This window comes from uncultured Litoreibacter sp. (assembly GCF_947487515.1).
Lineage (GTDB): Bacteria > Pseudomonadota > Alphaproteobacteria > Rhodobacterales > Rhodobacteraceae > Litoreibacter.
Window position 1 is genome coordinate 562,267 of record NZ_CANKWO010000003.1, and the last position, 57,671, is coordinate 619,937.

The following is a 57,671-nucleotide window of genomic DNA, read 5'->3' on the forward strand; positions in this document are numbered from 1 at the left end:
TTGATGCGGCAACCTTGTCCCCTGTTTCGCCGGTCAGAGAAATGACAGTGAAAATACTTGTACCCCTAAACTTCCACCATGGCCCTGTTTTCAGGGATCACTCAGCAGGGCTTGTTGCCTCATGTTTTCCCGCAGGTTGGGGATCGATCAGATGATCAAGAACGTGCTTTCGATTGCAGGATCGGACCCTTCTGGCGGAGCGGGCATTCAAGCGGACATCAAGGCGATTTCGGCAAACGGGGCCTATGCGATGGCGGCGATCACTGCGCTGACGGCTCAAAACACTCAAGGGGTGAGCGGCGTTCACCATGTCCCAGCCTCCTTTGTTGCGGATCAGATTGCTGCAATCTTTGCCGATATCAAGGTCGATGCGGTGAAAATCGGTATGATTGCGAATGCCGGTATTGCGCAATCGGTGGCGGATACGTTGAGAGCCTGGCCGGACGTCCCCGTCGTGCTGGATCCGGTGATGATCGCCAAAGGCGGTACGCCGTTGCTGGCGCAAGACGCAGTTTGCACCATGCGCGACGCTCTTTTGCCAAAGACCACCGTTCTGACCCCGAATTTGCCGGAAGCAGCCTATCTGCTGGGCAAGCCAGAAGCGACGACGCGCGATGAAATGGTCGCGCAGGGCAGGGAGCTATGTGGCATGGGGCCTGCCGCCGTGTTGATGAAAGGCGGCCATCTAGATGTGGACGATAGCCCCGATGTGTTGGTGACTAACAAGCAAGAATTTTGGCTTAATGCACCGCGATTTGCGACGAAGAACACGCACGGCACCGGGTGCACACTTTCCGCGGCTCTGGCGGCGCAGATTGCCAATGGTGCGACCATGCAGGAGGCCTGCTCCGCGGCAAAGACCTATGTTGCGCAGGCCATAGAGGCCGCCAACCAGTTAAGTGTTGGAAAGGGGCATGGCCCTACGCATCACTTCGCGTCTCTCTACAGGTAGCGAAGTTAACAGCTCTGCGCCGTTGGATCAGACGCAATGAAGGGCCATGCGTGCGCTTCGGCCAACAGATCGCTTGGCGCGGTCCTACGGCTAGAAGGTGATTTTCACACCGGGCAGGTTGATCGCCTTCATCAGTTCACGAACTTCCTGACGGGCGGCGATGTTGGAGACGTTGAGGTTCTTGATGCCGATGTCGCCAAGGTCCAGCAAAGTCAGGCCACTGGGGAAGAGTTCACGGAAAATCACCCGCTCCGAGAAGCCCGGGGCGACGCGGAAGCCAATGCGCTTGGCAAGTGATTCAACGGCGTCGGTGATTTTCTTCTTGTTGTGCATGCGTTGGGTGCCCACGCGGTTGCGCACCACCACCCAATCGATGGGGGTCAGGCCGGCTTGGGCGCGAAGCTGACGGGCCTGCCAGACCATTTCAGAATAGACTGACGGGCCGATAATTTTTTGGGTCTCTGGTTCAATGCGCGCCAGAAGGTCGAAGTCGATGAAGCTGTCATTCAGCGGGGTGATCAACGTGTCGGCCAGTGAATGCGCAACTTGGCTCAGACGGGTGTGGGAGCCAGGGCAATCGATGACGATGAAATCAAAACGGCCTTCCATACCTGCCACTGCTTCGGTCAAACGGCGGTCATAGATGTTTTCGCCAGCGCCCAAACTTGCGGGATCAACCTCTGGCAGTTCGACCACTTCTGGGCTTGCCAGCTCTAGGCCGTTTTTCTTGGCAAACCGCAAACGGTTCTCACAGTAGCGCGAAAAGCTGCGTTGGCGAAGGTCAAGATCCAAGGCACCCACGGTAAAGCCCGCGCGTACCAGCGCCGTGACAACATGCATGCAGTTGGTGGATTTTCCTGATCCACCCTTTTCGTTGCCAAAGACGATAATGTGAGCGGCCATGATGTGTCCTGTATTCTAATGCATGCCCCTTAGTGGGGATTGACGTCGTTATAATCGTGAGCAGGGCCGAGGGGAAGCAAAACCGGTGTCAAATTTCCGGCGTGCAAACCATAGTTTTCCCGTGCGAAATGTATACTTGGCCCCCGTGGGCACCCTCGAAAATTGAACAGGAAAGCGCCTGGCAGGTGGCTTCAATTCGAAACCGCCAACTTCGCCCCGAGGAAACCAAAGGTTCCGGCGAAGCTGCGTTTAATCCACTTCATGACCGATGGCCGCTGAATGACGTAATCCCGCGAATATGATGCGAACGCGCCATAAATCACAAAGACCCCAAAGGTCATGCCCACAAAGATGATCGCCAATCCTACCAGTGATGATGTCGCGTTTGTAGCGGCTGGGGATATGAACTGGGGAAGGAATGCCAAGAAGAACAAAGACAACTTTGGGTTTAGGATGTTCAGCAACATGCCGGTGGTCGCTATCCGTTTGTAACCCGCTTTGTTTTTGCGCTCTGACAGATCCATAACTGTGTCGTCCTTCACGATCTTCCACGCCATGTAGAATAGATAGGCGACGCCTAAAAACTTGATAACTTGAAAGGCTAGGGCGCTTGTGTGCAGCAAAGCCGCCAACCCAATGATGCTGGCCACCGCGGCCGGTACAATTCCAAGGGTGCATCCAAAGGCAGCGGCGATGCTTGCCCTGAACCCGTGACTAAGGCCGATTGCAAGTGTGTAGACAACGCCAGCTCCAGGCAACAAGACGACAATCAAAGACGTCAATAAGAACTCAAACGACATAACTGCGCCTCTCTAGATGTAGTAGCGTCAATTAAGAGCGCCAAGGCGCGACTGCGTCAAGGGTTGCGCGCCCAAGGTTCGCCGGATTTGGGGGGGGCAACAAGGCAGCGAAGTCACGCATATGGTCCCCATGAAAAAAGCCGCCCCCAGAAGGAGCGGCTTTTCGAACGCTTGAAACTGAAGCTGTGCTTAGAAGCCCAGACCTTCGTATTTGTTTTTGAACTTGGAAACGCGACCGCCAGTATCCAGCAGGCGTTGGTTACCACCAGTCCATGCTGGGTGCACGGATGGGTCGATGTCCAAAGCGATCTGATCGCCTTCTGCACCGTAGGTGGATTTCATCTCAAGAACTGTACCATCTGTCAGTTTGACGTTGATAGTGTGGTACTCTGGGTGTGTATCTTTTCTCATGACAGTTCCCCTTACGCCTTAGGCGCTTTGTAGTTGGAATCTTCCGCGATACGTGCGGACTTACCGCGACGCGAACGCAGGTAGTACAGTTTGGCGCGACGAACGCGGCCACGGCGTACTACGGTGATGCTGTCGATGTTGGTGGAGTGCAGTGGGAACACACGTTCCACGCCTTCACCGAAGGAGATTTTGCGAACGCAGAACGAACCGGCAATACCTTTGCCGTTGTTGCGCGCGATGCAAACGCCTTCGTAATTCTGAACACGGCTACGTGTACCCTCGGTCACTTTGTAGCCAACGCGGATGGTGTCACCCGCTTTAAAGTCGGGGATATCATGCCCCAAAGCGGCGATTTGTTCCGCTTCTAGTTGTGCGATCAGGTTCATCTGAAACGCTCCTTCATATGATCCCGGTTTACCCGGTGAATGTGTCTCGCGTCCTAAGAGCTCTTGGTCTTCTTCCGGGTCCACCGAAGTGCCCGCCAGAGATCAGGTCGACGTTGCTTGTGTGCCGCTGTTTTCACATCTGCCGTCGGTGCCGAAGAAAGCACATCAGATGTCCAATAAAACAAAGGCTCCGGTCAGTATTCTGATTCCAGATTGGCGGGGTATAGGAGGGATCGCGAAGCAGATCAAGCGGGGATAGCGGTAAACGCCGATGAATCAGCACTCGACCCTCCGATTTTCGTGCAACTTTGGCCCTTCGGCCAAAACCTGCCGCGCGGGGGCTCTTTGTTGCAGCGATGAACGTCTTGCGGAATGAAACAAGCAAACCGCTGCGACAGGGGCAAGTCTGCGGCGGGGATTACCCGTCGATCTTGCCGCCCATGATCGCAATCGCTTTTTGGTATACTCCCGCAGCGTTCCACTCCTGGATCACTGCGAAGTTGGTCTGGCCTTCTTGGTAGCCCGCGCCGCGTTTCCAGCCTTTGCCTTTGAGGAAATTCGCGGTAGAGGCCAGCGCGTCAGACAGGTTGTTCAGGTCGATTTTCCCGTCGCCATTGCCGTCCTGGCCGTATTTCAAAACGTTTCCAGGCAGAAATTGCGTGTGACCAACTTCGCCGTGCTTGGCCCCAACAGACTTCGGGGAAATCACGCCGCGATCTACCAGCTTCAGTGCGGCCAATGTATGGCCGGTGAAGAAGTCGGACCGGCGGCAGTCATAGGACAGCGTCGCGATAGAGGAGACAACGTTGCTGTCGCCCATGAACCGACCAAAGCCGGTTTCCATGCCGTGAATGGCGATGATGACCCCAGCGGGCACCCCGTATTTTTTCTCCAAAGAGGCGTAGAAGTCTGCGCTTTTTGCTTTGCGCTTCCGGCCTTGGGCGACAATCGTATCCGCGCCACGCACCTTCATGAATTTGTCCAAGGAGTATTTGAAGCTTTTTTGGTTGCGATCAGCGGCGATAGTGCGCTTCGCGTAGCTGGTGCCTGCCAAAGCCGCGAGCCCACGTTCCCCGACACCTTTTGCCGATGCCTCTTTGGCGAAAGCCGTTTTCCAAGCGTTATACCCACCCGCAGAGTTGCCGCATTGGGCAGCGAGGCTTGGGGAGGCAAGGGTGAGAGTCGCGATCAAAGCGGCGGCACGAAGCATAAGGTATATCCGTTAAAGTAGTCTTAATTGGGCGTAGAATATCTGGGCGGCCATCTGGGTGCAACTGGTGGGCCGCCTGTTGTCGGAAATGGTGGATTTTGTGTCGAATGACGCACGGGAAATGGAATGGGCCTTGCTAGACATAGGCCAAGTTTGCCCAAGGGGAGTCGGAAAAATGAAAACGCATGTAAAAGCACTGGTTGTCGGCGGCGGTGCCGTTGGGACCTCGATTGCATACCACTTGGGCAAGGCCGGATGGGACACTATGCTATTGGAACGCGACGAATTAACGTCCGGCTCCACTTGGCATGCTGCAGGCTTGCTACCCTACTTCAACATGTCTTTCGCGACGACCCACATTCATGATTACTCGATCAAGTTCTACAAAGAGCTTGAAGCCGAAACCGGCCTGAACGCGGGTTTCTCGGTGTGCGGAAACTTGCGCATGGCCCGCACTCAAGACCGGATGGACGAATATGCGCTCTATTCCTCCACGGCTGAAACTGTAGGCGTGCCGCATGAATGGATGACCCCTGCGCAAATCAAAGACCGCTGGCCATTGATCCGCACAGACGATTTGAAGGGTGCGATTTACCATCAAACCGACGGCTACATTAACCCAGCCGATGTGACTATGGCGATGGCCAAGGGCGCGCGTCAGCGCGGTGTAACGATTGAACGCAAATGGCAGGTAGACGGCTACGAGTGGACCGGCTCCGAGTGGCGTGTGACGGTCACGAAGATGGTGGAAAAGGGCGGCAATTTGGTCGCGTCAGACGAGCAAACTGTGATCACCGCAGAACATGTCGTGACGGCGACGGGCAACCACGCTCAGCGTACGGCGGAGTTGCTGAAAATCAAAATTCCAGCGATCCCGGTGGAGCACCAATTCATCGTGATGGAGCAAGACCCCGCATTGGTTGAGTTCCGCAAAAACAACCCAGAGCATCCCGTCATTCGGGATGCGGATGCGCAAAGCTATGTACGCGAAGAACGCGGCGGCTGGATATTGGGCGTCTATGAGAAAAATGCCCCTGCGCGCTTTGAATACGGCGTGCCAGACAGTTTCCGCGCTGATTTGTTCCAGCTTGATTTGGAGCGGATCGAGCAACAATACATGGAGATGATTCACCGTATCCCAAGCTGTGAGTCTTGTGGCTTGAAAGACGATTTCAACGGCCCGATTTGCTATACACCTGATGGCAACCCATTGGTCGGCCCCGCACCGGGCTTGCGCAATATGTGGCTGGCCGAAGGGTTCTCTTTCGGGATCACGGCGGCGGGCGGCACGGGGCATTACCTTGCGCAAATGATGGTGGAAGGCGAGGCCGAGATCGACATGGCCTCACTGGACCCCAAACGCTACGGCTCGTGGATGACGACCGAGTTTGCGGCCCGCAAAAACGAGGAGTGCTACGACCACGTCTACATCTTGCACCATCCTGACGAAGAACGCCCCGCGGCGCGCCCCTTGCGCACGTCACCCGCCTATGATCGCCAAGCCGCGCGCGGTGCGCAATTTGGTTGGGTAAACGGCTGGGAGCGCCCGAATTACTACGCGCCGATGGGCTTTAGCGACCACGACTCGCGCAGCTTCCGCCGCGGCGGTTGGTGGCAATATGCGGTTGAGGAAGCGAAAGCCATTCGCGAAGGCGTGGGCCTTGTGGACGCAACGGCCTTCACCAAACACATCGTCAAAGGGGCAGGGGCGGAGGCCTTCCTTGATTGGTTCACGACCAACAAACTGCCGCGCGTTGGCCGCATCAATTTGACCTACGCCCTGACCGAGGCCGGCACGACGCGCACCGAATATACAATTGTGCGCTTGGCAGATGATGAGTTTTATCTTGTCTCTGCGGGGGCTTGGACGTCGTATGATGCGGATTATCTGCGCAAAGCCATTGAGGACAAAGAGCCAGAGTTCGGCCGGATCGAATGCCAAGACGTCACAACCCAATGGGGCGTGTTCGCTATTGCCGGTCCAAAGTCGCGCGATGTTTTGAATGCGGTGATCAAGGACGCTGATCCTGAAACGGCGCTTTCCAACAAACGGTTCCCATGGTTGTCGGCGAAACAGATTGAGCTGGGTATGTGCCCCGTCAATGCGATCCGTGTAGCCTACACGGGCGAATTGGGCTGGGAATTGCACCACCCGATTGAGATGCAGAACTACCTGTTCGACCTGCTGGAAAAAGCGGGGGAGCCGCATGGTATGAAGCTGGTTGGCGCACGGGCGCAAAACTGGCTTCGAATGGAGAAGTCCTACCGCGCCTTTGGGACCGAATTGGGCCGCGACGCGACGCCGCTTGAGGCGGATCTGCCACGGTTTGTTGACTTGGAAAAAGACTTCCACGGCAAGGCAAAGATGCAAGAACTTGGCATTCGCTCCAAATGCGTGACCTTGCTGATTGATGGGCCAGATGATGCTGATCCATGGGGCCGTGAGGCGCTGTATTTTGACGGAACCAAAATTGGGCGCCTGACATCCGGCGGCTACTCGGTGGCGTTCGGGAAAAGCATCGGGATGGGCTATGTTTCACCGGAACTCTCCGAGGTCGGAACCAAGTTGAAGGTTCGGATGCAACGCGAGTTATGGGATGCGGTGGTCGTAGAAGACAGCCCCTATGATCCGAAAAACGCGACGATCAGGGTCAACGGCTAGCCTGTAAAACGTTAAACTTGGGGGGAGTTATCCCCCCAGTTTTGACATCGTGGCCTCGTTCATCATCGCCCCCATAAACCCGCTTTCTTGCATGCGTTTCATGACCTGTTGCATCACGCCACAGCTTTGCATGGCCGTCATCACCGCTGGGGTGCTCATTATAGCTGGCTGGTTTTCGGTTTGGGCCAAAGAAGTCACAGGCGTGGCAGAGTATTCTTCAACGGCGGTCAGGTATTTTTCAACGTGATCAGCGCCTTGACTGTCCTCTAGATCGTCCAGAAAACAACGAGCGGCGGTGCGGTAATCATCGTCCCAATCCCAGTTCGGCAGGTTCGGCTCCAACTCAGGAGCACGGCTTAAAATGAATGCGGACAGGTGCTTTCCGCCCAATTCAGTGGCCACTTCCAATCGCTCCAGATTGTCGGCAAAGGCTGCATTGGCGGGGAGGGACAGCAGGGCTGCAAGAAAAATATGGCGCATGATTAATCCTTAACTAAAAGGCAATTTTGCCATCGCTTTGCGATTTGGTCCAGCCCCAACGGATGAGGGCGGAACAGGGTCAACCAAAACGTTGCGGGGACACGTCCGCTATTGTGGCGGCGTCCAGTTCCCCTTGTCGCCCGCCCGCCAAATCGGCCAGAAGTTGACCCGCGGCGGGGGCCGTTTGAAACCCGTATCCACCTTGACCGGCGCACCACCAAAATCCGGATTGCTCGGAGGGGCCGATTGCAAGGCAGCGGTCGGGGGTAAAGGTTCGAAGTCCAGCCCAATTGGCGATCATGCGGTGCACCGGTTTGGTGACATGGTCTTCATAGCGGGCAATCCCTTCGGCAAGAGTTATGTCGTCCGCCCAAGCGTCCATCGGGGCCACCGGCGTCTCGTCCGCGGGGGAGATAAGAAGCGCGCCTGCGTCGGGTTTGGCATACCAGCGCTCCCCTGGACCAAAGAGCATTGGCCATTCTGACACGTCAAAGCCATCAGGTGCGGCGACCCGTGCCATGGAGCGGCGCAGCGGTTGCAATCCCAAAGGCTGAACACCGGCCAACAACGCAAGTTGGTCTGCCCAAGCTCCTGCAGCATTCACGATCTGTCGGGCCTCATAGTCGGTGCCCCCCGCGCTCAAGCGCCAACCGTGACCCGTCTTGGCGATCTTTGAGACCTCTGCGCGGGTGACAATATCGCCTCCGTTGCTGCGCAGCATTTTGACAAAGCGTTGGATGGCGCCATCTGTGTCTACGTCCCAAGCATCCTCGTGGTAGCCAAGATGTGGAACGGTGTCGGTGTTGAGGATCGGGAGCAGTTCCAAGGCTTCGGATCTGGTGAGCCGCCTCATTTTCATAGCGACAAGATCGCGGGAAAATTCTTCCTCGCCCCCGTCTTTGCCCAATAGCATCATCCCACGCGGGTGATTGCGCGACAGATTTACATTCAAATGCCAGTCTTTGCTGGCTTGGTTCAACGCAATGGTCGAGGGTTTCCCGTATGTTTCTTCAAACATCGCCGCTGAGCGTCCAGAGGCATGAAAGGCCAACGCCTCTTCGCGCTCCAGCAGGGTAACGCTTCCCAGTTCGGACAATCTTGCGGCTGCGGATACGCCAGCAATTCCGCCGCCGATAACTAGGAAATCAATCATGCCTCCTCTAGGCGGTCAGTCGCTGGGGCAGGTGTTTGCGTAAGTGCCGTGAGTTGATCGTATAGCGCGTCACTCATTTCAAAGTCCAAAGCAGCCAAGGAAGGGGCCAATTGTTCAGAGGACCGCGCGGAGATAATTGGGGCTGCTACAGCTTTATTTTTCATAACCCAAGCAACCGCAAGTGTCGCAGCATCGGTTTCATGCTGCGCAGCAATTTGCGGCAGGGCACGCGCGGTTTCATGCATCCATGGGACGTTATATCGGGCATTATAGCGCGTATCATCGATCAGCCGCCCGCTTGCATCATCGGTGGCATATTTCCCCGTGAGCAATCCCCCCCCAAGCGGCGAATAGGGCACCACAGAGATACTTTGATCCTGACACGCGGGCAGTAACTCAACTTCAACCTGCCGTTTCACCAAGCTGTACATGGGCTGCAAGACATCAATATTGGTGCCCAGATTACGCGCGACTTGTGCGGCCTTCATCACCTGCCACGCCGCGAAGTTTGATATTCCGATGTAGCGGATCAGGCCGTCTTCCCGCAATTCGGCCAATGCCTCAAAGCTGTCTTGCAAAGAGGTGCTCGGATCGAAGCGATGCAGATACAACAGATCGATCATATCAAGCTTCATACGCGCGCGGCTTTCCTCAAAGGACTGCAGAATGTTGGCTTTTGTCGCGGGCTTGTCATAGGCGGCTTTGGTCGCGATCAGCACGTCCTCGCGTTCGGCGCGTGCAAAACGACCGAGCATCGTTTCCGATTGCCCCCCAGTGTAGACATATGCCGTGTCGAAAAAGTTGATACCTGCAGTGCGGCAGTCCTCATACATCGACTGACTTGCGACAAGGTCGGCTTTGCCGCCGAACTGCATGGTGCCAAAGCAAAGTTTGGATGCGGGGGCCCCGTTGGCCGTATTCATATGTATCATACCCATGATCGTGGCAGAGAACCGCCGAAGGATAAAGTCCTATCGTGGCGTCGTGAAAGCAGGGGGTTGGGGCGCAAGTCGGGTCGGGTTTGGCGCAAGGCGTTGCCCAAATTGGGTGTCGCAATTAATCCGGTTGTGGTCGTTTCCAGCTTCGCGTTAAAAGCGACAATACGTGAGTTGATAACGACTTTTTGAGGCGCATGTGTATTCGTTTGTTGTTACTTTTGACCGGTAACAGATTTTCAAACCTGTAGGTCTACACAAGCAGCCTGCTTGTGACGCTTGGTACCTAAAGGCAGATATCGAAGGATAACTTCATGGAACTCCATGCCGTCAAAAGCTCTTATGCGCGATGGGCCCCTATCTACGACAAGACGTTTGGCAAGATCACCAATGCGGGGCGGCAAGCGGCCGTAGAATTCATCAATGCTCAAGACATTGAGACGGCATTGGAAGTTGGTGTGGGCACTGGTCTGGCCTTGCCACTCTATAGGTCAGACCTGCAAGTGACTGGCATCGATTTCAGCGAGGACATGCTTGAAAAGGCGTGGACCAAGGTGAAAGACCTCGGGCTTCACCAAGTCCAAGATCTTCGGCAGATGGATGCGCGAAATTTGGACTTTCCCGACAACCACTTTGATACCGTAGCCGCGATGCACATCATATCAGTCGTCCCAGAGCCAGAGCGTGTGATGGCCGAGATGACCCGTGTCTGCAAGCCGGGGGGCAAGATTGTAATTACCAATCACTTCGCGCGCCAAAACGGTCTTCTCGCGCGTGCGGAACGTATCGTGGCTCCCTTTGCCAATCTTATTGGGTGGCATTCGGACTTCGAGATCAGCACAGTTCTTGGGCAACCCAACTTGTCTGTCACAGAACGGAACAACTTGCCCCCGATGGGCATGATGACCTTTCTGGTGCTGCAAAAACACTCTGACTAACCGATAGTGTTACGCATAAAAAAGGCCCGCGAAATCTCGCGGGCCTTTGGAGTTTAAGCCTGACCCGACCTATCAGTTCGGGATATCGCCAGTGAGGCCTTCGACGTAGAAGTTCATGCCTGCCAGCGTGCCGTCATCAGCGGTTTCGCCTTCCGCCAACCAGTCAGAGCCATCTTGCTTTTTCAGCGGTCCGGTGAATGGCTTGTAGGCACCGCTCTTGATGTCTTCGATCATTTTGTTGGCTTCGTCGCGAACATCTTGCGGGATCGCATCCGAAAACTCGGCGAAATCAACCATGCCTTCCTTGATGCCGTCCCAAGTGTCGGTGCTCTGCCAAGTGCCATCCATCACAGCCTGTGTTTGCGCAATGTAGTAGGGTGCCCAATCGTCAATTATTGACGTGAGTTGCGCCGTCGGACCAGCAACCTTCATGTCTGAGGCCTGACCAAAAGCATGGACGCCGGAGGCCTCTGCGCGCAACATCGGAGCAGTGGTATCAGTGTGCTGCATAAGAACGTCAACACCCTGATCGATCAATGCTTGTGCTGCATCGGCTTCCTTGGCCGCGTCTTCCCATGTGAAAATCCAAACCACGTTGAATTCAACGTCAGGGTTCACTTTCTTCGCGTGGATATAAGCCGAGTTAATGCCTCGGATCACTTCAGGAATTGGGAAGGAGGCAATGTAGCCGACCTTATTCGTCTTGGTCATGTTGCCGGCAATATGACCAATAACTGCGCGGCCTTCGTAGAAGCGTGCGGAATAGGTGGCGACATTGTCCGAACGCTTGAAGCCCGTGGCATGCGCGAATTTCACGTCAGGAAACTTCTTGGCGACGTTGAGAGTTGGGTCCATGTACCCAAAGGAGGTCGTGAAGATCAGATCCGCTCCGGACAAGGCCATCTGGGTGAGCACGCGTTCGGCATCGGCCCCTTCTGGCACCTTTTCTTGAAAGATCGTCTCAACCTTGTCACCGAAATGTTCTTCAACGGCGAGACGCCCGTTGTTGTGCTCTGTTGTCCAGCCGCCGTCGCCCACTGGGCCAACATATACAAAGCCAACTTTGGTTTTGTCTTCGGCGAATGCCGTGGTGGTCAAGGCAAGGGCTGCAACGGCCCCCGCGAGGATAGTTCTGCGTTTCATGGTTGGTATCTCCCCAGGTTGAAATGGTTATTGGCCTCATTGTGAAGCATGGAATGCGCGCCCCAAGCAGGCAGGCGCGGCGAGTGATGCGCGGCTTTTTCCGCCCTTGCGGGGAGCAGACATTATGACCAGCACAACGATGGTTATCAGATATGGCGACATGGACAAGTATTCGACAGGAATTGCCAGACCCGCGGCTTGCAGGTTGAGCTGCAAAACAGTCACCCCGCCGAAAAGATAGGCACCCAGCAAAACACGCAACGGGCGCCATGAGGCAAAGACAACAATTGCCAAGGCAATCCAGCCCGCACCTGCGGTCATGCCCTCGGTCCATTGCGGCACGCGGATCAGGCTGAGGTATGCGCCACCAAGGCCAGCGCAGGCCCCGCCAAACATGATAGCCAGCAAGCGCACTTTCACGACCTTATAGCCAAGCGCATGGGCCGCGTCGTGGTTCTCGCCCACCGCGCGTAGGATTAGGCCCGCACGGGTGAATTTCAGGGTGGCCCAGATGCCGACACAAAGCGCCAGCGTCAGGTAGACCATCAGATCATGGTTAAACAGCACTGGGCCAAGCAAAGGAATATCCGCCAAAGGCCCTAGGTTCAGCTTCTCAATGGCAGGCGGGCGGATGCCAACATAGCTTTGCCCCATCAAGGACGACAGCCCAAGCCCGAACAGGGTCAGCGCCAAGCCGGTGGCCACCTGATTGGACAGCAAATACTGCGTCAGAAATCCGAATATCAGTGACAACACGGCGCCACCCGCTGCGGCGGCGATAAAGCCCACAACAGGGGATCCGGTCTCCACCGCGATGGCAAAGCCGCAAATAGCACCAGTGATCATCATGCCTTCTACGCCAAGGTTGAGGACACCGGATTTCTCGACAATTAACTCGCCAAGTGCTGCGAGAAGGATCGGCGTGGCCGCAACCATGAGGGAGGCCAGTAGGAGGGTCGGGGAGATTGCACTTAGGTCCATAGCGGTAATCCTCCAAATACAGCGAGTTGCCCCATGACCAACAGCATTATGAAGCCGCCCCAAAAAGCGAGTCTCACTCGCGGCGGGACATTTTCATTATCCGTAACGACATTTTGCGACACTAATTCATAGGCTTGTTCGCTTCGTGGCCCAACTAGTCCAAGCAATGCGCGAATGAATTCGAATACCGAAACTGAGCCAGCAATTAATATGATGAAGAACCCAAAAGAACCGACAAATAGCAGCCCAATTACTGCTAATGAGAATACTACTCCGCAGGTAAAATAGAATTTGTTGCTACGGTATCTGGGGTGGGGCTCATTCATATTGAACCACCTCCCTTGGTACCAAACTTGATCCGATAGTTCGTCAACACGTCGACGGCCAACAAGAAGAACAACAACATGCCTTGGAAGGCTTGGATTGCCGCCGTGGGCACACCCAGCATGAAGCTCGCCAATTCGCCGCCGATATAGGTCAGCGCCATCAGCAGCCCCGCCAACAGAATGCCGAACGGGTTCAGGCGGCCAAGGAAGGCTACGATGATCGCGGTAAAGCCGTAGCCCACGTTGAAGTCGATACTGATTTGGCCCGCTGGGCCGGACACTTCGAACAGCCCTGCCAGCCCTGCCAATGCGCCGGATGTGCCGAGGCAGAACAGGATTAGACGTGCAGGCTCCACCCCGCCGAAACGTGCGGCTTTCGGGGCTTGACCTGCAAGGCGAATATGGAAGCCCATCATATGTTTGGAGAACAGAACATAGGCAAAGATCACAGCGATGATCGCGGCCACGACGCCCCAATGCAGGCCGGTGTTGGGCAACAGCTCCGCGTTGAAGGCCGAGGGGTATTCCTTCAGGTTCCGAGAGCCGGGGAAGCCGTTGCCCTCAGGGTTGCGCAACGCCCCCAGTGCCATGGAGGCAAGGATAAACTCGGCCACATAAACCAGCAGCAAGGAGACCAAAATTTCATTGGTGTGGAACTTGACCTTCAATACCCCAGGGATCATCGCCCAAAGGAAGCCGCCCAAGGCCCCTGCGGCGATCATCAGCGGAAATATCAAGAAGCTTTCTGTGGGGTAGAACGCCAACCCCACGGCGGCCCCGCAGATCGCCCCCATGATATATTGCCCTTCGGCCCCGATGTTCCAAACACCGGCGCGAAACCCCATGGCAAGGCCGGTTGCGATCAGGATCAGCGGCGCGGCTTTGACCAGCAATTGAGGACGAGAGAACCCCGCGAATTGTTCATTGAACAAAGGGTCCCAGAAAATCGTGCGGATCGCGACGAGGGGGTCCTTTCCCAACACGGCGAACATGATGCCACCAGCGATCATCGTCGCGACGACCGCCAATATGGGGGTGATGGCAGTCCAAAGCTTCGACGGCTCGGGGCGTTTTTCCAATGTAATCACGCGCTCACCTGCTCAGCTTTTGTGTCACTCGCGCCACCTAGCATGAGGCCGATTTTTTCGACGTCCAGATCGGAGGTTTCCACCGGCGCGCTTAAGCGCCCTTCATTCAGCGCTGCAAACCTGTCGGATATCTCCATCAACTCATCCAAGTCCTGACTGATCACCACGATAGCCGCGCCTTCGGCCGCAAGGTCCAACAACGCTTGGCGGATCGCGGCGGCGGCAGAGGCGTCAACGCCCCAAGTCGGCTGATTGATCACCAAAGCAGACGGGTTTTGCAATATCTCGCGGCCCACCACGAATTTTTGCAAGTTGCCACCAGAAAGCGCGCGCGCGGCCGTGTTGGCTGAAGGGGTGCGCACGTCGAATCTGTGGATGATCTTTTGGGCGAAATCACGGGTTTTACCCCAGTCGATCATCCCGTTGTGTTCCAAGCCTTCACGCACCGCGCCCGATAGCAAAGCGTTTTCCGTCAGCGACATATCAGGCGCAGCGGCATGGCCCAGACGTTCTTCTGGGGCAGCAAGCAGCCCCAAGGCGCGGCGGGCATTCGGGCCGAGGTCGCCAATGGGGGTTCCGGCAAGTTTAACTTGCTCAGCTGCTGTTAAGGCCTCGCCAGAAAGGACGGAGCACAACTCGTCCTGCCCATTGCCTGCCACGCCGCCAATTCCAAGGATTTCGCCCTTCTGAACCGATAGGCTGATGCCCTTGAGGGAAGTGCCAAATGCGGCTCGGGCGGGGACATCCAGTTGGTCAATTTCAAGCGCCACATCTTGTGGGATACGCGGCGCCTTTTGCGGGACGTGCAGCGCCTCTCCGACCATCATTTCGGCCATTGCGCGTGCCGTTTCTTGGCGCGGGTTGCAGGTGGCAACTTTCTGACCCAACCTCAAAATCGTTGCATGGTCGCAAAGCGCGCGGATTTCTTCGAGTTTGTGCGAGATATAGAGGATCGAGCAGCCCTCGCCACGCAGCTTTTCCAGCGTTTGAAACAGCACCGAGACCTCTTGCGGGGTCAGCACGGACGTCGGCTCATCCATGATCAGCAGCTTCGGATTCTGTAGCAGGCAGCGAATGATTTCGACGCGCTGACGCTCCCCTGCGGACAGATCACCCACCATTTGATCGGGGTCCAGCGGTAAGCCGTAGTTTTGGGAAACCTCTCTGATACGAGCAGCCAAATCACGCATTTTGGGTGGGTTTTCCATCCCAAGGGCGATGTTCTCCGCGACGTTGAGCGCCTCGAACAAAGAGAAATGCTGAAACACCATCGCCACCCCCGCAGCGCGGGCGGCGCGGGGTTCTGCTGGGCTATAGGGCACGCCCTTAAGCACCATGGATCCGGCGTCGGGCTTCACCAATCCGTAAATCATTTTCACAAGCGTGGATTTGCCTGCACCGTTTTCGCCCAACAAGGCGTGCACCTCTCCAGGACGGATAGAAAACGAGACCTGATCGTTCGCAACAACACCGGGATAGGCCTTTGTCAGCCCTGTGATCGTAAGCAGATCTTCACCTGCGATGCTAAGACGATCCTCCATCAAACCGCGACGTCCTTCTCCAAGGCCTTCGATTGCAGCGACAGAAGTAGCTCAGAAGCCACGCCTACGGCAATGGCCTGCGGATGTTTTCCAAGCGCGGGTTGCCCGATGGGGCAGCGAATGCGTGAAATTTGTGCGCTTGTGTGCCCCAAGGTCAAAAGCCGAGATTTGAACCGCGCCCATTTGGTCGCTGATCCGATCACACCAAGGCTTGAAAACCCATGGGCCAGCAAGCGGTGGCAAAGCTCTAGGTCATAGGCATGCGAATAGGTCAGGATCAGATGATGCGCGTCAGCGGGGGCAAATTTTGCGGCGTCGGGGATATTGGCTACCGGAAGGTGGGTGACTGCATGGCGCGCGGGGGGGAAGCGTTCCGGCCCACTATCAACCCAAGTTATATCAAAGGCTTGCGTAGGGGCGAGGGTCTCCACAATCGCCCGACCGACATGGCCAGCCCCCCAAATCCACAACGGGTTCGGGGGATGAGAAACGGTTTCAAACAGCCACCCGTTCTCAAAGACCAACTGCCCGCCAGACCCGTTTCGGGCCGCAGCGATGGCGCGTTGGATCGACATTGGTTGCGGCGCATCGCCCTCTACTTGTCGCGCAAAACCGGCGCGCGTGTCTGGCATTTGCTCGAAAATCTCTGTGACAAGTGTAACCGCCCCTCCACAACATTGTCCCAACGCGGGGCCAAGCGGAACCCGCGTCACGCCGCAAGACTGTGTCAGGGCAGCGCGCGATGCTTCTAATTCCAAAGCGCCGCCGCCGATCGTCCCAGATTGGCCGCCCTCCCAAACCAGCATTGAGGTCCCTGCCTCGCGAGGGCTGGAGCCACTGTGGGACACAATAACCACCCGCGCAACGCGGCCATGTTCTGCCAGTGCCACTTGCAGGTTTTTCGGGTCAAAACTCATGCGCGCAACTTTTGGCAAGCCATCAACACAACTTCCGCAGTTGCGGGGGCATCAATGTCGGGGAAGCTTTCGCCGCAGGACGAAATGGCGTTCGTTAATGCCGACCATACCGAAATACCATGCATAAACGGCGGCTCCCCGACCGCTTTGGATTTGAACACGGTCTCGGCGCGATTTTCCCCGTCCCACAAGGCGACATTGAACACTTCGGGGCGGTCTGAAGCCGTGGGGATTTTGTAAGTCGATGGGGCGTGGGTTTTCAGGTTGCCCTTGTCATCCCAAACCAGCTCCTCGGTTGTCAGCCAGCCGGCACCTTGCACATAGCCCCCTTCGATCTGGCCGATGTCCAGTGCTGGATTCAAGGAGCGCCCGCAATCATGCAAGATATCCGCGCGCAGGATGCGGTTCTCACCGGTAAGCGTATCGATCACCACCTCTGTCACCGCCGCGCCGTAAGCGAAGTAGAAGAACGGGCGACCATGGCCCGCAATTCGGTCCCATTCGACGTCGGGGGTGGCGTAAAAGCCGGTCGCCGACAAGGAGATGCGGTTTTGATAGGCTTGTGATGCGGCCTCTGCGAAGCTGAGCGTCGTGCCGTCGAATTCAACACGACCACCTTCGAACACCACGGGGCCTTGCGACAGGAATGTTGCAATCCGCGCTTTGATTTTCTCGCAGGCATCCAGCACCGCCATGCCGTTCAAATCTGACCCCGAAGAGGCCGCCGTGGCAGAGGTATTGGGAACTTTGCCGGTATCAGTCGGGGTGATTTTGACCGCCTCCAGCGGCACCCCAAAGCACTGCGCTGCGACTTGCGCCACCTTGGTAAACAACCCTTGGCCCATTTCTGTGCCGCCATGGTTCAAATGGATCGACCCGTCTTGGTAGACATGTACCAAAGCGCCTGCTTGGTTCAAATGCGTCAGAGTGAAGGAGATGCCGAATTTCACCGGTGTGAGGGCTATCCCGCGTTTCAAAACGGGGTTTTTGCCGTTCCAGTCAGCCACCGCCTTGCGCCGTGCTTGGTAGTCTGACGACACCTCCAATTTATCCGTCATTTCGCGAATAATGCTGTCAGTGACCTGCATGCCGTAAGGGGTGGTCTGCGTGGTTGACTGCGAGGCGTAGTAGTTTTCGCGGCGTACGGTCAACGGGTCCAATCCAAGGGTGTGGGCGATGTGATCCATGACCCGCTCGATCCCGACGATACCTTGTGGACCGCCAAAGCCGCGAAAGGCAGTATTGCTTTGAGTGTTGGTCTTCAGTCGATGCGAAGTGATCCGCGCGTGCTCCAGATTATAGGCGTTGTCGGCGTGCAGCATGGCACGGTCCGCAACAGGCAAAGAGAGGTCCTGCGCCCAACCGCAACGCGCAAAATGCGTGACGTCGATGGCTTGGATTTTGCCGCGGGCGTCAAATCCGACGTCATAGTCGATGCGAAACTCGTGGCGTTTGCCCGTGATGATCATGTCATCGTCGCGGTCATAGCGCATTTTGACCGGCTGGCGGTGTTTGTCGGCCACCACCGCACAGGCCACACATAGCGCGTTGCCTTGGCTCTCTTTCCCGCCAAAGCCGCCGCCCATGCGCCGAACCTCCACCCGCACGGTATTCATTGGGCGGCCCAAAGCTTCCGCCACCTTATGTTGAATTTCGGTGGGGTGCTGCGACGAGGCATGAACGACCATATCGCCGCCTTCTTGGGGCAGCGCCAGCGCGGCATGGCTTTCCAGATAGAAATGCTCCTGACCGCCAATTTCGAAGCTGGCTTGCAGGCGATTGGTGGCACTGGCGAGTTGCGCAGGTGCGTCGCCTTTGGCGTAGACGCGCGGCCCTTCCTCAAAATGAGAATTGGCGGCCAAGGCCTCGTCAATCGTCAGAACAGGAGTTTGCGCGTCATAGTCAATCTGCGCCAGTCGCGCTGCTTTGCGCGCCGCCAGATGCGACTTGGCGACGACTAGAAAGACCGGTTGGCCCAGATAGTGCACTTCGCCCTTGGCCAACAATGGCTCGTCATGGTTCGAAGGGCTGACGTCATTGTCATGGGGCAAATGGTCGGCAGTAAGCACATCGACCACGTCATGGGCCGCGCGCACCGCGTCAAGGTTCATTGCGGTGATCTTACCCTTCGCAATGGTGCTTAACCCGAAGGCCAAATGCAGTGTTCCTCGCGGGGTGGGTATGTCGTCAGTATAGCGCGCGGTGCCCGTCACATGCAAAGACGCCGCGTCATGGGGGGCAGATGTGCCGACACTCATGGGCGCACCTCATGCACTGATGCCGGAACGCCCAAGCTTTCTACAAACACGCGCCGTAGCATGTTTTGCGCAGCCTGCATTCGGTAGCCAGCAGAGGCGCGCATGTCGCTCATCGGGGTGTAATCTTGCGGAAACTGCAGCAAAGCTGCTTCCATATTGTCTTCGTTCCACGCCTTGCCAATCAAGGCATTCTCAACATGTATGGCCCGCTTGGGGGTGCCGGCCATCCCGCCAAAGGCAATCCGCGCCTTAGCGACAGAACCGCCAGCCACCACAATATTGAAACAGCCACACACCGCCGAAATGTCTTGGTCGAACCGCTTGGACAATTTGTAGCATTTCACCGTGTCGCGCTGCTTGGGGATTGTGACGTATTCCACAAACTCGCCCGCTTGCAGGTCTTGCTGACCATAGGCGATGAAGAAATCCTCTAGCGGCATGGCACGGCGGATGTCCCCTTTACGAAGATGCAAGACAGCGCCCAAAGCGATCAGCGCGGGCGGGCCGTCCCCAATGGGTGACCCGTTTGCGATGTTCCCGCCGATCGTTGCGGCATTTCGCACTTGTTCAGACCCATAACGACGCAGCATTTGTGCGAATGAAGGATAGAGCGGGGCCACAGCCTCCATGATTTGGGTAATCGTGCAAGCAGCCCCTATGCGCAGCCCCTCGTCGGTTACCTCAATCTGCTGCAAGTCGGCGCAACGTCCCAAGAACACAACATTTTCCAGATCCTGTAGCCGTTTGGTGATCCATAGGCCAACATCGGTAGCCCCGCCGATCAATGTGGCTGTGGGGTTTTTGCTGTACCATTCGGCCAATGCGTCCGAGGTTTGCGGCATCGGAAAGGGGGCTTTGGCCTCAATGGACGACTCTTCCATCCATGAGGGGACGCTTTGCGTCGAGGCAGCCTGTGCGGCGCGAATGATCGGGGCATATCCTGTGCATCTGCATAGATTTCCGGCCAACTGCTCCTCATGATTGGTCGCCCCATTGGCGTGGGCAGCAGCCATGGTGGTCACAAATCCTGGCGTGCAAAAGCCGCATTGCGCGCCGTGCAAATCAACCATCGCGCGTTGCACAGGGTGCAATTCACCATTGGGCCCCGAGATGCCTTCAACCGTGCGCACGGCGCGGCCAGAGAGTTGGGGCATGAGCAAAATGCAAGCATTCATCGCGCGGGCAATTCCATCCTGCCCCGTGACCACAACCGAACAGGCCCCGCAATCGCCTTCGTTGCAGCCTTCTTTGGTGCCAGTGAGATCGCGTCGGTCGCGCAGAAAATCGAGCAGGGTTTCGGTTGGACCGACCTCAGCCTCAACAGTCTCTCCGTTCAGAAGAAACGTTAACATATGAAATTTGTCCTGCCGCGTTACTTGTTGGCTGTTCCCTTTGGCGTGCTTTCGATGCGACGTAGAAGGCGCGCGGGATGTGTTGGTTTCCAACAAAGCCTAGGAATGTGCTTTTGGCAAGTGACTCAGTTCTCGGGGTCCGAGACTTGGGCTTCCCACGCCAGTCGTTGCCACTCCAGCCATCCTTGCAGAGGGATCAGGGCATTTGGCTCCATTCGGCAGATACGTTGTCGGCCTTCCTTGCGGGTGGCGATAATACCGCCTGCCTCCATCACTTTGATATGTTGCAGAAAAGACGGCAGAGCCATGTTATGTGGCGCGGCAAGCTCCTTCACCGCAGCGGGACCATGGGCCAGCCGTTCAATGACCGCGCGGCGCGTGGGATCCGCGAGCGAGGCAAAAAGCGTATCAAGGGAATGGTTAGCCATCTGACTAACTAATGCGATTCCCATCGTCGGAACAATGGCTGATGGATTTCGGGGTTTCGCGATGGAAGGGGGCGACGTAATGTGTGGCCATGAGCAATTCCCCCCGATTCATTCACCTGCGCACCCATTCCGAGTATTCCTTGCTGGAAGGGGCGATGCGCCTGAAAAAACTACCCGGTATTTGCGCCAACGGGGGGATGCCCGCGGTTGCGTTGACGGACACGAACAACATGTTCGCAGCCTTAGAGTTTTCCGAATATGCCTCCGGCGCGGGAATCCAGCCGATCATCGGATGCCAAGTTGATTTAACCTTCGACAAGGCCCCGCAAGGCGAACGCGCACGCGCACCGGCCCCCATTGTCCTTCTCGCTCAAACCGAGCAGGGCTATGAAAACCTGATGAAGTTGAATTCCTGTCTGTACATCGATTCAGATGGGGAATTGCCGCAGGTCTCTGTCGATGAATTGGACGCGCACAACGCGGGGCTGATTTGCCTGACCGGCGGGCCAGATGGCCCCATCGGGCGGTTGTTGCAGGCGGGGCAACGTCCCAAAGCGCAAGATTTGATGGACAAGCTGGCGCTGATCTACGCCGACCGTTTGTATGTCGAGTTGCAACGCCACCCAGTGGATGGCGGGTTACCTGAGGCAGAACAAAAGTCGGAGCAGGGGCACGTGGAAATGGCCTATGCCATGGGGCTTCCTTTGGTGGCTACGAATGATGCCTACTTTCCAAAGCCGGATATGTATGAGGCCCATGACGCGCTGATTTGCATCTCTGAAGGCGCCTATGTGGACCAACAAGAAGGCCGCCGCCGCTTGACTCCGCAGCACTATTTCAAATCCCCTCAGGAGATGGCGACACTGTTTGCCGACCTGCCGGAAGCTTTGGAAAACACCGTGGAAATCGCGCAGCGCTGTGCGTTCAAAGTCTACAAACGCGATCCGATTTTGCCGAAGTTTGCGGATGACGAAGTCGTTGAATTGCGGCGCCAAGCGCAAGAAGGCCTTAAGGCGCGTTTGGCGGTGATCCCCCACGCGGCAAGTGTTGAGGAATACGAAGAGCGACTGGAATTTGAGCTGGGCATTATTGAGGGCATGGGGTTCCCCGGCTACTTTTTGATTGTGGCCGATTTCATTAAATGGGCCAAAGACCACCACATCCCTGTGGGGCCGGGTCGTGGATCTGGTGCGGGGTCCTTGGTGGCCTATGCGCTGACAGTGACCGACCTTGACCCACTGCGGTATTCCTTGCTGTTCGAGCGCTTCTTGAACCCCGAACGTGTGTCGATGCCCGACTTCGATATCGACTTTTGCATGGATCGCCGTGAAGAGGTTATTCGCTACGTTCAGGGAAAATATGGCCGCGACAAGGTGGGGCAGATCATCACGTTCGGTGCTTTGCTGTCCAAAGCTGCAGTGCGTGATGTGGGGCGTGTGTTGCAGATGCCTTACGGGCAGGTGGACCGCCTATCAAAACTGATCCCTGTCGAGGGCGTGAAGCCGGTATCGATTGAAAAAGCCTTGGCTGACGAGCCGAAGCTGCGGGAAGAGGCGAAATCCGAAGAGGTCGTGGCCCGTTTGCTGGATTACGGCCAACAGGTCGAAGGATTGCTGCGGAACGCGTCAACTCACGCGGCGGGTGTGGTGATCGGGGACAGGCCTCTGGATTTGCTGGTTCCGCTGTATCAAGACCCCCGTTCTGACATGCCAGCGACGCAGTTCAACATGAAATGGGTTGAGCAAGCTGGCCTCGTAAAGTTCGACTTCTTGGGCCTGAAAACCCTGACCGTGATTCAAAACGCCATTGACCTGATCACGCCCTCCCGCCCGCTACACATTGATGCGGCGGGTGAGACGTTGTTTGACCCCCCTGAGGGCGCGCTGAATGACATCGGGGCGATCCCGTTGGACGACAAAAAGTCCTATGACCTTTATTCTGCAGCCAAAACTGTGGCCGTGTTTCAGGTGGAAAGCTCGGGCATGATGGATGCGCTACGGCGTATGAAGCCCACTTGCATTGAAGACATCGTGGCGCTGGTGGCTTTGTATCGCCCTGGCCCGATGGAGAATATCCCGACCTATTGCGAGGTGAAAAACGGCACCAAAGAGTTGGAATCGGTTCACCCGTCGATTGACCATATTTTGGCCGAGACCCAAGGCATCATCGTTTACCAAGAACAGGTTATGCAAATCGCGCAGGTCATGGCGGGCTATTCGCTTGGTGGTGCTGACTTGTTGCGCCGTGCGATGGGTAAGAAGATCAAGGAAGCGATGGATGCGGAGCGTCCGAAGTTTGAAGAAGGCGCCAAGGAAAACGGCGTCGATGCGAAGAAAGCCCGCGAGGTCTTCGATCTTCTGGAAAAATTCGCCAACTACGGCTTCAACAAATCTCACGCCGCGGCCTATGCGGTGGTCAGCTACCAAACAGCGTGGCTGAAGGCGAACCACCCCGTCGAATTTATGGCGGGCGTGATGAACTGCGATTTGCACCTGACGGATAAATTGGCGGTGTATTTCGACGAGATCACCAAACGCATGGACATAGAAGTGGTGCCGCCCTGCGTGAACCGCTCGGATGCGACGTTTACCGTAAAAGACGGCTGCGTGGTCTATGCGCTAGGTGGTTTGAAGAACGTCGGCGTCGAAGCGATGAAGCTTTTCGTCGAAGGGCGTGACGGCACGCCGTTTGCGACGCTGTTCGATGTCGCCCGTCGCGTGGATTTGAAGCGAGTGGGCAAACGCCCGTTGGAAATGCTGGCGCGCTCTGGTGCCTTTGATCAACTGGACCCGAACCGCCACCGCGTTTTTGCGTCGCTCGACGGGTTGGTAAACTACTCGGCCGCAATTTTTGAGCAACGCAACTCGAACCAAGTGTCGCTGTTCGGGGAGGCGGGCGATGATCTTCCGGAGCCTCGGTTGTCACCAGTAGATGATTGGCTGCCGGCAGAACGGCTAATGGAAGAGTTCAAAGCCATTGGCTTCTACCTGTCCGGTCACCCGTTGGACGACTACATGCTGATCTTGAAGCGCAAGGGGGCGATGACCCTGACCGAGATCGAGCAGCGCGCACAAGGGGGCCCGTTCGTGGCAACACTTGGGGCGAATATCGCAGGGCGTCAGGACCGCAAATCCGCGCGCGGCAACCGGTTTGCATTTGTGCAAGGCTCTGACCCGACGGGTCAGTTCGAGGTGACCGTGTTCTCTGACACGCTAGAGAAATCCGGCGATCACTTGGTCACGGGCGCGAATGTTGTGATGACCGTCGAGGCGACCTTGGAGGCGGAACAGCTGAAGTTGCTGTGCCGTGGTGCGCAACCGGTGGATGGGGCCGTGGCCGATGCGGGGTCGCTTGGGTTGAAGATTTTCGTGGAAGAAGACAGCGCGATCACGGCTATTGCATCCGTGTTGGAGCGATCCGGCCAAGACCCGAAAATCCGCGCGCGCGGGCCGGTGTCTTTGTGCTTGATGTCGCCCGATCTACCTGGCGAAGTTGAAGTGTCACTCGGCGATCGCTTTGCGGTGAACCCGCAAGTTAAAGGCGCGATCAAATCTCTGGGCGGCGTGGTGATGGTGGAAGAAATCTAGCTTTCTACCAATGTGGCGGACGTTGATCTGCAAGAACAGCCGTGCCGCCAACGTCCAATTCCTGCTCGGCGGAACGCTGCATCAACATTTCGACCCGCCTCAGAAGAGACGCGATTTCGGTTTCCTGACGCGCCACGATGTCGGACATATCCTCGACGGTGCGTGTCAGATGGGCGATTTTCTCTTCCAGCTGGGTCGTGTCTGTCATCATTGCCTCCGGTTTTCATGTCGCAGATATGGCGCTTTGCTTGCCCCCGCAAGGGCTGCGGGGTAAAGCCTTGGCCAAACATACCAAGCAGGACAGCGTGTCATGGCCAAAGTCAAAAAGCAGCCCCGCCCGAAGGCCGTCACCCCAAAAGGGTTTCGCGACTACTTTGGCGCAGAAGTCACGCAGCGCAAAGCGATGCTGGATCAGATATCTGACGTCTACCAGCTTTATGGCTTTGAGGCCCTCGAAAGCAGCGCCGTTGAAACTGTCGAGGCGCTTGGCAAGTTCCTGCCCGACGTGGATCGCCCCAACGAGGGTGTCTTCGCGTGGCAAGAGGATGAGGACGCCGACTGGCTGGCGTTGCGCTACGATCTGACGGCCCCTTTGGCCCGCGTTTATGCGCAATTCCGCAATGATCTGCCCACACCTTACCGCCGCTATGCGATGGGACCGGTTTGGCGCAACGAAAAGCCTGGCCCCGGCCGGTTCCGCCAGTTCTATCAATGTGATGCGGACACAGTTGGCGCGTCTTCGGTGGCCGCGGACGCGGAGATTTGCGCCATGTTGTCGGATACTTTGGAGGCCGTTGGCATTCCGCGCGGTGACTACATTGTGCGGGTCAACAACCGCAAGGTTCTGAACGGCGTCATGGAAGTGGCAGGGGTGCTGGACCCAAGCGATCCGGCCAAATTCATGGACGAACGTGGAATCGTTTTGCGCGCGATCGACAAGCTGGATCGCCTTGGCACAGATGGCGTGCGGGCGCTGCTGGGGGCGGGGCGCGAAGATGGTAGCGGCGACTTCACCAAAGGCGCGGGTCTCAGCGATGAGCAGGCTGAGATCGTGATGGGCTTCATGCAGGCCAAACGCGATAGCGGTGGGGCGACCGTTACGCGCCTGAACGAGTTGGTCATCGGCTCCGACACGGGCGTCGCCGGTGTGCAAGAGTTGGAAACCATCGCGGAGCTGATGGCGGCGCAAGGCTACAACTCGGACCGTATTGAGATTGACCCAAGCGTCGTGCGTGGCCTTGGGTATTACACGGGCCCTGTCTACGAGGCAGAGCTGACGTTTGAGATCAACGACGAGAAGGGCCGCCCACGCCAGTTTGGCTCTGTTGCCGGTGGTGGGCGCTATGATGATCTGGTCAAGCGCTTTACCGGTCAAGAAGTGCCAGCAACGGGGGTGTCCATCGGCGTGGATCGCCTGTTGGCGGCATTGCATGCGAAGGGGCGCATGAACAAAGAAACCGTGGGCCCTGTGATCGTGACAGTAATGGATCGGGCGCGCATGGCGCATTATCAAAGCATCGTGAGCGAGCTGCGCAACGCAGGCATCCGCGCGGAGGTCTATTTGGGAAACCCGAAGAACTTTGGCAACCAGTTGAAATACGCCGACAAGCGGCATTCACCGATTGCGATCATCGAAGGCTCGGACGAGGCAGAGCGCGGGGTGGTGCAGGTCAAGGATCTTGTGTTGGGCGCAGAGATTGCCAAAACCGCGACGCTTGAAGAATGGAAAGGCCAGCCGGCGCAAAGCGAAGTCGCGCGCGCGGATTTGGTGGCCACGATTAAGAAGATGTTGAACTGATATGGACCGCATTCGTCAAGAAACCGAACGGCTGTCGCGCCTGTTTCGGGAAGCCGGTGCCGTTTCGGTCGAAACGTCGGTTTTGCAACCTTCGGATACGTTGTTGGACCTGTACGGCGAAGACATTCGTGCGCGGGCCTATGTGACCTCTGACCCAGTTTTGGGCGAACAAATGCTGCGTCCTGACTTTACGGTTCCGGTGGTGCAGCAGCATATGAAAGACGGCGCGGAGCCTGCGCGCTATACCTACCAAGGCTTGGTGTTTCGCGCCCAAGAGGCGGGCACGGGCCGCCCTTCCGAATACACCCAAGTCGGGTATGAGGTTTTCGACCGCGCTGATCCGGCGGGTGCAGATGCGGAAGTTTTCTCCTTGTTTTCAAAGGCATTAAGCGGGTTTTCGGTGACTGCAGCGACAGGGGACATTGGCATATTGACGGCCGCCGTCTCAGGCCTGTCTACCACCGAACGCCGCCGCGATGCCCTGCTGCGACACATCTGGCGGCCCGTGAGGTTCCGCGCCCTTCTGGACCGATTTTCGTCGACTTCAACACGAGAGGTTCCTGCCTTTAACTCGGAGGCACCGCAGATCGGGCTACGCTCTGCGGTTGAGGTTGAAAGCCGCCTGAGTGCGCTGCGTACTGATGCAGAGTTCGCACCTTTGGAACCATCGGAGTTACAGGCGTTGCAAGCGATTTTGGACGTCTCGGACGTCGCTCCGAAGGCCTTGGTTGAATTGCGCCAGATTGCGAAGGATTTACCCGCAATCACGCCCGCGCTGGATCAGTTGGAGACGCGCCTGAGTTCTATGGCGCAGCGGGGCATCGACGTGGATAACCTTAACTTCGCAGGGGCATACGGACGCACAACGATGGAATATTACGACGGTTTTGTGTTCGGGTTTCACGGTGAGACGGGCGTTCCTGTGGCAACTGGCGGGCGTTATGATGCGCTCACAAAAGTGCTGGGGCAGGGGCGCGAAATTCCTGCAGTGGGTGGTGTGATCCGCCCCGAATTGCTGGAGGTGTTGGCATGATCAAGCTTGGAATCCCCTCCAAAGGTCGTTTGATGGAAGACACATTTGCGTGGTTTGCCGCGCGCGGTGTGACCTTGGCGCGCACCGGGTCGGATCGTGAATATGCGGCCGAGGTGAAGGGCGTCGAAGGCGTGTCCTTAGTGTTGCTGTCAGCAGGGGAAATCCCGCGCGAGATGGCAGCAGGCCGCATCCATTTGGGGGTGACGGGTACTGATATGGTGCGCGAGAAAATCTCGCTGTGGGAAGAGAAGATCGTACCCGTTGCGGAAATGGAATTTGGTTATGCGGACTTGATCATCGCAGTTCCGGACTTTTGGGCAGATGTTGAAACAGTGGGCGATCTTGATGCGGTTGCTGCAGCGTTTCGCAAAGAACATGGCTTTCGAATGCGAATTGCTACGAAGTACCATCGTTTGGTACGCGAATACCTGCAACGGCAAGGCGTAGCGGATTACCAGTTGATTGACAGCCAAGGTGCAACTGAGGGCACTGTCGCAAACCTCACAGCGGAAGCTGTCGCAGATATTACCACCACAGGCGCCACGTTGAAGGCCAACCACTTGCGTATGTTGTCGGATGGCCCAATTCTGGCATCTCAAGCCACATTGTTTGCAAGTAAGGTCGCGGATTGGTCTGGGTGCGACTTGAACAAGCTGATGGGTGTCTTGAACCTAGAAAATCCCGATATCAGCTAAGGCTGCAGACATCTCTGCGGGTAAGGCGTCATCGTTTTCTCGTTGGGCTGTTAGGTCAGGCGGGCTGTCTTCTGGTTTTAGATATCGCCAACCTTGAAATGGTCGCTTGAGCACAGCTGCTGTTCGAACAATTTCTGGCTCTAAAACAATGGCACAGCGGCGGATGCCGTCATTTCCAATGACCTCATCCAAACGCAAAACCTTCTGGCGGGCCTGGATGGAGCCCTTGATGACCCAATAAATTGAACCACCGTTCACAAGCTCTGTTTCGCGTTTGGGCCACATTCTGGTAACATGGCGCGGCAACCCCTCAGGCATTTCGGCGCGGCGCAGCGTTTGCCAATCTTGCAGGTCGGATATGCTTTCGGTCCCGACACTTAATTTAACTAGATTGATTTGCGCCAATTGCCTCGCCCCTTGCCTGTGCTACCTATAGTAACCCCACAACTGCCGACTTCAATCCGATTCCCTGCTAAGGACCGACCACTATGACCGCTTTCGCTGCCCCAATCGCCTCGCAAATCTGGGACATGAAATACCGCTTCAAAGAGGCGGATGGCACCCCGATTGATGCAGAGGTCGAAGACACATGGCGCCGCATTGCCAAGGACTTAGCCAAAGTTGAAAGCGACCCGACCCAATGGGAAGAGGCCTTCTACGGCGCCCTGTCAGATTTCAAATACCTGCCCGCTGGCCGAATTATTGCAGGGGCTGGAACAGGGCGTTCGGTCACTTTGTTCAACTGCTTTGTCATGGGAACGATCCCCGACAACATGGGCGGTATCTTTGAGATGCTCAAAGAGGCCGCGCTGACGATGCAGCAAGGGGGCGGCATTGGATATGACTTCTCCACGATCCGGCCCAAGGGCGCGGACGTCAAGGGCGTGGCGGCGGATGCGTCGGGACCTTTGTCGTTCATGGACGTCTGGGACGCGATGTGCCGCACGATTATGTCCGCAGGGTCACGGCGCGGCGCAATGATGGCGACCATGCGGTGCGACCACCCTGATGTGGAGGCCTTCATTGCCGCCAAGCAGGATGCGGCCCGCTTGCGGATGTTCAACCTCAGCGTGTTGATCACCGATGACTTCATGGAAGCGGTGAAGGCAGACGGCGAATGGGACTTGGTCTTTGACGGCCAAGTGTACCAAACCGTGCGCGCGTTGGATCTATGGAACAAAATCATGCGCGGCACCTATGAATATGCCGAGCCCGGGGTGATTTTCATCGACCGGATCAACAAGGCCAACAACCTGTCCTATGTCGAGCAAATCGCCGCGACCAACCCCTGCGGCGAGCAACCTTTGCCGCCCTATGGCGCGTGTTTGTTGGGCTCCATCAACTTGGCGCGTCTGGTAGATCGCCCGTTTGAAGAGGGCGCTGATCTGGACGAAGCCAAACTGGATGCACTGGTGCGCACGGCCGTGCGGATGATGGACAATGTGGTGGATGCGTCGAAATTCCCGCTTGAGGCGCAGGCTCGCGAAGCGGCTGCAAAACGCCGGATTGGGTTGGGGGTCACGGGGTTGGCGGATGCGTTGCTGATGGTCGGGTCACGCTATGGATCCGAAGAGGCGGCGCGTCTGACCGAGCGTTGGCTGCACGCGGTCGCCCGCGCCGCATATCTGGCGTCGGTTGATTTGGCGAAGGAAAAAGGCGCGTTCCCCTTGTTCGACGCCGAAGCCTATCTGTCCTCCGGCGCGATGCAGGCCATGGACGACGATGTGCGCGAAGCCATCCGCGAACACGGCATCCGCAACGCCTTGCTGACATCCATCGCCCCCACTGGCACGATCTCGCTTTACGCGGGCAATGTGTCCTCGGGCATCGAGCCGGTCTTTGCCTATGCCTACACCCGCAAAGTCTTGCAAAAAGACGGGTCGCGGACCGAGGAAGAGGTCGTCGACTATGCGGTGAACCTGTGGCGCGAGAAATTTGGCGACAAGGAGCTGCCCGATTACTTCGTCAATGCACAAACCTTGGCCCCATTGGATCATGTCCGCATGCAGGCGGCGGCACAAAAATGGGTGGATTCGTCCATTTCGAAAACGATCAACTGCCCGGAAGACATCAGCTTTGACGACTTCAAAGACGTCTATATGGAGGCATGGGATACGGGCTGCAAAGGCTGCACGACGTACCGACCCAATGCCGTAACCGGCTCTGTTCTGAGCGTATCGGAGACGGCTGAAACCACCCCGTCCGAGCATCCCGAAACCGCCACCGACGGCGACGTTATCTATATGTCCGAACCACTGGACCGCCCAAATGAATTGGAAGGCCAGACCTACAAGGTTAAATGGCCCGATAGTGAGCACGCGATCTACATCACCATCAATGACATTATCCTCAACGGCCACCGACGCCCCTTCGAGGTGTTCATCAACTCTAAGAACATGGAGCATTTTGCATGGACCGTGGCCTTAACGCGAATGATTTCGGCCGTGTTCCGGCGCGGGGGCGATGTCTCTTTTGTGGTTGAGGAATTGAAAGCCGTGTTCGATCCGCGTGGGGGCGCTTGGATGCAGGGCAAATACATCCCTTCCATCCTTGCAGCGATAGGCGGGGTGATTGAAAAACACATGATCGCAACGGGATTCATCGAAGGCGAAGGCATGGGGCTGAAAACGGACCCTCAAGCGCAGGTCGTGAATTTGTCTGAAGGGCGAGGTCCGGCTTGCCCAAGCTGCGGTCAGTTCGATCTACGCATGATCGAGGGCTGCATGACTTGTGGGTCATGTGGGCATTCTAAATGCGGATAGAAGGCTGTTTAGGGGGAGGCAGATGAAATGGGTCAGCTAACAGGGCCCTTTGGGTCACAAAGCGACCTTTAGAATAGATGCAGGACCAACCCATTTATCTAATTTAGTGCATAAATAACAAGAGGTTACGCTTTAGTGAGCGTTGCCTCAATTTGGCGGATCAACTCAGTCATTGTCATCTCGAGGCCTTCGCTTAGGCCATTTATCGTCTCAAGCGTTGGCTGGTGCTTTTTCGTCTCCAAAAGAGATACATATCGCATCGACACATTCGCCCTGTGTGCGAGTTCTTCTTGCGTTAGCCCAAGCTCCAGTCGACGCTGGCGCACGACAAATGCAAATGAAGTGAGTAACTTATCCGATAGTTCTTCCATCCTATCGGCATCTTGGGTCTTTACCGTTTGGTCTATGAAGTATACTGTGAATTTGTGTATTTAAGGTGCTCAAATCTGGTGTGATCACATCTCTTCATTGAATCATGTGAAACTGCTTGTGGGCTCAATTTACGCATATGTGATGTCTGCAATGCCGAGGGCAAAGTGATGAAATTAGGTATACATACAATCAGTGCTTCTAGGCTGCAAAGTGCGGTCTTCGCTCAAATAAGATCAGAATGATGGATAAGGTTCCTCCTCAAGCGCTAGATTCTGTAGAATCATTCCGGACGAGATTTACCCCAGTCTTGGCGTTGATGTCGGCTGCTCAAGATTCGTCCCTAACTGCAAAATCCTTAAGTGAGACTGAGCAGCAGCAGGCATGGGACGTTTTGGTGTCTGTTGTTCCAGAAGTTCTGGCGCAATGTTCGGGCATAACGATCCAAACAGACCAAAAGGACACCTTTCTCACACTGGTGCTTTGGGATTTTTTCAATGGGCGTGAGATATGCGTCAGCGTCAACAAACGTGGCGGATATAATCTGAGCATCCGATCCGAGGACATACGCTCGATGGAAACACAATTGCCTCTGGATCTGCTCTTTCTAAAATTACTGGCCCTAGACTACACCCCCGAAGAACTTCGGGCTCTGACGGGCTGACCAAACCGAGAGAATGTTCAATGACAATCTGGTATACAGCCGACACACATTTCGGCCACGAAAATATCATGCGATTTTGTAATCGCCCCTTCGTGTCAGCATCACAGATGGATGCAGCGATGCTGGAAAACATGTGGAAGGTGGTTGGCCCGGAAGACCAGCTTTGGATTCTGGGCGACTTTGCATTTGGCTCCAGGGCAAAGGACAGCGCTTATGTCGCGCAAATTTTCAATCAGTTGCCAGGAGCGGAACGTCATTTGGTAGTCGGCAACCACGATCACAAGCCAACGCTCGAACTGCCATGGGATTCAGTCTCTCAATTCGCTGAACTGCGAGACGGGCCTCAGAACCAGCTCAACACTTTGTGCCATTATCCAATGATTACATGGAACCACGCTCGAAGAGGTGCGCTGCAGTTGTTTGGCCACGTTCACAACAACTGGCGCGGATCGCGCAATTCCGTGAATGTTGGCGTTGATGTGTGGGACTTCATGCCGATCACCTTTGCCGATATTGCGCGGCGGGCAAAGAAGCTGCCGCCAAACAAACACTGGTGCGATGTCGAACATGGGGCAGAATCCGGCACATAATCGGCAGTGAGGCCAAGATATGAAGAGCTTCTCAACGACCCAATTGAGGCGCAGCACGATGGCGATCCTACAGGCTGCTCAATGTGAACCTGTCACGCACACCTGGTATGGAAAACCGCGCTTTGTGCTGATGTCGCACGAGCAGTTTGAATCAATACGACGCGCGCTAGACCATACCAACATAAATGAGGGTACAGATAGTCAAGGTTGAGGGGCGGAAAGTGTGCATTCGCCGCTTTGCAGCGAGAACCTTGAGATAACGCAAAAGCGGAACTTCAATGCCGAGCAGCCCGTTTGGTCCTTTCTCCGGACGGTGGGGGCCTTCGCTTCGAAGGCACGATCCATTTTGGTGGCGGCATGAGGAAGACGTTTGCTGCTAACCGAGGAGGCGCTTCGAACGTTTTGTCTGCCGAATAGTGGTCTTGAAAGTGGTGATAATTGGCAGCGAGCGTGAATGGCGCTTGTTGGTTCAATCTACGTCCCCTAGTTTCAACTCATATCCCTCAGAGAGGACATTTTTGAAATGCCCAACGAAGATATTTTGACCGTGAAAGAGCTCGCTGAGTATCTCAAAATCGCTGAGAAAACGGCGTATCGGTTCGCATCTGAGGGGAAGGTTCCCGGTTTCAAGGTGGGAAGTGCATGGCGGTTTCGGAAAAGCGAGATCGACCGCTGGATTGCCGAGCAGGAACAAAAACAAGAAGGGGAGCAGAAATGACTGGTCAACAACAGGCAGAGGCATTGCGCCGCGAAATCTGGCATATCGCAAATAGAGTGCGAGGCGCGGTTGATGGCTGGGACTTCAAGCAGTTCGTCTTGGGCGCGTTGTTCTATCGCTTCATCAGCGAGAACTTCACAAACTACATCGAAGGTGGTGACGACAGCGTCGATTATGCTGGTATGTCAGACGTTGACATCCCCGATGACGTCAAAGTCGATGCGATCAAGACAAAGGGATACTTTATTTATCCCAGTCAGCTCTTTCAAAATGTGGCCAAGACCGCGAGCAAAAACGACAGCCTGAACACCGACTTGGCAGAAGTCTTTTCGGCGATCGAGGCTTCAGCGAGTGGCTACCCGTCCGAAGACGACATCATTGGCCTCTTTGCTGACTTCGACACCACCAGCAACCGCCTTGGCAACACGGTTAAGCAAAAGAACGAGCGTCTGACAGAAGTCCTCAAAGGTGTCGCAGGCCTGCCGTTGAAATTCGACGAAAACGAGGGCGACCTCTTTGGCGACGCCTATGAGTTTCTGATCTCAAACTACGCCGCCAACGCGGGCAAGTCAGGCGGCGAGTTCTTCACGCCAACCCACGTATCAAAACTCATCGCCAAACTGGCCATGCACAACCAAACCAGCGTCAACAAGATCTACGATCCGGCGGCAGGGTCTGGGTCGCTGCTTTTGCAGGCCAAGGATGAGTTCGACAAACACATCATCGAAGACGGCTTCTTCGGGCAGGAAATCAACTACACCACCTACAACCTCGCCCGCATGAACATGTTCCTGCACAACATCAACTACGACAAGTTCAACATTCAACACGGCAACACGTTGATGGAGCCGCACTTTGGCGATGACAAGCCTTTTGATGCCATCGTGTCGAACCCGCCTTATTCGGTGAACTGGAAGGGTTCAGACGATCCAACCCTAATCAACGATGAGCGTTTCGCCCCCGCAGGCGTGCTGGCCCCAAAGTCGAAGGCGGATTTTGCCTTTGTCCTGCATGCGCTGCATTATCTGTCGGCCAAGGGGCGTGCCGCGATCGTTTGCTTTCCTGGTATTTTCTATCGTGGCGGGGCGGAGCAGAAGATCCGCAAGTATCTGGTCGACAACAACTATGTAGAATCGGTGATTGCTCTCGCGCCCAACCTGTTTTTCGGAACGACCATTGCAGTGAACATTCTGGTGCTGGCCAAAAACAAAACCGACACGGCCGTTCAGTTCATCGATGCAACGGGGGAAGAGTTCTTCCGCAAAGGTGTTAACATCAACATCATGGATGACCGGCACATTGCCGAGATCATGAGGATGTTCGACAACAAGGAGAACGTGCCTCATGTAGCTGAAACCGTCCCCTACGATACGATTGTCGAGAAGGACTATAACCTGTCGGTCAGTGCCTATGTTGAACCCAAGGACACCCGTGAGGTCGTCGAAATTTCCAAGCTGAATGCCGATCTTAGAACCACTGTCGCCAGAATCGACCAGCTGCGTGCGGACATCGACGCGATCGTTGCGGAGATCGAGGCATGAGCGCACAGGGGTTTCTGGAAAAGCTGCTGGATGGGGCCTCGGTGGAATGGAAATCTCTGGTTGCCATCTCAAAGAAAATCTCCTCTGGCGGCACTCCTAAAACGAGCGTCCGATCTTACTACGATGGCGACATTCCGTGGCTTCGGACGCAAGAAGTCAACTTTGGCAATATTTGGGATACCGGGGTCAAGATCACCGACGAAGGTTTAAGGAATTCCAGCGCAAACTGGATTCCGAAAAATTGCGTCATCGTTGCCATGTACGGTGCCACAGTTGGAAAAATCGGAATCAACAAGGTCCCAATGACGACCAACCAAGCGTGTGCAAATATTCAGCTTGATCCAGAGGTTGCTGATTATCGTTATGTTTTTCATTTCTTGCGAAGCAAGTATGAGTACATAAAGTCACTTGGAACAGGCTCACAGACCAACATAAACGCGGGGATTGTCAAAGCCCTCGAGGTTCCAATACCATGCCCTGAGGACCCAGAAAAGTCGCTTGCGATCCAAGCGGAGATTGTTCGGATTTTGGATAGCTTCACCGAGCTGACAGCCGAGCTGACAGCCGATCTGACAGCCGAGCTTAAGGCCCGTAAGCAGCAATACAACCACTATCGAGAGCAATTGCTAGACTATGAGGGCCAAGACGTTGAGCATTTGCCGATGGGTGACGAGCGGGTGGGATCCTTTACGCGCGGCGGCGGCCTTCAAAAGAAAGACTTCGCAGAGTCTGGAGTGGGCTGCATTCACTACGGTCAGATTTACACCCATTACGGAACCTATGCCCACGACACCAAAAGCTTTGTATCAGAAGAATTTGCAAAGAAAGCCCGCATGGCAAAGCCCGGCGATTTGGTGATTGCGACAACGAGCGAGAACGATGAAGACGTCTGCAAGGCAGTCGCTTGGCTTGGCGATGAGGAAATCGCAGTCAGCAGCGACGCATGCTTTTACTCGCACAAGTTAAACCCCAAATTTGTCGCCTACTTCTTCCAAACGGAGCAGTTTCAAAAACAAAAACGGGTTCACATTACCGGTGCAAAAGTCAGACGCGTCAACGCCGACAGCCTGGCCAAGATCCTGATCCCTGTCCCTTCACCCGAGGAACAAGAGCGCGTCGTCAACATCCTCGACAAGTTCGACACGTTGACCACCTCGCTCAATGAGGGCCTGCCGCGTGAGATCAAGTTGCGCAAGCAGCAATATGAATACTACCGCGACCTGCTATTGAGCTTCCCCAAACCCGAGGAGGCCGCGTAAATGAGCCAGACCCTCGAACAGATCGCACAGCAGCTGCGAGATGCTGACAAAAAGGTGCAGCTGATCTATGCATTCAACGGCACCGGCAAGACCCGCTTGTCCCGCGCGATGAAGGATCTGATCGCTCCCAGGCCCGAAGAAGGTGAAGAAGGCGAACCCTCTCGCGAAAAGGTGCTGTATTACAACGCGTTCACCGAAGACTTGTTCTACTGGGACAATGATCTGCTGGGCGATGGTGAGCCCAAGCTGATGATCCAGCCAAACACCTTCACCGACTGGATCCTTGGTGAGCAAGGCAAGGGCAACGATGTCATTGCGAATTTTCAGCACTACACGAACAAGAATCTGACCCCCGTCTTCATGGAAAAGGATAGCCAGAAGGCCGGAGAGAAGACCTATCCTTCTGTCTCATTCTCCATCGCGACCGGCGACGACGAAGCCACGACGGGCATCAAGATTTCAAAAGGCGAGGAAAGCAACTTCATCTGGAGCATTTTCTACACGCTGATGGAAGAAGTGGTCTCGGTTCTAAGTGTTCCCGAGGCCGATGATCGAAGCACCAACCAGTTCGACAAGCTCGAGTATGTTTTCATTGACGACCCTGTGAGCTCACTTGACGACAACCATCTCATTGAGCTGGCGCAGACCCTGGCGACGCTGATCAAGTCTGCACCGCAGGACGGCCCCAAATTCATCATTACGACCCACAACCCACTATTTTTTAACGTTCTTTTCAATTCGCTGAAAAATGGCCTCAAGTATCGACTGTCCCACAATGAAGACGGAACGTACTCACTGGATCCCTTGAAAACTGACAGCCCGTTTTCTTACCACCTGCATCTGATTGAGAAGCTTAAGTCCGCATCGGAACGCGATGCGTTTGAAAAATACCACTACAACTTCCTGAGAAACATTTTGGAAAAGACGTCGACTTTTCTGGGATATGAAGATTGGTCAGACCTACTACCCAAAACTGCTGACGGGACCAGCGATGCCTATTTGAAGCGCATCGTCGACATCTCGAGCCACTCGAAACACGCGGGTGATGAGCAGTCAGAGCTCTCTAAAGATGATAAGCGAGTTCTTGGGTTCCTTCTGGGTGCTACTGCCAACAACAAATATGAGTTCCCTGAGCGGTATCGAGTGGCTTTGAAGCAGGACGAACAAAATGGTTGAGCAGACGAAAACCATCGCGGAAACGAAGAATTTCATCGTCCTCGATAAGTACACCAAAGAGTGGGACGCCGCCGATCGGTACCAGAGCGAAGATGATCTGGAACGTGAGTTGGTTCAGGACCTGGTCAATCAGGGCTATGAGTTTATGCCTGCACTCACGACCCAAGAGGCCATGCTCGCTAACGTTCGGGTGCAATTAGAAGAACTGAACAACGTCAAGTTTTCGAATGAAGAATGGAAACGTTTTGCCGAGACTTACCTAGACAAACCCAGCGACAACCTCGTCGACAAAACCCGCAAGATCCACGACGACTACATCCATGATTTCGTCTTTGACGACGGGCGCATCCAGAACATCTACCTCGTCGACAAAAAGAACAAGGCACGTAACAAACTGCAGGTGATCAAGCAGTTCGAGCAAGCCGGTACGCACGCCAACCGTTATGACGTGACGATCTTGGTCAATGGTTTGCCCTTGGTACAAATCGAGTTGAAAAGGCGCGGCGTGGCGATCCGGGAGGCGTTCAATCAGATCCACCGGTATAGCAAAGAGAGCTTCAACAGCGAAAATTCCCTGTTCAAGTTCCTGCAGCTCTTCGTGATTTCGAACGGCACCGACACTCGGTATTTCGCCAACACGACCAAGCGTAACAAGAACAGCTTCGATTTCACCATGAACTGGGCGAAGTCTGACAATGAACTGATCAAAGATCTTAAGGACTTCACAGCTACTTTCCTTCAGAAGCGCACACTGCTGAACGTTTTGCTGCAGTATTCGGTCTTCGACGTCAGCGACACATTGCTGGTCATGCGCCCCTACCAGATTGCTGCGACAGAACGCATTCTATGGAAGATCAAGAGTTCATTTGAGGCCAAAAACTGGAGAAAGCCAGAGGGTGGTGGCTTCATCTGGCACACCACTGGCTCTGGCAAGACCCTAACGAGTTTCAAGGCTGCGCGGTTAGCGACTGAGCTGGGATTTATCGACAAGGTTTTCTTCGTCGTGGACCGTAAGGATCTCGATTACCAGACCATGAAGGAATACCAGCGATTTTCCCCTGACAGTGTCAACGGCTCTGACAGTACCGCCGGGTTGAAGCGCAACTTGGGTAAAGACGATAACAAAATCATCGTCACGACGATCCAGAAGCTGAATAATCTAATGAAATCAGAAGGTGATCTGCCGGTGTACGATCAGCAGGTGGTCTTCATTTTCGACGAGTGCCACCGCAGTCAGTTTGGCGAGGCGCAGAAGAACCTGAAAAAGAAGTTCAAGCGATTTTATCAGTTTGGCTTCACCGGAACGCCGATCTTTCCTGAGAATGCACTTGGGGCTGAAACGACCGCCAGCGTGTTTGGACGTGAGTTGCATTCCTATGTGATCACTGACGCCATTCGCGACGAAAAGGTTCTGAAATTCAAGGTCGACTACAACGATGTACGTCCCCGGTTTAAAGCCATTGAAACAGAGCAAGACGAAAGAAAGCTCAGCGCAGCTGAGAACAAGCAAGCGCTGCTTCATCAAGAACGTATTCGAGAAGTTTCGCAGTACATACTGAACAATTTCCGTCAGAAAACCCACCGGATGCATGCGGGAAGCAGTGGCTTCAACGCTATGTTCGCCGTCAGCAGTGTGGATGCGGCCAAGCTCTACTACGAAACCCTAAACGCTCTGCAGGCAGACAGTGAAAAGCCGCTGAAGATCGCGACGATCTTCTCGTTTGCGGCCAACGAAGAGCAAGACGCGATCGGGGACATTCAGGACGAGAGCTTTGATGTGTCAGCGATGAATAGCAGTGCGAAGGAATTTTTGAGCGCCGCAGTCGAAGACTATAATGCTTTTTTCAAGACGAATTTCAGTGTCGATAGCAGTGGTTTTCAGAACTACTACCGCGACCTTGCCAGCCGGGTTCGCTCGAAGGATATCGACCTGCTAATTGTCGTCGGCATGTTCCTTACCGGCTTTGATGCTCCGACGCTCAATACCTTGTTTGTTGACAAAAACCTCCGGTACCATGGCTTGATGCAGGCGTTCTCCAGGACCAACCGGATCTACGATGCAACGAAGACATTCGGCAATATCGTAGCTTTCAGGGACCTTGAACAAGCGACAGTTGATGCGATCACGTTGTTCGGTGACAAGAACACAAAGAACGTTGTGCTGGAAAAGAGCTACGACGAGTACATGAATGGTTTCGTTGATCAGGAAACCGGTGCGGCGCGACGCGGGTTCATTGATGTTGTGAAGGAGCTAACCGAACGCTTTCCCAATCCGGACGAAATAGTCAAAGAAGAAGACAAGAAGGAGTTTGCAAGGCTCTTTGGTGAGTATCTGAGAGTCGAAAATGTGCTTCGGAACTACGATGAATTCTCAGCATTGAAGGCCTATCAGGGCCTAGACCCAAAAGACGCTGATGCCGTCGAAGAGTTTAAGCAAAAGCACTACTTGAACGATGAAGACCTTCGTGACTTGGAGGCAATAGACCTACCCTCAGAGAGGGCGATTCAAGATTATAGATCGTCGTACAATGATATTCGCGATTGGCTACGTCGAGAAAAGTCGTCTGCTGAGCAAGAACAGAACACTATCGACTGGGATGACGTCGTTTTCGAGGTCGACCTTCTGAAATCGCAAGAGATCAACCTCGACTACATCCTCGAGTTGATCTTCGACAAGAACAAGAAGGTGAAGAGCAAGGGAGATCTGATTGAAGATGCCCGGCGTGTCATTCGCGGCAGTCTTGGCAATCGGGCAAAAGAGAGTCTGATAGTGGACTTCATCAACCGGACTGATCTCGATCAGATTGATGACAAGGCTGGTGTGATCGACGCATTTTTTTCATTTGCCCAAGCGGAGCAACGCAAGGAAGTCGAGGAGCTTATCAAGTCAGAAGATCTAAATTCTGACGCCGCAAAGCGTTATATTTCGGCTTCCATAAAACGCGAATTTGCAAGTGAAAACGGTGCCGACCTAAATGCCATACTTCCCAAAATGAGCCCACTAAATCCGCAGTTTCGGACTAAGAAGACGACTGTCTTCGAGAAGATTTCGGCCTTTGTCGAAAAGTTCAAAGGGGTCGGCGGGCAAGTCTAGCGAAAGCGTTGACGCTGCCTAGGAGGGGCGGTTCGCTTCAGCTTGTTGCCAGTCATGGTAGGTCTGCTTCGATCCTTTGACCTTCCACTCCAGGCGGCCGTTGCTGTTTCGGTCTAAGATGACGGCTGCGGCGGCTGAAGGACTATTGAAGGACCAAGGTTTCGTGAACCTGAGTTTTTGGCCCGCGTCCGCGACCAGGACACCGTCTGTGACGAGCTTTTCCTTCAAGCCGCCGTAGCTTTGTTGGACATAGCCGGTCTCGGTGAGCGCCTCGGACCCTTCCAGCACAACAAATTCGCCATCTTCTTCGACAGCGGTCGCTTTGACGCCGCTCTTGTGGCGGATCTCGAACTGCACATCACCTTCTGTTCGCTCGTCGACCGGCTTCGCTGTCTGTGTCACCGCGCGCGGTTGTGGTTTGAGCAAATCCAGGCCAATCACGGGCAGGATGATGCGCAGGTTTGATAGAAACTGCTCCATATTGGCGATGTCGGCCTCTGGCAGTCGTCGTCTGCTTGTGTCCGGCTGAGTGCCATTGTCCAACGTGACGCGGCCTGCTTGGGCGGCTTGCTCTATGAGCCGCGCCTCAAGGTATTCCGCGTGCCCTTTGGATAGGTCGTCGTCACTTGTGGTGATGGTGATGGCTGTTTCCCAGAAATCTCTTTTGATCGCGCTTTGCTTGATCCTCTCAGCCACAGAGTTCCCAGAGCCAATATAGGCGCGGGATGCACCGGCCTTTTCTGGATCAGGACCGGATAGTATGTAGATGCCGGTCCGATCGACCTCTTCACGAGCGGTCAGATCGCCGAAAGCTGAAGCCCCGCTTACAAAAAGCAAACCTGTCCAACCATGGATCGTCGCTTTTCGCAGCCCGGTTGGCTTTCCGTCTACGAGGAAAAGCTGGATTGTTCGACCGAATAAGGCCTCTGTCGACACGAGTTACTCCTTAAAAGCATTATTGGTAGCAATTTGTCTGTTGTGAACCGTAACTGCGACGGTACCAACACGTTACGCAGGAAGTCTAACGTGCAATAAGAATTTTTTGCATTGGTGTTCTTAATGCGCGCGACTTGTCGATCCTGTCCAATGTCCGCAATGCGGGATGCGAGCGCAGCATCTCCACCAGTTGGCCAACGGCAGGAAAGGGCCGACTTGTTGGTCAAACCGAGATCGTTTAGTAGGATTGCGGCGATGCGGCTAACGGCAGGAACGAGCCCAGACTGTGAATTCGAATTTTCGGGCTGCATGCGTTCGCAGCACGAAAATTGCCACAATTGCGTAATTTCAAACGCTGCATTGCGGCCGAAAAACCGGCCATTCACGCAAATCGCAGAGAAGATATGACAGCCAAGGATCAAGTCGCGGGGTTCTGCAACCTTTCGTCACAATAGGGCCAATCGCTACTTTCGAGAAGAGTCTCCCAAAATACTGATGGCCTTGTCAAAATCAGCCGCGTAGAATTCACAGTGTTTCACAAGAAATTGAACTGTTTTAAACGCCGATCGACAGCAACGCGAGTTCAGGTCTTGCACAGCTCACTAGTTTGAATACTATCGCAGCATTAGATTTAATAAATATTTTTAGGCTGCCAAACGTGAACGCAGACAATCGTATTGATGACTATTGGACGGAACAGTCTACCGCGCCTGAAACGCTATCCAAACCTCATCTGAACATCGAGATTATCCAAGGCATTGAGCCGCTGGGCGCCCAGTTTAGTGTGGACACTCCTAAGTCAGTACCGGAGGGCGTGCATGAGCCGCTGTTTGGCCAAGTAGATCCAACACAGTTTGAACTAGAGCAAGTAGGGGGCGATCTTGTAAAGGTGCCTCTGCTCCAAACTTATGCGATATTAGATGCAGCCAAGATTCCAGGCTTGCCTGAATTGTTGATCGCGTCAGGGCTTGAGCATCGCTGCCTGTTCCAGGGCGGTGCATATGAAGAGCTGAAAGACGTGGCTCCGTGGATTGTGCGTCTGGAGGAAAGTAACAACCTCACTCGAAACCTGTTCACCCGGTCGGGTGCTGGGTGGCATCTGTGGGATGATGAACCAGGGATTTACCTGCGCTCTCGCGGTACATTGGACGAGATGTGGGGGCACTTTAGAAAATTCACGAGGGTACAGGACGAGCAAGGAAAGTGGTTTTACTTCAGGTTTTGGGAACCAATACTGTTTCAAACCCTTGCAGAGGGGGATTCCCAGTGTGGCGTTGTAAACGGCTCATTTTTTAAGGGTAATTCGATTGTTATTGTTGATCCATTTTTAGGATGCATAGTTGGCATCACTGCACACAGTCTCACAGTTAATACGAAGCCTTCTAGGTTTGGTGATGGAGATTTTCGGCTGTTGAAGCAATTTAGCCGCAATTTAGGGAACAGGAAAATAGCATCTCTGCTTCAAGGTGAGGAGGGGAAGTGGAGCGACTTTAGTGGTGTATCAGCTAAGGAGTGCTTGCATAAAGTTACGGCTGCTGTTGAGCAAGCTCATGCAATAGGCCTGAAAAAACCATCTCACTTGAAGCGGTTTGTTAAGATGTGTGAAGAGATGGGGGAAGTATCCTTTGGGACGGATCCCTTTTGTAGAACCATCAGCGCTGGTCACACGCCTGCGCGGCTCATTGCGGAACTCGAGTTTGATGTAAAAGATCTTATGAAAGAGAGTGCTTAATGGGGCAACATGAAGAAATCTGTCAGGTCTGCCCTTGCACGTGCTGTCCGAAATATGAGGAACTTAACGATTGGGCTGACAAGCTTGAAGAAATAGCCGTCAGCATCGAGCGGGATGAGTGGTTTTATCTCGAGGTTAAGGCCGACATTGTCGAGAATGGATGGGAATCAGATTATGCCCGCATCGGCATTAGTGGATATCGTGACCGAACGGTGCCGAGCCAAAACGCAGCGGCGCTCATTCAGCATTATGAAGGATTACCCGCCGAAGTAATCTTCGCGGAAGATCTGACGCCCGCTGTGCTCGACAACGCAACAGCGCGACCTGGGCTGGCTCGGGTGATTAGAGAACGTGCGGAAAACGCGCGTAATCTCGCACAGCGTGGCTTAGATTATTGTCAGACTGACAGCAATTATATTGGTCAGGATGCAGATCCGGTTTTAGATTACTTTTGCACCCTTGATCCCGACAAAATCGACGCCGACGTTTGGGATGAGCTGTATCGTATCGGATATATCGATTTTGCGACGTATGATGATGTAGGATATCGTGTTTTATCAGACAGACTGATGCGTGCGGAGCTTGCGGCTAGTATTGCAAGCTTAGTGTTTGCATTCAGGGCGGGGTTGGTAGCCTTAGCCCGAAACGCATCTTATGGGTTGATGAGACTGACACGTACCCAGGCTAGGCGGCTCGCCTCAATAGGTCGTCGGCGGATGCCAACGGACGTCGTCAAAAAGACTGATCTGAGACGTTCTTCACTAGCGGCTCAAGCCGATAATGAAGCCGGTATTATGAACGGTTTCTTGGGTATTGGTCATGCCGTGCCTTGGTCGCAAATGTCTGCAAAGATGAAAATGGCTTTTCAGCATAGTTATATGCCGACATGGAGCTGAGTTTGGTCTGCCACCGTGGAGAGCAACGCAGGCGGAGGAGCTTCAAGACCTCTTTAACACGGCGGTTGGCCGCGTGCGAAACAATGCTCACACAGTTCGTATTGTTATGAAGCCATATGCTGTCCGAGGGTATCCGGCAGGTCCTCCTGCCAGAATGACTGAGTTTAGGGCCACACTTAACGGCCAGGAGTTTTACTATTATGAGCTACGCGATATCGGAAAATTCGTGAGTGCTGGTCTGGCGAGGACTCGATAAGATGGATGCAGATGCACTGTTTTATTTCGTTTCAGATAGGCCTGTTGGGGAAGTCATGACGTTCGTTCAGGACAACCAACTTATCCCTAACACCAACTATTATGAGTTTCCTTGGTTTGGTGGGGTGCAACGGTCTTTTGATAGCTTGAGAGACTTAATCGAGTTTTTGGAAGGCCAACTTGGGCATGAATACCCACTCTACTTCAAGGATAGAAAAGGGGATCACTACTTCGCTGGCGTGACGGGGGATGGGCTACTTGTTTTTGGGATACCCTACTTCGGGAAGACACCAGATAGCCTTGCAAAGACTGTGCGGAGGTATGGTGGTTTTTATGGGTACATTGGTGCAGGGATGCCTGAAATTGGAAGCTTGGAGCAGTTTAAACTAGATCCAAAATATAAGCCTTCGAAGATACTAGATGACGGGCATATTGTCATTTATGGCGAAGCCAGTGATCTTGAGTAAGTCTTGCAGCCAAGTTCTTACTCAGAAGACACCTACCATTGATTTGTGAAGTCCACGGAGAGCAACTCGCATTCGCACCCCCACAATTTTGCACATATTGGCAGCCTGTTTCACGTTGCAAGATTGCATATTTGTAACAGGCATTTCGACGGTCTCACTTCGCGGGCCTCGAATTGTTCACCAAACCCACGTGCAGTGAATGGATAGTTTGGAACTACCCGGTTTTGATCCCGCTGAATGGCCGCTATGGTGGATTCTACTGCAGTGCCGAAAGTGAGATGCTGCACATGCGAAGGTTTTCTGCGCGGGCATCGACCGCGGCTGCAAAAGGCGGCTCCGTCCCGCAGACTGCTAGTTCGCCTACGCTGGGATTTTGCGGTCGCCGCGAATGGCTGGTTCGACGGGCCGCACTGCAGCATTCCAGATCACCGGCCAATGTCCGCAAAGGGCCGACTTGTTGGTCAAACCGAGATCGTTTAGTAGGATTGCGGCGATGCGGCTAACGGCAGGAACGAGCCCAGAGTCACCGATGCTGCGGTGTGCTGCAATGACTGCTTTCGATTAATCGTAAAGCCTCGCAAAAAGGCGTCAAAAATCCAAACCCAGATCGACCGTTGCCGCCGAATGGGTCAACCCGCCGGACGAAATGTAATCAACGCCAGTTGCGACAATCGACTCAACCCGATCGAGGGTCACATTCCCACTCGCTTCTGTTTTCATACGCCCATTCACCAGCGTGACCGCATCGCGCAGCATGTCGTTGCTCATGTTGTCCAACAGAACAACTGAAGCTCCGCCAACATCCAAAACTTCGGCCAATTGATCCAGCCGATCGACCTCTATCTCGACGACCATCATATGGCTCGCATACGCCATGGCGGCATCCAGAACTTGCCGCACGCCACCGGCCGCCGCGATGTGGTTGTCTTTGATCAGGATCGCATCGGACAGCGAATACCGGTGATTAAATCCACCGCCATGCAGAACCGCCAACTTTTCCACCAAGCGCAAGCCGGGCGTTGTTTTACGGGTGCAGGTCACGCGGGCATTGGTGCCCGCGGTCTTGGCTACGAATGAGGCCGTCTTGGTCGCGATGCCCGTCAAACGACCCGCAAAATTCAGGGCCACCCTTTCCGCAGACAAGATAGAGGCAGCACTGCCTTCAATCGTCATAAGCGTTTCACCAGCCTTGCAAGGTTGACCATCCGCAACACGTGTTGTGATGGCGAGCGTGGGATCAACAAGCTGAAACGCCATCCGCGCGACTTGCATGCCCGACACAATCGCATCAGCGCGGGCGTTCAGGCGCGCCGTGTATGTTGTGTCGGCAGGGATCACAGCGCGGGTGGTCACATCGCCATAGGTGCCCAAATCTTCCGCCAGCGCATTGCGAATCATGGGCTCTAGGATCAAGTCAGGAACGTTGGAAAAACTCATGATGTTTTCTCGCAAATTTTGGACCTTATCGCCAAGGCCTCTTTCAGCGTCAGCAGTGATCTTTGGCCCGGACCGGGCAAGGTGTCGGGGAAGTCAGAACGGGCATGCGCCCCGCGACTTTCTTTGCGGCTGAGGGCGGATACTGCGATCAATGTGGCCGTCGCCGTCATATTTAGGAACGACACACTGGATTTGTGGGCGGTTTCGAGCGCTGCCAGCTTGCACAGAGCAGATTTCAGGCCATCAGCGTCGCGAACAACACCAACATGATCGGTCATCGTTTGACGCAGCTCCGTCACGGCATTTGGATCGGGCGGTATGCCACCGCTTTCGAGTGAAATATCGATGGCGGACGCGTTTGTCTCAGGAACGTATTTTGCGATGTCATCAGCACAGATGCGTGCGAATACTAACGCTTCGAGCAGCCCGTTCGACGCCAGTCGATTGGCGCCATGTAGACCGGTCGATGATGCTTCGCCACAAACCCAAAGATGGCCCAATGACGCGCGTCCATCAATGTCAGTTGCGATCCCGCCCATGTGGTAATGCGCGGCTGCAGCGACAGGAATGGGTGTAATTGCAGGGTCGATTGCATTGCGGGCGCAGGCATCCGCTACGGCTGGATATTGGGTCTTGATCGCCTGCCCTAGCACATCGCGCGTATCAAGCACCGGACGCCGCCCCGCTTGGGTTTGCGCAAAAATCGCACGGGCCACGATGTCGCGTGGCGCAAGTTCTGCATCAGGATGCAAAGCCTGCATGAACCGTTCGCCACGGTCGTTTGTCAGGATCGCACCTTCGCCTCGCAGGGCTTCTGTGGCCAGAGGAGCGGGGTCTTCGCCGACATCCATGGCTGTCGGATGAAACTGCACGAATTCCGCATCCGCAATAAGGGCACCTGCACGCGCGGCTAATCCGATGACCTGACCACGGATGCGCGGTGGGTTGGTCGTCTGGGCATAGAGCCCGCCAGACCCGCCACCTGCCAACAAGACAGCGCTGCCACGCAGCATCACAGGTGCAGAGCAAAGGGCATCGGCCGATTGCACCGCAACGCCAGTGACGCGTCCGTCTGATACCTCAAGCTCAAGCGCCATCGTGCCGTCTAACACTTGAATGGATCGGGTCGCGCGAACGCGTTCGATCAGGGCGGCCATGATCTCGGCGCCCGCTTGATCACCCTTGACGCGCACCACCCGCGCAAAACTGTGGGCCGCCTCGCGTGACATGACATAATCACCGGTCTCTGTCCGATCAAAGGGCGTGCCGAGCGCCGTCAGATGAAGAATGTGAGAACGGGCTTCTTGGGTGACAAGGCTGGCAACCTCTGGATCAACGGTTCCATCACCCGCTTTGACGGTATCTGCGGCATGGCTTTGTGCGCTATCTGCGGAGTTCATCGCAGCCGCGACCCCGCCTTGGGCCCAAGCAGAGCTGGCTCCCTCGCCCAAACTTGCAGGTGAGATCATCACAACGGGACGCGGCGCAAGTCGCAGGGCTGCATAAAGCCCCCCAAGGCCTGCGCCAACAATGACGACCCGGTCGGTTTGAATAGTTTTCATTTGGATCAAAGACCCAGCTTGCGCGACATATCAATCATCGCCTGCACCGATGCGCGGGCTTTTGCGCCCACCTCAGGATCGACAAGAACCTCATTTTCGCCCGTGTGAAGCACCCAAAGGATCTTTTCGAGCGAAATTTTCTTCATGTAAGGGCACATGTTGCAGGGGCCGACGAAATCGACCTCTGGCAGTTCATCAGCAATATTGGATGCCATCGAACATTCCGTAATCAGCATCGCCTTTTGAGGCTTCTCATCCGTGACATATTTGATGATGCCACTGGTGGAACCGGAAAAGTCCGCCTCTTCCACAACGTCTGGGGGGCATTCAGGGTGTGCGATCAGACGCGTACCGGGATTCCATTCGCGAAAGTCGCGCAGGTCCTTGGCGGTATATTGTTCGTGCACGATGCAGGAGCCGGGCCAGTAGACCACATTCTTGTGGCTTTGGTTGGCGACGTTCTGCGCCAGAAATTGATCCGGCGTCATGATGACTGTGTCGCTCTCCATCGCGTTCACGATTTGCAGGGCATTTGAGGACGTACAACAAATGTCAGACGCTGCTTTCACCTCGGCTGTTGTATTCACATAGGTCACGACCGGCGCACCGGGATATTTGGCACGCATTTCGTCGATACCACCCGCAGTGATGCTTTCAGCAAGCGAACACCCGGCTTCCATATCGGGCATCAACACGGTCTTTTCAGGACACAGGATTTTCGTCGTCTCGGCCATAAAATGGACACCAGCCTGAACGATCACCTCCGCGTCTACCTCTTGGGCTTTCATTGCAATCTGAAGACTGTCGCCCACGTAATCCGACACGCCATGAAAGATCTCAGGCGTCATATAGTTGTGCCCCAAGATGACTGCGTTACGTTCTTTTTTGAGCGCATTGATCGCTTTTACATAAGGCGCATAGATTGCCCAGTCCGGCGGGGTCACGACGCGTGCCATTCTGGCATAGGTGTCGGCCATCGCCTCGGCAACCTCAGGTGACGGGGTCAGGTCGTAATGCTCTGAAAGAGCGGATCGAACATGTGGCAAGTCTAGCATTTAGCGCATTTCCAACTCATTTTGGTGTCCAATACATGCTAAACAACGGCAGGCCAACATCTGCCGGTTAGGATTTGTGTTCGCGCATCCCAGTTAAGATACTCTATTTATGATTAGGTAATGTCGTCGGCTCGAATTGATGACACCTTGTTGAGCGGAACCGCCAACGCGTCAAAACTGAGGCTCTTGCAACTTGCACTCACTGCGGCAAGTGATTTGTGAAATTCAGTAGTAAATTGAACGCAGGTTTCGCCTTGTCTGACAGAGCTTTCATCCGGCATGTGGTCTTCTTCAGTGCGGCAGACGAAAATGACGTCGCGCGCATTGTTGGTGGCCTCTCCTTGCTAAAGAACATTCCACATGCTTCGGTGTTTGAGGTAGTCCAAAACAGTCGTGTTGATGAACTCTCAGGTGAAGTGGATGTGGTCGTCTATTCCGAGTTCGTCGATGATGCCGCATTGCAGGCCTATAAAGCGCATCCAATTTACCAGCAGGCGATTGATGTTGTGCGGCCCTTGCGCGAAATGCGGATAGCTGCGGACTTTTGACGTTAGTGACGAATGCCAAGGTGATCTTTGACAGCGGTCCGGTCGCGGGCGGCACGGAATTCTCCGCACCAGTTGCGCAGATTAGGGCAGATACGCCGGCCGAGGCGGAGGGTGCGTTCAATGCCATGCAGCAAGCGCATTCCGACGGTCATTGGTTAGCCGGGTATATTTCTTACGAATTTGGGTATCTGACTTCGTCAAAGTTGGCACCCCTATTGCCTCCCGTACGAGACATGCCGCTGCTCCATTTTGGCGTCTTTGACGCACCGATATCTCCCCAGCCAGTGCCAAATGACACGCAAGCCACATTGTGCCCGATGCAACCACTTTGGGATTTTGCGCGCTATGCAAAGGCTTTTCAGACGGTTCATGATTACATCTCAGCAGGCGACATTTATCAGGCCAACCTTACCTTCCCTCTTACTTCCCGTTTTACTGGGAGTGTCGCGCAGCTATATGCCCAACTGAAGGACCGCCAGCCCGTACCTCATGGGGCATTGGTTGACTTGGGTGGCACTGCCTTGTTGTCAAGGTCTCCTGAACTATTCTTTTCGCTTTCAGAAGACAGCAAGCTGACAACTCGCCCGATGAAAGGCACTGCCGCGCGTGGGAAAACCGTAGCTATTGACGATGCTCTGCGAGACGAGTTGCAGGCCTCTGAGAAAAACCGCGCCGAAAACCTGATGATCGTTGATCTGTTGCGCAACGACATGAGCCGTGTATCAGAGATTGGCAGCGTCGCGGTTCCAAAGTTGTTCGCCGTAGAACGGTTCGCAACATTGCATCAGATGACGTCCTGTATCACTTCTCAAATGTGCCAAGGCATCTCTTTCAAAGATCTGTTTGAGGCGTTGTTTCCTTGCGGTTCGATCACCGGAGCGCCTAAGTTGAGGGCCATGCAGATCATTCGAGACATCGAAACACAACCGCGTGAGGCCTACTGTGGCTCTATTGGTTGGATTGCGCCTGACGGCGCAATGGAATTAAACGTGGCCATCCGTACGTTGCAGTGCCGCCAAGATAAAACTGTTCAGATGAATGTTGGCGGTGGTGTCGTTTACGACAGTACTGCTGAGGGCGAATTCGAAGAGGCCCTATTGAAATCCCGCTTTGCTGACTTGAGCCAATGACAATAGCGCTCTGAGCGCGCAGACCAGACATCGGTGCGGCCGCAGCGAAATGGCGGTTTGTCCGCAGACTGCTAGTTCGCCTACGCTGGGATTTTGCGGTCGCCGCGAATGGCTGGTTCGACGGGCCGCACTGCAGCATTCCAGATCACCGGCCAATGTCCGCAATGGGCCGTGAGTGCTTTCTTGCCTGGTGACCGATGACGTCAAACCGACGCTTGCAAGTTAAAATCCAAAGTTCTTTCCTGCCGGGAACTTTGGATCACAGTTCAGCCGGTACGTCTGAACGCAAATAAATGTTCCCGTAGTCTTCTCCATCTGGAGAAAAAGCGCGGATTGATCGATGCCGCATCTGCGCTGAAATCTTTTGCCAGCTCTGCTCAAAGTGGAGGGACATGGTCCTTGGAGTAAAATACCTTTCATGAAAATTCGCGGCATCTTCGTCTGTGATGTAGTCTTGTTGAGCTCTCGTCTTTGGGTTCTGCATTCTTGTCGCCGTCGTATGCTTATTCTTAATGAGGCGTTTGAGGCGACTTGGTTGGTTGATACCGACCGATTTTGCAAACCGTTCGAGTGACATCGCCCTCGGGCCATCGTTATCAAAAAGAGCCTGCACGGCTTGGAAATCGACATAGACCGCAGCATAGCCGTCGAAATCTGCGTGATTTCCTACGCTTGTGAGACGTCCGTCGATAATCGCCCTTGCTAAGATGCCCGGGCCGATCTTCAACCGAGCTGCAGCTTTGCCGATATGGCACCAACTGTGCTGTGCTTGCCGAAGTAGGACAGCACCTTTGAGGAGTTGGTCGATCAAGTTTGCCCCGGCCATAGGATCCCAAATTGCTTTTACGTTCGCATCAGTGACCGCAGGAACCATAAGCTCGTCAGCAACAAGGAGGTCGAACTGCGACCGTGACATACACATGGCCTCTTGAAATGCCTTATCATCAAGAAGTGTCTTTGCTTCTGAAAGAAAGTGCTGGGCCTTGGCCGCGTCAAACAAGGCCCAAGCATCAGGACGTCGGCGCATCGCTTCACTCAACAGACCTTCAGCTTCGATCATTTTTCGAATTCGGCGCGCATCGATGCCTGTTAATCTGGCGGCAGTCTTTACTGAGTGCAGGCGTCGTTTTGTGATAGGCTCGCCAAAGAGTTCATCTCCCGGTCCAAGCGGCCATGTTTCGAGAAGATGTTCGCGCAAGATACAGCGAAATTCTTCGTATTCAGGATCATGCAGGTGTTCTCGGGAAAGCCGTTCATAGAGAAGTGGAAAGAGCTTTTTGGGACCGTCACTCGGGCCGCCTGGTAATTCTTGGAGGTCACGGAGAGCCTCGCGAATGGCCGGCTCACCTTGCGAAGCAACTCTGAAACCAAGCTCATAAACAAGCCAGCGATCGTCACGACGCACACGCGACGGCGCTGTCGTGTGATTGCGCAACAATGCATGACCAAGCAAATGACAGAATGTCGCCGCTGCATGTAGCGGGAACTGATCGAGCCAGTTGTCACTGGCCCCGTCAGCAAGGCGGTTGTCCAGCCACGTATCGAAATCAGTGACCGGTCTGGGCTTAGGATCCAAGTCTCCCCGCAATACGCTCTCTTTGATACTTTCGAGATGTTTGGCGCAATCATAGCGAGGGTAGATACCGGGTTCTCTCCAGAGCTGCACGATCGGCAAGCCGTGCTCAACGCAAGCACTGACGTGGGGGATTGACCAATGACCGCGCAAATACATTGCACCGTGACGGGCCTCATCTTGTTGTAAGCAGGCCGTGCAACCGCGCACCCCCGGGTTTTTCACGGTCTTTCCGAGAAACGTTTCACCCCTGAACAGGGAGTGTCGGCTGTCTTGATGAAGGTAAGACCAAGCGGTGAGCTGTTCCACGTCAGTCGCTCCGAGCGCAGCCAGGCCTGCCAACGCGGCGCTGTCACCATTGATTACATCGCTAAAGATTACCCCTGTCTCACGTCCGAGCGTCGCGGCATCGATCCCGTTTGCCGAGGCCAACCGTGACATGTACGATGTCGCTGTCTCGCGCGGCAGAGGATCAAAAGCGATGAATAAAGCTGGCAAAGTGGTTTCTCCTGCGGATCTCTGATCGATTTATGCGCAGAGAAAATCAAAGCAAGCACTCTGGGCGCAGCAGGTGGAAAATGTTTGCGTTTCCCATTGCCACTCCGGAATGCGAGCATCGACGTCCATAATAGAAATCGAAAAAACGAAGGCAATGCAGACATTGATTACTTACCTGACGAGGGTCGGGAGTGCGGACAAAACTGACCTTGGACGCGATTTGCGCAATGGCTGCTTTCAACAGGCTACAAGGCAACGAAAAACAACTTGGGCAGAAAACAAGCAGTCGTGGCACCTCGCGGTAAGAACTGCGGAACTGGTGAATGTGCCTATCCTTTCGCGCCCGCGACGATGATTGAGGGATATACGAACGCCTTCACTTGCTTTCTGAATTCACTGTTCAAGCCCTTGGTGTCGCCTATGTTGAAGCGTTCAAACTCCCTTTGAACGCGCGAGCAAAGCGCGCAAGCCAGGAAGGAATACGAGCGACACTGCGATGATCAGCAAGCCCAGTGTCATGGGGCGTTCCCAGATGAACGACATGCCGCCATAAAGCTGCATTGAGCGAGAGAAATTATCCTCCATCATGCCGCCCAAGATAAAACCAATCAGGAGTGGTGGCAGCGGGTAACTGGCGAACTTCAGAGCTAATCCGCATATCCCGAAGCCGACGAGCAACAAGAGTTCAGTTGCATTGTTCTGGCCAATGTAAGCCCCCATGAGGGTGAAAAACATAATAAAAGGGATCAGGTAGTTGCGCGGTATGGCGAGCAGTTTTGCAATGTAAGGGATCAGCGGTAAGTTCAGGATGAGCAGGACCAGATTGCCGATAAACATGGACATGATAACGGCCCAAAAAATCTGTGGCTCGTCTATCATCAGACGCGGACCGGGTGTAACGTTCAGCGCAATAAGCGCACCCAGTAGGATCGCGGTCGTACCTGAGCCCGGAATGCCGAGTGTCAGCAACGGCACAAACGATCCCGTGCACGCCGCGTTGTTGGCGGTTTCTGGCGCGGCAAGACCCTTGATCGACCCTTTGCCAAACTCGTCCTGTTCATGTTTCGGGGCGAGATTGCGTTCGACTGCATAGCCCAAAAAGCTGGCGATGGTGGCACCTGCACCGGGTAACACACCAATGAAGAAGCCTTGGATCGACTGACGGCCAATAACAGGAGCGATGGCGCGGGCTTCTGCGCGCGTGATACGCAGGTCTTTGATTTCGCCGCCATCGTCGCCGAGGTTCTTCGGCTTGAGCACGAGGAATACGGCTTCTGGCAACGCGAACATCGCCATGGCCAGCGTGATAAACCCAAAGCCAGACTGCAAATCCATGATACCCATTGTAAAGCGTGGTAAATTAAACAGGGCACCTTCGCCTACCGTGGCCATAATCAGACCTAAGACCGTCATCAACAGCGCCTTGGTTACTTGCCCGCGCCCCGCAAATGCGGCGATTGCGGATAGGCCAACGATCATTAGCGCAAAGTATTCAGCTGAATGAAACAGCAGCGCAACGGAAGACAACATCGGTGCAAAGATCATCAACAAGATGGCACCGATTGTGCCGCCCGCGAAACTGGCAATGGCGGCAATTGTCAGCGCCTTACCGGCTTTGCCTTGTTGTGCCATCGGGTAGCCGTCGAAACTTGACGCTACGGTTCCAGCCACTCCGGGGGCGTTCAGCAAGATAGAAGACGTCGACCCACCAAAAATCGCACCGTAATAAACACCTGCCAGCAGGATCAGCGCAGCCGACGGGTCGCCCATCGAGATGGCGACCGGGATCATGATCGCAATGATCGACATTGGTCCGAGGCCTGGCAACATGCCGATAAATGTGCCGATCAGACAGCCGGCAACAACGAGCAATAGGTTTTGCAGGGACAAGGCCGTTTGCAGGCCAATCAGAATACCTTCGAGCATTTTAGCCTCCTACCAAGCTGACAATGAAGTTGGGAAGCGGGCGCATATAAATGCCCAATATTTCTTGGACAAGGTACCAGATGATGAACGTCGCTGCGAAGGCGACAGGCAACATGACGTGCCACTTCCTCTCACCCAGAATGAATGAACCGAGTACCAAGAAAGACGTTGTAGAGATGAGGAACCCAACAGAACGCAGGCAGAGCGCGTAGAGTGCCATGAGGGCGAGCAGTAAAATCGCTTGACCGAGGTTGTAATCCGTGAGGCGTCGATAATCGATTTCGCCGATCCTTTGCTCGTCCTTCTCAAGACCGAGAAGGATGACCATCGAGGCGATAATACCCAAAATCGACAAAACCTTGGGGAATGTGCTGGGCCAGATAGGGTTGCGTCGCATGAACGGGGCGAGCCCTTCGTCCATCGTAAACCAGGCCGTGTAGCCATAAGCAAGGCAGATGCCCAACAATATAAGTGCAATCCAACGGTCCAGAGCCATCCGATCAATCCCTCCAAGAATTCAGATAGAGAAGGCGGAGCGGTTGCCCGCTCCGCCCAAGGTGCCTCTTAGAGGAAGCCCAATTTTGTCATCAGCTCACCAATGACTGTTTCCTGCTCTTCAAGGAATACGCGGAAATCGTCACCGGAATTGTGGATGTTGACCCAACCGTTGCGCGCACGGACAGTTTCCCACTCAGGTGTCTCGTACATGGCTTCGATAGCTGACTGGTAGGCCGCAACCTTTTCGTCCGACAAGCCCGGTGCGCCAAAGAAACCACGCCAGTTGACGAACGTCGTGTCGATTCCTTGCTCCATCATGGTCATGGCTTCTGGAGCCGCATCAACGCGATCGCTTGACGTCACACCAATGATTTTCACTTCACCCGCGTTTGACAGATCAACCGCTTCGGAAAAACCAGTCGACAAGGCCGCGATTTCACCGGACAGCAAAGCTGCCATAGCTGTACCACCGGCGTCGTATGGAATGTAGTTCACGCCAAGCGCGTCACGCCCGGATGCTTCCATAACCATGGCTGCAACAAGGTGGTCCATACCACCCGGAACAGAACCGCCACCGATTGGTGTGCCGCTTGGATCAGCGTCATACACCGCAAGGAATTCTTCCATCGTGTTGATTGGGCTGTCTTTACCGACAACGATCGCCGCGTAGTCACCGATGGTGCCAGACACGAGTGTCAGGTCACGGAAGTTGTGCGGGAAAACGCCAGTCAGCGAGCGGATCACGATTGGCGTTGAGTTGACCATCAACGTGCCTTCAAGGCTTTCAGCATTCTCGATCAAGTAACCGATAGCTGTGCCGCCACCGCCGCCGGACATGTTTTCGAAAGACGCGGAACCGATCAGGCCGGATTCTGTCAAGGCTTCGCCGGTACCCCGCGCTGTGCCATCCCAACCGCCACCAGCGCCGCCGGGGATCAAGAAGTGGATGTCGTCAAGGATCTGATGACCATCAGCAAATGCTGGCGTCCCAAGACCAAGTGTTGCGACTGTTGCCGCGATCAGGGCACGACGTCCCATTTTCATCGTTTTCATTTTTCTCTCCCATTTGGTAGCCGTTCTCTCCTACGGCTATCTCGGCAGAGAAAACCACGTTAACCTGACACAAACCTGACACCAGCCGAAGAAAGGTCAAAAAGCGCGATGAAGTACCTTCTCGTCGAAGATAATCCAGAGCTGGCAAAAGCCATCTGTTCACGCATGGGGCTTGATGGGCATCAGGTTGATCACGCTGATAAAATCAGCGACGCAGTGGCATTCGCGCAAACCGGCGAATACGATCTAATCTTGCTAGATATTATGTTGCCGGATGGGGATGGCCGCAGCTTTTTAAAACAACATCGTGCAGAGAAAAACGATACCCCCGTGATCGTTTTGACAGCGCGTAGCCAAGTGTCAGATAGAATCAGCATGCTTGATCTTGGCGCTGACGATTACGTCACCAAACCCTTCGACCATGCCGAACTGCAGGCCCGCTGCCGCGCGGTTTTGCGTCGCAACACCGGCACAGCACAACCAACGACCCGCTTGGGTGACGTCGAATTTGACCCCGTCGGCGGGTACCTGAACGTCAAGGGGACGACCATCAATCTGCGCAACCGCGAACTGCGTTTGTTAGAGCTTTTGATGAACGCGAAGGGCCAGGTTTTCTCAAAGCAAAAGCTGGTGGATCGGCTGTTTTCCTACGACGACGATGTGTCTGAGAACGCGGTCGAGGTCTATGTCGGGCGGCTTCGCAAGCACCTTGAAGGGTCCAGCGTGCATATCAGGACGCTGCGCGGTCTTGGCTACAGGCTTGATCATGAAGGCTAATGTTGTCGTCTTTGGATCGCTTCGCAATCGCCTTGGGATAATCCTGACAGGTGGGGCCGCACTTCTTGCGATCCTGCTGTTTTTCGTTGTGCGCGGATATGCTGCCCAAATCGCCCAAGAAGGGCAAGACAACATCCTTGGCGCGTCGGTGTCCTCCATTCTTGACGCCACAGTTCTGCGCGAAGGGACCATTGAACTCGATTTCCCCTACGCTTCCTTGTCCATGCTCAGCACATCAGCCGACGACCGAGTATTCTACGCTATTTACGAGGACGGTGCACTTTTGTCGGGCTATGATGGTTTGGACGTAGAGCTTCCCGTCTCCGTGGGTGAAGCCGTGTTCACCTCGACACAATACGACAACGCCACCATCCGCGTCGCCTCAGCGAGCCGTACCTTAATTGGAATCGACACGCCGCGACAGGTCTCTGTCAGCGTGGCACAAACTCAAGATGCGCTGGCAGAAACATTGAATAGAATCTCACGCAACGTTGCCGTGTTTGGCACCGGTTTTTTTGCACTGGCAACAGCTTTGGCGTTCTGGGCTACGTCTGCGACCATTGGTCAGCTAAGCCGCCTGACCACGTCCGTCACACGGCGCGGACCACAGGACCTCAGCCCGTTCCTCAAGCCAGTGCCAACTGAAATGGTGCCACTGGTGGGGTCGCTGAACACGCTGATGTCGCGCTTGGACCAATCCCTCAAGCAATCCGAAGACTTCATCGCAGAGGCGGCACACCGTGTCCGCACCCCGCTGGCCACTGTCCGTTCTTACGCTGAGGCCACATTTCAACGGGTGGAGACACAGGAAAACCGCGACGCCCTACGCTCCATGATGCGCGCGATTGATGAAAGCTCACGCGCGGCGGGGCAGTTGCTCGATCATGCGATGGTCACCTTTCGCGCCGAAAACCTTGAGCGCGAAGACGTTGAATTCGACGGGTTATTGCGTGATCTCGTTCAACGAATGACGCCTGTGGCAGACATGCGTGATGTGACAATCAACCTTGAAAGCACCGCACCAGCGATCATACGGGGCGATCCGGTCTTGCTGCAAAATGCCTTTCGCAATCTCATCGACAACGCACTCAAATACGCGCCCGTGGACACGTCGATCACGATCCGCGTCCAAACAAACCCCTCCATTTCGGTTGATGTTCTCGACCAAGGTCCCGGAT

Annotated in this window: 50 protein-coding genes and 1 riboswitch (2 of these 51 only partly in view); of the genes, 22 read left to right on the top strand and 28 right to left on the bottom strand. The window is 54.8% G+C overall.

Annotated features, from left to right (window positions below; translation table 11 throughout):
• Positions 1 to 12, top strand: a riboswitch (TPP riboswitch) (it extends 78 nt beyond the left edge of the window).
• Between the two features lie 139 nt (positions 13 to 151).
• Entirely contained in the window at positions 152 to 952 is an 801-nt protein-coding gene (gene thiD, locus Q0746_RS12735; protein ID WP_298260825.1) for a bifunctional hydroxymethylpyrimidine kinase/phosphomethylpyrimidine kinase, read from the top strand.
• 90 nt (positions 953 to 1,042) lie between these two features.
• Here the strand turns inward: thiD and Q0746_RS12740 are convergent, their stop codons facing one another.
• The 5 genes from Q0746_RS12740 to Q0746_RS12760 form a co-directional block, all read right to left on the bottom strand.
• Entirely contained in the window at positions 1,043 to 1,855 is an 813-nt protein-coding gene (locus Q0746_RS12740; RefSeq protein ID WP_298260826.1) for a division plane positioning ATPase MipZ, read from the bottom strand.
• A gap of 191 nt (positions 1,856 to 2,046) precedes the next feature.
• Positions 2,047 to 2,655 (bottom strand): LysE family translocator, encoded by a 609-nt coding sequence (locus Q0746_RS12745; protein ID WP_298260829.1) that lies wholly within the window; start codon positions 2,653 to 2,655, stop codon positions 2,047 to 2,049.
• Between the two features lie 189 nt (positions 2,656 to 2,844).
• Positions 2,845 to 3,066, bottom strand: coding sequence for a 50S ribosomal protein L31 (gene rpmE / locus Q0746_RS12750; protein WP_298260831.1), 222 nt, complete (start codon positions 3,064 to 3,066; stop codon positions 2,845 to 2,847).
• A gap of 11 nt (positions 3,067 to 3,077) precedes the next feature.
• Positions 3,078 to 3,452, bottom strand: coding sequence for a 50S ribosomal protein L19 (gene rplS, locus Q0746_RS12755; protein WP_073142406.1), 375 nt, complete (start codon positions 3,450 to 3,452; stop codon positions 3,078 to 3,080).
• 418 nt (positions 3,453 to 3,870) lie between these two features.
• Positions 3,871 to 4,662 (bottom strand): lytic transglycosylase domain-containing protein, encoded by a 792-nt coding sequence (locus Q0746_RS12760; RefSeq protein ID WP_298260834.1) that lies wholly within the window; start codon positions 4,660 to 4,662, stop codon positions 3,871 to 3,873.
• A gap of 175 nt (positions 4,663 to 4,837) precedes the next feature.
• Here Q0746_RS12760 and Q0746_RS12765 point away from each other — a divergent pair, with 175 nt between their 5' ends.
• Positions 4,838 to 7,324, top strand: a complete 2,487-nt coding sequence (locus Q0746_RS12765) for an FAD-dependent oxidoreductase (protein WP_298260836.1) — start codon at positions 4,838 to 4,840, stop codon at positions 7,322 to 7,324.
• Positions 7,325 to 7,351: 27 nt separating this feature from the next.
• Here Q0746_RS12765 and Q0746_RS12770 read toward each other — a convergent pair whose 3' ends face one another.
• From Q0746_RS12770 to Q0746_RS12780, 3 genes are all read right to left on the bottom strand, one after another.
• A complete protein-coding gene (locus Q0746_RS12770) occupies positions 7,352 to 7,804 on the bottom strand; it encodes a hypothetical protein (protein ID WP_298260838.1) in 453 nt (150 codons plus the stop codon).
• 79 nt (positions 7,805 to 7,883) lie between these two features.
• Positions 7,884 to 8,957 (bottom strand): FAD-dependent oxidoreductase, encoded by a 1,074-nt coding sequence (locus tag Q0746_RS12775; RefSeq protein WP_298260840.1) that lies wholly within the window; start codon positions 8,955 to 8,957, stop codon positions 7,884 to 7,886.
• Positions 8,954 to 9,889, bottom strand: coding sequence for an aldo/keto reductase (locus Q0746_RS12780; protein WP_298260843.1), 936 nt, complete (start codon positions 9,887 to 9,889; stop codon positions 8,954 to 8,956). The genes Q0746_RS12775 and Q0746_RS12780 overlap by 4 nt, the downstream gene beginning before the upstream one ends.
• A 317-nt stretch (positions 9,890 to 10,206) precedes the next feature.
• Here Q0746_RS12780 and Q0746_RS12785 point away from each other — a divergent pair, with 317 nt between their 5' ends.
• A complete protein-coding gene (locus Q0746_RS12785) occupies positions 10,207 to 10,830 on the top strand; it encodes a methyltransferase domain-containing protein (RefSeq protein WP_298260845.1) in 624 nt (207 codons plus the stop codon).
• Between the two features lie 72 nt (positions 10,831 to 10,902).
• Here Q0746_RS12785 and Q0746_RS12790 read toward each other — a convergent pair whose 3' ends face one another.
• The 9 genes from Q0746_RS12790 to Q0746_RS12830 all read right to left on the bottom strand — a co-directional run bounded on the left by Q0746_RS12790 (position 10,903) and on the right by Q0746_RS12830 (position 20,864).
• Positions 10,903 to 11,973, bottom strand: a complete 1,071-nt coding sequence (locus Q0746_RS12790; protein ID WP_298260847.1) for a BMP family ABC transporter substrate-binding protein — start codon at positions 11,971 to 11,973, stop codon at positions 10,903 to 10,905.
• 36 nt (positions 11,974 to 12,009) lie between these two features.
• Positions 12,010 to 12,954: an ABC transporter permease gene (locus tag Q0746_RS12795; protein WP_298260849.1), complete on the bottom strand. Its 945-nt coding sequence runs from the start codon at positions 12,952 to 12,954 to the stop codon at positions 12,010 to 12,012.
• The gene (locus tag Q0746_RS12800) at positions 12,945 to 13,280 is read right to left on the bottom strand and encodes a hypothetical protein (protein ID WP_298260851.1); all 336 of its coding nucleotides are present in this window, start codon (positions 13,278 to 13,280) and stop codon (positions 12,945 to 12,947) included. Before Q0746_RS12800 ends, Q0746_RS12795 begins: the two co-directional genes overlap by 10 nt.
• Positions 13,277 to 14,368, bottom strand: a complete 1,092-nt coding sequence (locus Q0746_RS12805; protein ID WP_298260853.1) for an ABC transporter permease — start codon at positions 14,366 to 14,368, stop codon at positions 13,277 to 13,279. Before Q0746_RS12805 ends, Q0746_RS12800 begins: the two co-directional genes overlap by 4 nt.
• Positions 14,365 to 15,909, bottom strand: a complete 1,545-nt coding sequence (locus tag Q0746_RS12810) for an ABC transporter ATP-binding protein (RefSeq protein WP_298260855.1) — start codon at positions 15,907 to 15,909, stop codon at positions 14,365 to 14,367. Before Q0746_RS12810 ends, Q0746_RS12805 begins: the two co-directional genes overlap by 4 nt.
• Entirely contained in the window at positions 15,909 to 16,826 is a 918-nt protein-coding gene (gene xdhC, locus Q0746_RS12815) for a xanthine dehydrogenase accessory protein XdhC (RefSeq protein ID WP_298260857.1), read from the bottom strand. The genes Q0746_RS12810 and xdhC overlap by 1 nt, the downstream gene beginning before the upstream one ends.
• Positions 16,823 to 19,084 carry a xanthine dehydrogenase molybdopterin binding subunit gene (gene xdhB, locus Q0746_RS12820; RefSeq protein WP_298260859.1) on the bottom strand — a complete coding sequence of 754 codons (2,262 nt, stop codon included), beginning with the start codon at positions 19,082 to 19,084 and terminating at the stop codon, positions 16,823 to 16,825. The genes xdhC and xdhB overlap by 4 nt, the downstream gene beginning before the upstream one ends.
• Entirely contained in the window at positions 19,081 to 20,436 is a 1,356-nt protein-coding gene (xdhA, locus tag Q0746_RS12825) for a xanthine dehydrogenase small subunit (protein ID WP_298260860.1), read from the bottom strand. Before xdhA ends, xdhB begins: the two co-directional genes overlap by 4 nt.
• A gap of 125 nt (positions 20,437 to 20,561) precedes the next feature.
• Complete coding sequence (locus Q0746_RS12830; RefSeq protein WP_298260862.1) at positions 20,562 to 20,864, bottom strand: metalloregulator ArsR/SmtB family transcription factor; 303 nt, start codon at positions 20,862 to 20,864, stop codon at positions 20,562 to 20,564.
• Positions 20,865 to 20,953: 89 nt separating this feature from the next.
• Here Q0746_RS12830 and dnaE point away from each other — a divergent pair, with 89 nt between their 5' ends.
• Positions 20,954 to 24,451: a DNA polymerase III subunit alpha gene (gene dnaE / locus Q0746_RS12835; protein ID WP_298260864.1), complete on the top strand. Its 3,498-nt coding sequence runs from the start codon at positions 20,954 to 20,956 to the stop codon at positions 24,449 to 24,451.
• A 4-nt stretch (positions 24,452 to 24,455) separates the two neighbouring features.
• Here dnaE and Q0746_RS12840 read toward each other — a convergent pair whose 3' ends face one another.
• Positions 24,456 to 24,659, bottom strand: coding sequence for a SlyX family protein (locus tag Q0746_RS12840; protein WP_298260866.1), 204 nt, complete (start codon positions 24,657 to 24,659; stop codon positions 24,456 to 24,458).
• Positions 24,660 to 24,761: 102 nt separating this feature from the next.
• On the opposite strand from Q0746_RS12840, the gene hisS reads away from it, so the two are divergent.
• From hisS to hisG, 3 genes are read left to right on the top strand one after another with little or no spacing between them, the layout of a single operon-like run.
• Entirely contained in the window at positions 24,762 to 26,249 is a 1,488-nt protein-coding gene (gene hisS / locus Q0746_RS12845; protein ID WP_298260868.1) for a histidine--tRNA ligase, read from the top strand.
• A gap of 1 nt (position 26,250) precedes the next feature.
• Positions 26,251 to 27,282 (top strand): ATP phosphoribosyltransferase regulatory subunit, encoded by a 1,032-nt coding sequence (locus Q0746_RS12850; protein WP_298260870.1) that lies wholly within the window; start codon positions 26,251 to 26,253, stop codon positions 27,280 to 27,282.
• Positions 27,279 to 27,977 (top strand): ATP phosphoribosyltransferase, encoded by a 699-nt coding sequence (hisG, locus tag Q0746_RS12855; protein ID WP_298260872.1) that lies wholly within the window; start codon positions 27,279 to 27,281, stop codon positions 27,975 to 27,977. The genes Q0746_RS12850 and hisG overlap by 4 nt, the downstream gene beginning before the upstream one ends.
• On the opposite strand, the gene Q0746_RS12860 is transcribed toward hisG, so the two are convergent.
• A complete protein-coding gene (locus Q0746_RS12860; RefSeq protein ID WP_298260873.1) occupies positions 27,954 to 28,382 on the bottom strand; it encodes a DUF1489 domain-containing protein in 429 nt (142 codons plus the stop codon). The two genes, hisG and Q0746_RS12860, sit on opposite strands and share 24 nt — an antisense overlap.
• A gap of 83 nt (positions 28,383 to 28,465) precedes the next feature.
• Between Q0746_RS12860 and Q0746_RS12865 the strand changes: the two genes are divergently transcribed.
• Positions 28,466 to 30,739, top strand: coding sequence for an adenosylcobalamin-dependent ribonucleoside-diphosphate reductase (locus Q0746_RS12865; protein ID WP_298260874.1), 2,274 nt, complete (start codon positions 28,466 to 28,468; stop codon positions 30,737 to 30,739).
• Between the two features lie 125 nt (positions 30,740 to 30,864).
• On the opposite strand, the gene Q0746_RS12870 is transcribed toward Q0746_RS12865, so the two are convergent.
• Positions 30,865 to 31,110 (bottom strand): helix-turn-helix transcriptional regulator, encoded by a 246-nt coding sequence (locus Q0746_RS12870; RefSeq protein WP_298260875.1) that lies wholly within the window; start codon positions 31,108 to 31,110, stop codon positions 30,865 to 30,867.
• A 395-nt stretch (positions 31,111 to 31,505) separates the two neighbouring features.
• Between Q0746_RS12870 and Q0746_RS12875 the strand changes: the two genes are divergently transcribed.
• From Q0746_RS12875 to Q0746_RS12905, 7 genes are all read left to right on the top strand, one after another.
• A complete protein-coding gene (locus Q0746_RS12875; protein WP_298260876.1) occupies positions 31,506 to 31,772 on the top strand; it encodes a hypothetical protein in 267 nt (88 codons plus the stop codon).
• A 20-nt stretch (positions 31,773 to 31,792) separates the two neighbouring features.
• Positions 31,793 to 32,362 carry a metallophosphoesterase gene (locus Q0746_RS12880; protein WP_298260877.1) on the top strand — a complete coding sequence of 190 codons (570 nt, stop codon included), beginning with the start codon at positions 31,793 to 31,795 and terminating at the stop codon, positions 32,360 to 32,362.
• A 523-nt stretch (positions 32,363 to 32,885) separates the two neighbouring features.
• On the top strand, positions 32,886 to 33,080 hold the full coding sequence (locus Q0746_RS12885) for a helix-turn-helix domain-containing protein (protein ID WP_058239057.1): 195 nt from the start codon (positions 32,886 to 32,888) through the stop codon (positions 33,078 to 33,080).
• Positions 33,077 to 34,621: a type I restriction-modification system subunit M gene (locus tag Q0746_RS12890; protein ID WP_298260880.1), complete on the top strand. Its 1,545-nt coding sequence runs from the start codon at positions 33,077 to 33,079 to the stop codon at positions 34,619 to 34,621. The genes Q0746_RS12885 and Q0746_RS12890 overlap by 4 nt, the downstream gene beginning before the upstream one ends.
• Positions 34,618 to 35,880 (top strand): restriction endonuclease subunit S, encoded by a 1,263-nt coding sequence (locus tag Q0746_RS12895; protein WP_298260882.1) that lies wholly within the window; start codon positions 34,618 to 34,620, stop codon positions 35,878 to 35,880. The genes Q0746_RS12890 and Q0746_RS12895 overlap by 4 nt, the downstream gene beginning before the upstream one ends.
• Complete coding sequence (locus tag Q0746_RS12900; RefSeq protein ID WP_298260884.1) at positions 35,881 to 37,056, top strand: AAA family ATPase; 1,176 nt, start codon at positions 35,881 to 35,883, stop codon at positions 37,054 to 37,056.
• Complete coding sequence (locus Q0746_RS12905; protein WP_298260886.1) at positions 37,049 to 40,150, top strand: type I restriction endonuclease subunit R; 3,102 nt, start codon at positions 37,049 to 37,051, stop codon at positions 40,148 to 40,150. Before Q0746_RS12900 ends, Q0746_RS12905 begins: the two co-directional genes overlap by 8 nt.
• An 18-nt stretch (positions 40,151 to 40,168) precedes the next feature.
• Here Q0746_RS12905 and Q0746_RS12910 read toward each other — a convergent pair whose 3' ends face one another.
• Positions 40,169 to 41,086, bottom strand: a complete 918-nt coding sequence (locus Q0746_RS12910; RefSeq protein ID WP_298260888.1) for a GIY-YIG nuclease family protein — start codon at positions 41,084 to 41,086, stop codon at positions 40,169 to 40,171.
• 607 nt (positions 41,087 to 41,693) lie between these two features.
• Between Q0746_RS12910 and Q0746_RS12915 the strand changes: the two genes are divergently transcribed.
• The 3 genes from Q0746_RS12915 to Q0746_RS12925 all read left to right on the top strand — a co-directional run bounded on the left by Q0746_RS12915 (position 41,694) and on the right by Q0746_RS12925 (position 44,436).
• Positions 41,694 to 42,818, top strand: a complete 1,125-nt coding sequence (locus Q0746_RS12915) for a DUF4123 domain-containing protein (RefSeq protein ID WP_298260890.1) — start codon at positions 41,694 to 41,696, stop codon at positions 42,816 to 42,818.
• Positions 42,818 to 43,714, top strand: a complete 897-nt coding sequence (locus Q0746_RS12920) for a hypothetical protein (protein ID WP_298260892.1) — start codon at positions 42,818 to 42,820, stop codon at positions 43,712 to 43,714. Before Q0746_RS12915 ends, Q0746_RS12920 begins: the two co-directional genes overlap by 1 nt.
• Positions 43,715 to 43,971: 257 nt before the next feature.
• Positions 43,972 to 44,436, top strand: coding sequence for a hypothetical protein (locus Q0746_RS12925; protein ID WP_298260894.1), 465 nt, complete (start codon positions 43,972 to 43,974; stop codon positions 44,434 to 44,436).
• A gap of 588 nt (positions 44,437 to 45,024) precedes the next feature.
• Here the strand turns inward: Q0746_RS12925 and nadC are convergent.
• Genes nadC through nadA form a run of 3 tightly spaced genes read right to left on the bottom strand, consistent with a single transcriptional unit; the run spans position 45,025 to position 48,490 of the window.
• Positions 45,025 to 45,873, bottom strand: a complete 849-nt coding sequence (gene nadC, locus Q0746_RS12930; RefSeq protein ID WP_298260896.1) for a carboxylating nicotinate-nucleotide diphosphorylase — start codon at positions 45,871 to 45,873, stop codon at positions 45,025 to 45,027.
• Positions 45,870 to 47,435 carry an L-aspartate oxidase gene (locus Q0746_RS12935; RefSeq protein ID WP_298260898.1) on the bottom strand — a complete coding sequence of 522 codons (1,566 nt, stop codon included), beginning with the start codon at positions 47,433 to 47,435 and terminating at the stop codon, positions 45,870 to 45,872. The genes nadC and Q0746_RS12935 overlap by 4 nt, the downstream gene beginning before the upstream one ends.
• 5 nt (positions 47,436 to 47,440) lie before the next feature.
• Positions 47,441 to 48,490, bottom strand: a complete 1,050-nt coding sequence (gene nadA, locus Q0746_RS12940; RefSeq protein WP_298260900.1) for a quinolinate synthase NadA — start codon at positions 48,488 to 48,490, stop codon at positions 47,441 to 47,443.
• A 254-nt stretch (positions 48,491 to 48,744) separates the two neighbouring features.
• On the opposite strand from nadA, the gene Q0746_RS12945 reads away from it, so the two are divergent.
• Together Q0746_RS12945 and Q0746_RS12950 are read left to right on the top strand one after the other, a co-directional pair.
• Positions 48,745 to 49,038: a Dabb family protein gene (locus Q0746_RS12945; protein ID WP_298260902.1), complete on the top strand. Its 294-nt coding sequence runs from the start codon at positions 48,745 to 48,747 to the stop codon at positions 49,036 to 49,038.
• A gap of 5 nt (positions 49,039 to 49,043) precedes the next feature.
• On the top strand, positions 49,044 to 50,168 hold the full coding sequence (locus Q0746_RS12950; protein ID WP_298260904.1) for an aminodeoxychorismate synthase component I: 1,125 nt from the start codon (positions 49,044 to 49,046) through the stop codon (positions 50,166 to 50,168).
• A gap of 259 nt (positions 50,169 to 50,427) precedes the next feature.
• On the opposite strand, the gene Q0746_RS12955 is transcribed toward Q0746_RS12950, so the two are convergent.
• The 4 genes from Q0746_RS12955 to Q0746_RS12970 all read right to left on the bottom strand — a co-directional run bounded on the left by Q0746_RS12955 (position 50,428) and on the right by Q0746_RS12970 (position 55,716).
• The gene (locus Q0746_RS12955; protein ID WP_298260905.1) at positions 50,428 to 52,239 is read right to left on the bottom strand and encodes a TniQ family protein; all 1,812 of its coding nucleotides are present in this window, start codon (positions 52,237 to 52,239) and stop codon (positions 50,428 to 50,430) included.
• A gap of 432 nt (positions 52,240 to 52,671) precedes the next feature.
• Positions 52,672 to 54,165, bottom strand: coding sequence for a tripartite tricarboxylate transporter permease (locus Q0746_RS12960; protein ID WP_298260907.1), 1,494 nt, complete (start codon positions 54,163 to 54,165; stop codon positions 52,672 to 52,674).
• A gap of 1 nt (position 54,166) precedes the next feature.
• Entirely contained in the window at positions 54,167 to 54,661 is a 495-nt protein-coding gene (locus Q0746_RS12965) for a tripartite tricarboxylate transporter TctB family protein (RefSeq protein ID WP_298260909.1), read from the bottom strand.
• A gap of 68 nt (positions 54,662 to 54,729) precedes the next feature.
• On the bottom strand, positions 54,730 to 55,716 hold the full coding sequence (locus tag Q0746_RS12970; RefSeq protein WP_298260911.1) for a tripartite tricarboxylate transporter substrate-binding protein: 987 nt from the start codon (positions 55,714 to 55,716) through the stop codon (positions 54,730 to 54,732).
• Positions 55,717 to 55,824: 108 nt separating this feature from the next.
• On the opposite strand from Q0746_RS12970, the gene Q0746_RS12975 reads away from it, so the two are divergent.
• Positions 55,825 to 56,493, top strand: coding sequence for a response regulator transcription factor (locus Q0746_RS12975; protein ID WP_298260913.1), 669 nt, complete (start codon positions 55,825 to 55,827; stop codon positions 56,491 to 56,493).
• Positions 56,483 to 57,671, top strand: the 5' portion of a protein-coding gene (locus Q0746_RS12980; protein ID WP_298260915.1) for a sensor histidine kinase. 179 nt of this gene lie beyond the right edge of the window; the window shows 1,189 of its 1,368 coding nt (coding positions 1-1,189); it begins with the start codon at positions 56,483 to 56,485; its stop codon lies beyond the right edge, outside the window. Before Q0746_RS12975 ends, Q0746_RS12980 begins: the two co-directional genes overlap by 11 nt.

Excerpts from the sequence above, each read along its gene's own strand:
- Q0746_RS12765 (WP_298260836.1), top strand. The coding sequence starts at position 4,838 with ATGAAAACGCATGTAAAAGCACTGGTTGTCGGCGGCGGTGCCGTTGGG.
- Q0746_RS12865 (WP_298260874.1), top strand. The coding sequence starts at position 28,466 with ATGACCGCTTTCGCTGCCCCAATCGCCTCGCAAATCTGGGACATGAAA.
- Q0746_RS12830 (WP_298260862.1), bottom strand. The coding sequence starts at position 20,864 with ATGGCTAACCATTCCCTTGATACGCTTTTTGCCTCGCTCGCGGATCCC.
- Q0746_RS12905 (WP_298260886.1), top strand. The coding sequence starts at position 37,049 with ATGGTTGAGCAGACGAAAACCATCGCGGAAACGAAGAATTTCATCGTC.
- Q0746_RS12780 (WP_298260843.1), bottom strand. The coding sequence starts at position 9,889 with ATGATACATATGAATACGGCCAACGGGGCCCCCGCATCCAAACTTTGC.
- Q0746_RS12895 (WP_298260882.1), top strand. The coding sequence starts at position 34,618 with ATGAGCGCACAGGGGTTTCTGGAAAAGCTGCTGGATGGGGCCTCGGTG.
- rplS (WP_073142406.1), bottom strand. The coding sequence starts at position 3,452 with ATGAACCTGATCGCACAACTAGAAGCGGAACAAATCGCCGCTTTGGGG.
- Q0746_RS12900 (WP_298260884.1), top strand. The coding sequence starts at position 35,881 with ATGAGCCAGACCCTCGAACAGATCGCACAGCAGCTGCGAGATGCTGAC.
- Q0746_RS12740 (WP_298260826.1), bottom strand. The coding sequence starts at position 1,855 with ATGGCCGCTCACATTATCGTCTTTGGCAACGAAAAGGGTGGATCAGGA.
- hisS (WP_298260868.1), top strand. The coding sequence starts at position 24,762 with ATGGCCAAAGTCAAAAAGCAGCCCCGCCCGAAGGCCGTCACCCCAAAA.
- Q0746_RS12920 (WP_298260892.1), top strand. The coding sequence starts at position 42,818 with ATGGGGCAACATGAAGAAATCTGTCAGGTCTGCCCTTGCACGTGCTGT.
- Q0746_RS12960 (WP_298260907.1), bottom strand. The coding sequence starts at position 54,165 with ATGCTCGAAGGTATTCTGATTGGCCTGCAAACGGCCTTGTCCCTGCAA.
- Q0746_RS12785 (WP_298260845.1), top strand. The coding sequence starts at position 10,207 with ATGGAACTCCATGCCGTCAAAAGCTCTTATGCGCGATGGGCCCCTATC.
- Q0746_RS12795 (WP_298260849.1), bottom strand. The coding sequence starts at position 12,954 with ATGGACCTAAGTGCAATCTCCCCGACCCTCCTACTGGCCTCCCTCATG.
- Q0746_RS12935 (WP_298260898.1), bottom strand. The coding sequence starts at position 47,435 with ATGAAAACTATTCAAACCGACCGGGTCGTCATTGTTGGCGCAGGCCTT.
- xdhB (WP_298260859.1), bottom strand. The coding sequence starts at position 19,084 with ATGAGTGTCGGCACATCTGCCCCCCATGACGCGGCGTCTTTGCATGTG.
- nadA (WP_298260900.1), bottom strand. The coding sequence starts at position 48,490 with ATGCTAGACTTGCCACATGTTCGATCCGCTCTTTCAGAGCATTACGAC.
- thiD (WP_298260825.1), top strand. The coding sequence starts at position 152 with ATGATCAAGAACGTGCTTTCGATTGCAGGATCGGACCCTTCTGGCGGA.
- Q0746_RS12810 (WP_298260855.1), bottom strand. The coding sequence starts at position 15,909 with ATGGAGGATCGTCTTAGCATCGCAGGTGAAGATCTGCTTACGATCACA.
- rpmE (WP_298260831.1), bottom strand. The coding sequence starts at position 3,066 with ATGAGAAAAGATACACACCCAGAGTACCACACTATCAACGTCAAACTG.
- Q0746_RS12880 (WP_298260877.1), top strand. The coding sequence starts at position 31,793 with ATGACAATCTGGTATACAGCCGACACACATTTCGGCCACGAAAATATC.
- Q0746_RS12965 (WP_298260909.1), bottom strand. The coding sequence starts at position 54,661 with ATGGCTCTGGACCGTTGGATTGCACTTATATTGTTGGGCATCTGCCTT.
- Q0746_RS12760 (WP_298260834.1), bottom strand. The coding sequence starts at position 4,662 with ATGCTTCGTGCCGCCGCTTTGATCGCGACTCTCACCCTTGCCTCCCCA.
- Q0746_RS12975 (WP_298260913.1), top strand. The coding sequence starts at position 55,825 with ATGAAGTACCTTCTCGTCGAAGATAATCCAGAGCTGGCAAAAGCCATC.
- Q0746_RS12770 (WP_298260838.1), bottom strand. The coding sequence starts at position 7,804 with ATGCGCCATATTTTTCTTGCAGCCCTGCTGTCCCTCCCCGCCAATGCA.
- xdhC (WP_298260857.1), bottom strand. The coding sequence starts at position 16,826 with ATGAGTTTTGACCCGAAAAACCTGCAAGTGGCACTGGCAGAACATGGC.
- Q0746_RS12775 (WP_298260840.1), bottom strand. The coding sequence starts at position 8,957 with ATGATTGATTTCCTAGTTATCGGCGGCGGAATTGCTGGCGTATCCGCA.
- xdhA (WP_298260860.1), bottom strand. The coding sequence starts at position 20,436 with ATGTTAACGTTTCTTCTGAACGGAGAGACTGTTGAGGCTGAGGTCGGT.
- Q0746_RS12870 (WP_298260875.1), bottom strand. The coding sequence starts at position 31,110 with ATGGAAGAACTATCGGATAAGTTACTCACTTCATTTGCATTTGTCGTG.
- Q0746_RS12745 (WP_298260829.1), bottom strand. The coding sequence starts at position 2,655 with ATGTCGTTTGAGTTCTTATTGACGTCTTTGATTGTCGTCTTGTTGCCT.
- Q0746_RS12885 (WP_058239057.1), top strand. The coding sequence starts at position 32,886 with ATGCCCAACGAAGATATTTTGACCGTGAAAGAGCTCGCTGAGTATCTC.
- nadC (WP_298260896.1), bottom strand. The coding sequence starts at position 45,873 with ATGAGTTTTTCCAACGTTCCTGACTTGATCCTAGAGCCCATGATTCGC.
- Q0746_RS12790 (WP_298260847.1), bottom strand. The coding sequence starts at position 11,973 with ATGAAACGCAGAACTATCCTCGCGGGGGCCGTTGCAGCCCTTGCCTTG.
- Q0746_RS12800 (WP_298260851.1), bottom strand. The coding sequence starts at position 13,280 with ATGAATGAGCCCCACCCCAGATACCGTAGCAACAAATTCTATTTTACC.
- hisG (WP_298260872.1), top strand. The coding sequence starts at position 27,279 with ATGATCAAGCTTGGAATCCCCTCCAAAGGTCGTTTGATGGAAGACACA.
- Q0746_RS12850 (WP_298260870.1), top strand. The coding sequence starts at position 26,251 with ATGGACCGCATTCGTCAAGAAACCGAACGGCTGTCGCGCCTGTTTCGG.
- Q0746_RS12925 (WP_298260894.1), top strand. The coding sequence starts at position 43,972 with ATGGATGCAGATGCACTGTTTTATTTCGTTTCAGATAGGCCTGTTGGG.
- Q0746_RS12970 (WP_298260911.1), bottom strand. The coding sequence starts at position 55,716 with ATGAAAACGATGAAAATGGGACGTCGTGCCCTGATCGCGGCAACAGTC.
- Q0746_RS12840 (WP_298260866.1), bottom strand. The coding sequence starts at position 24,659 with ATGACAGACACGACCCAGCTGGAAGAGAAAATCGCCCATCTGACACGC.
- dnaE (WP_298260864.1), top strand. The coding sequence starts at position 20,954 with ATGAGCAATTCCCCCCGATTCATTCACCTGCGCACCCATTCCGAGTAT.
- Q0746_RS12890 (WP_298260880.1), top strand. The coding sequence starts at position 33,077 with ATGACTGGTCAACAACAGGCAGAGGCATTGCGCCGCGAAATCTGGCAT.